Genomic DNA, 57,671 nt, shown 5'->3' with positions numbered 1-57,671 from the left:
ACTCTTGTTTGTTGACGGAGGCTCGGTAAGCGATGGCATTCCGAGATATGCAAAGGAGGACAATGCTTTGTTTATGTTCCTGTCTGCCCTGGCTAACCGCAACAACGCCCTTGTGTGTGTGTTGAAACAAGTACCTAATCAGCCCCTTTACGGTGACTTGAAAGAAGATGCATTGATCTCCTATACGCTCAATGAGTTCAGGAAAGACAACGATTACTCCTGGCCGTTGTTGTTCCCGATGACGAAAACTGCCTACAAAGCCATGGATGCGGTACAGGAATTTGCCACTCAGCTGTTGGATCAAAAGATAAACCGTTTTCTTGTCTCTGGGGCATCGAAACGTGGATGGACCACCTGGCTCACAGGAGCGCTCCAGGATCCCCGTGTGGTGGCAATTGCACCCATGGTAATCGAAATGCTCAATATGCCGGCCAGTCTCGACTACCAGAAGCAGATCTATGGAGAATACAGTGAAGAGATCAATGATTATGTCAAGCTGGAAATTCCGCAGGCAATGCATAGTGAATTTGGGAATGCCGTCGTGCAGATGATAGATCCTTATTCCTATCGGGATAAACTGACAATGCCCAAAATGATTTTTATGGGGACAAACGATCCCTATTGGACCGTTGACGCCATTAAGCATTATATCAACGGTATCCCCGGGCATAACCTGTTGCATTACGTTCCTAATGCCGGTCATGGTTTGGGAGATAAGGTACAGGCTTTTGGAGCGCTCAGTTCATTTTTCGCGCATATGTTGAACAAGACGGATTATCCTACCTGTGAGTGGAACCTGACGGGGAAAGGTAAAAATATTGACCTGAAAGTAAAAGCCTCTCCTGATAACTTGGTAGGGGCTACCCTATGGGAATCGGTTTCAGACAGCAGGGATTTCCGTAAAGCTACCTGGACTAAAAGTGATATACAGCTTAATGCCAAGAACAGGTCGGCTGTCGACATAAGGATCCAATATCCGAAAAAAGGATTCCAAGCCTTTTATGTGGATCTGGTCTATAAAGATCCCTATGGTGACGAGTATACGGTCAGTACACGGACCTTTGTCTCGGATAATAAAAAAGTATTTGTAGAGTAATTGCTGATTTTTAGAAACTGTTTTGAATTTTTTCATCAATTGTTTTTTAGTAATTTTCTGATGGATTTGGATTTTCATTTATTGAAATGTAGCGGGCTACTTGAAAGAAATGAAAATTCGAAGGCGCAAAAAAGGGCAAAAAACAAGATGAAAGAGTGAAAAAATAAGTGTAAAATAATTACTCGTAAAATTCAAAACAGTTTCTTAATTAATATATAAATCAAAAGTGATGAGAGGAATTCTTATACTGGGTTTATTGTTTTTTATAGGAAGCCTACCCGCCCAGACGTTGGCAGAACGTCTGGGATATAAAAAAACGGATAAACTGCTAATTATCAACAATGACGATGCCGGTATGTGCCATGCTGCCAATACCGCTACGATTGAAGGAATGGAGAATGGGTTTATCAGCTCGGCTACCATCATGATGCCCTGTTCCTGGTCGAATGAGATCGTAAAGTATGCGAAAGAAAATCCGGATAAAGGATTTGGTGTACATCTCACATTGACCTCGGAATGGAAGAACTACAGATGGGGTACGGTAGCGCCGCGCAATGAAGTCCCGGGGTTATATGACGAGCAGGGATATATGTGGAAAGGTGTAATGGAAGTATATAAATCCTCCAATACCGAAGAAGCCTTGATTGAAGGCAAGGCACAGATCCGTAAGGCGTTGGATGCAGGGGTACCGGTCACCCATATCGACTCCCATATGGGAACCTATCAGTATTCACCGGACTATATGTACGTCTACCTGCAATTGGCAGAAGAGTTTAACCTGCCGGTGCGTATGCCGTCGCAATCCACACTGGACAATATGGGAGCACCTTCTTTCAGGGATATCTGTAAGGAGAAAGGAATTATTCATCCCGATTACTTTATTCACGAGGAGCTGCAAAACTACAAAACAGAAAATCTGGAGGAGTTCTGGACAGAGTATATTAAGCATATACAGCCCGGAGTGACGGAAATTTATATTCATGCGGCCACGGAAGGAGACGAGATACGGGCGATCACCGGTTCCGCTCCCAAACGCATAAAGGAATTGGAATTTTTTACCAGTGACCGGTTCAGTCAATTGATTGAAAAAGAGGGTATCATTGTTATCAGTTACCATCCCTTGTTTGAATTGCAAAGAAAAAAATGAAAATAATAAAAATCATAGGGATCTTGTTGCTGGTGTTACTTCTCCTGGTCTGTATTTACAGTTACACCAATATGCGCGACCGTCATCCGGGATATAGTATCGACCTGAAAATCGAAAGTAAGGAACCGGGAGTCATGCGTGCCGGCTTTGCCGCGGTTACGATCACGCCTGAGTATATGGAACCGTGGAACGATGTGGACAGCAATGCACGTTATGAGCCGAAGAAAGGAGATACCTATGAGGATCTGAACGGAAACGGGAAATTCGATACCTACTGGATCGCCGGTTTCGGAAACAGGGTTGCTGCACAGGGTGTGCATGACGATCTATGGGCGCGTACGATGGTGCTGGATGATGGCAATACCCGCCTTGCAGTGGTAGCAGTGGATGTGATCGGTATGTTTCACCCGATGGTAATCGATATCCGGAAAATGCTGCCGGAAGAAGCAGGCATCACCTATCTGGTGATTACATCCACCCACACCCACGAAGCCCCGGATCTGCTGGGACTTTGGGGTAAGTCACCCTTCAAGAGCGGTGTGGACAAAGAGTGGAAAGAGTATATAAAGAAACGGGTAGTCCAATCTGTCGTGGAGGCCGTGGATGCATTGCGTCCTGCCCATTTCCGTTTTTCCCAAAACCTCACGGAGGGGATGGTGACGCTGAAAGACACGCGTGAACCTTATGTCTTTGACGAAGGCCTCAGAATGATGCAGGTCACCGATGCCGAAACCTCACAAACGCTTGGGACACTGATCCAATGGGCCAACCATCCCGAAACATTGTGGAGTAAAAACCTGCTTATCTCCTCAGATTTTCCCCACTATCTGAGGGAAGCCGTCGAGAAAGGGGTCTATTACGGAGACAGCCTTGTCAGAGAGGGGGTCGGCGGCGTTGCCCTTTATGTAAACGGGGCATTGGGTGGATTAATGACTACCCATGCCAGCATGGAGGTACATGATCCGTTCCGCGATACGGTGTATGTAGATCCGTCGTTCGATAAGATACGTGCCCAGGGAGATACCCTTGGATTGATCATACTCCGTACGATGGAGGAAAAAGCTGTTGAAGTGAGAGAAACCGGGATCAACCTACGCGCGAAGACGTTCGAACTTCCCCTGAAAAATAAGCTGTTCCGCCTTGCTGCCGCTATCGGGATAATGGATGCGGATATGACCGGATGGATGAAAAAGCGTACCGAAGCTGCTGTATGGAGCATCGGGCCGGCCGGTTTTATCACTTTCCCGGGAGAACTCTATCCCGAGATATTGAACGGGGGAGTAGTGGCCTTACCCGGCCGGGATTTTCCGGTTGGTCCTCAGGAAACGCCACCTCTACGTGACCTGATGCAGGGAGAGTTCCGTTTTGGCATTGGTCTTGCCAATGACGAGATCGGGTATATAATTCCCAAAAGCCAGTGGGATGTGAAGGAGCCGTACGTATACCGGGACAAGCCCTACTACGGTGAACAGAATTCGCTCGGTCCCGAGACTGCGCCACTTTTATATAGAGAATTGCGCCAACTTCTGGAGGAGTTACCTGTTACTCCCCCACTCTCTTCTGTGATCGAACAGGCGAGGGATGCACTGTTGGAACGGATTATTTCCGAAGTTCCGGCAGGGAAACTGAATGAGTTGACCCACCGGCAACTGTCGCGAATGATCACTGAAGAGGAGAAAGAGATCTTCTCCAACGATCATTGGCGTTTTACAGTCGATGCTCCCGCCCTGGTATCGGTGATGCGTCATAAGGGACAGGAAATCGTTCCTTTCTGGCTGGAGGAAAAGGGATTCCACAAGACCGATATGTCGGTATCCAACGAAAATTACGACTATGAAGTATGGCAAAAGGAGTTTCCTGCCGGAGAGATTAACCTCGGGATCAACGGATTTGACCTGCACCGGGTGGTCTATTTTGTGACGATCGGTCCGGTTGCCGGAAATCAGATGCCAAAAATTTTGCATCATTCCCCCGACAGATGGAAAGTGATCCCGATGGAAAAAGGAGCTTATACCTATAACGACTGGGATGAATTGGTGATAGAACAACTGCCCGAAGAGCTTGAAGGGCATATTCTCTTTACCACTATACGGGGACGTGCACGTGAAGCTGCTATATTGAATTCTTTTCGGGAGACAGCCTATCCTGCATCACCTGAAGCGGATCAGATTGTACTGACCTGGTGTGATGATCCGGCTGCTACACAGGCGGTCCAGTGGAGAACCGATACTTCGGTCGATAAAATGACGATTCGTTATAGGAGTAAAGAGAGTGATAAGCAGGAATTCTCGGAGGCACCGGCTTCACAACAACTGCTTAGCGATAAGTATATCCACAACAACCCCGTTGTAAAACATTGGGAAGTAAATATTACAGGGTTACAGCCTGATACTGAGTATAGTTATCAGATATATAATGCGGATAGCGGGAAAGAGAGTCCGGTTTATACATTCCGTACAGCACCCGGGGAAAAATCGTCATTCACCTTTATCCATCTGGGTGATACCCATAACGACGATATCGTGGAAACGGTGCTGAAACAGGCAGTGAAAGAAGTGCCGGATGCCGCATTCCTGGTACATTCGGGAGACCATGTAAATACCGGGTTGTTCAGGGACCTATGGGATAAATATCTACATTCCGGAAGGGATGTTTTTCCCCGATTCTCTTTTGTTCCCACTCTGGGCAACCACGACAGCCAGGATGGCTTGCCGCCTACGCTTTATACGCAACTGTTTATGTTGCCTCAAGACAAAGCCTGCGGCCTCTCTCCTGGACGCAATTATACTTTCTCCTACGGGGATGCACGTTTTTTTATGATCGATGCTACAGGTGATGTAGAGAAGATCGCCTGCTGGCTGGAAAAAGAACTCAGACAGACCAAAGAGAAGTGGAAAATAGCTGTCACCCACTTTCCTCCTTATGTGGAGGATAACTCCTACCCCGACATACGCAAATCATGGTGTTCACTGTTCGACCAATATCGGGTCGATCTGGTATTGTCGGGACATATCCATCAGTATTTCCGCTCCTACCCCATTTATAATGAGCAGGTTGTAACTGACCCGAAGAACGGAACGATCTATCTCTCTTCGGTAGTGGTCGAACCTCGCAAACCTGAACCGCCATCCGAAAAGTACAATGAAGTGTATGCCAATAAGGGAGGATTGTTTCAGGTTATCCGTGTCGATACCAATACCCTCAATTTTATATCCAAACGATTTGACGGCACGATCATAGATCAGTTTTCACTCAGGAAATAAATAATCAAACAATAAAGAGATGCGCTACAACAGACTTTATTCTACAATACAGGCTATCTCTGTCAGACTATTCTTTTGCTTCGTTGCATTTTCTTTCATTGCAGCTTCTCCTTATCCTGACAGAGTGGTATTAACCTGGGCGGGGAATCCATCCAACTCCCAGGCTGTCACCTGGAGGACGGATCGCTCCGTGCAACGCGCGCTGGCACAGATTGCCGTGGCAGAAGAGAATGGACATGATATCAGGCCTACTGAGATAGAAGCGACAACCACAACATTTAGCAGTGAATTGGGTGGAGAGGTCTGTTACCATAGTGTGAACTTCACGGGACTGCTTCCCGGAACCACTTATACATATCGGGTAGGGGATGGGGATGTATGGACTGAATGGTTTCATTTCAGGACTGCTTCCCCCAACCCGGAACCCTTTTCATTTATTTACTTCGGCGATGCGCAGGCAGATATTAAAACTTATTGGTCACGCGTTTTCCATCAGGCCTTTCGACATGCTCCCTATGCGGCATTCACGCTTCATGCCGGAGACCTCATTAACAGGGCCGAAAATGATGATCAATGGGGTGAATGGTTCAATGCCCCGGGATGGGTGAATGCTTCTGTGCCGGTAATTGCCACTCCCGGAAATCATGAGTATTTTTATGAAGGAAGGGGAGAGAAGAATGACAGAAAGTGGACCACTAAAGAAGGGGATACCATACGGGTACGTATTGAGGAAGAGATAAAAAGAGATGCTGAAGGAGTAGAAACCGGTTCAACAATCAGGGCACATAGTGCGGATGGCAAAACAGGCGTTATACAGCTTGATGCCAAGAGCCGGATTATTGGTACTGATAAGGGTATCCGTGCGATGACCGGATACCGGGAAAAAGAGTTGGCAGGGGTCAAAGCGAACCAGAGTCCGCTGCAAGACCGCTATGCCGAACCCGGTTCACCACGTTTAAGTAGCTTCTGGCAGCCTCAGTTCACTTTCCCCCAGAATGGACCCGAGGGAGTAAAAGAGAGTTGTTATTATATCGATTACCAGGGAGTACGGATCGTTTCACTCAATTCGAATGAAAAAGAAGAAGAGCAGCTCGAGTGGTTGCGGGAGGTACTTTCCAACAATCCGCATAAATGGACAATCATTACCTTTCATCATCCGGTCTTTTCTCCGACATTAGGTCGTGACAACCCGGAATTACGCAGTTTGTGGAAACCGGTATTGGATGAGTTTAAAGTCGACCTGGTCTTGACGGGGCATGATCATACCTATGCCCGCACCCATTCCGAAGGGACTGCATATATTGTCTCCGTCAGTGGACCGAAACTATACCATCTCGACAAGCAGGAATGGATGCATCGATCCGCCGAGAAAATACAGTTATACCAGATTATCCGGATAGACTCCGGCGAGCTGACCTATGAGGCGTATACCGCTACGGGGAGGTTATATGACAAGTTCACGCTCAAAAAGCAGGAAGGTGGAAAAAATAACCTGATGGAGGAGATAACAGATACAATTATGTCAAAATAAATAGAGGGAGATATAATCCTATGAAGTTAAGTCATATTATCATTACGTTGGCAGGCCTTTTCTTTTTGTGGTCCTGTACGCAGAAAAGCACGATTGAAGAACTGGTTTTGACCGATAACTGGTATATCCATTCTGCTGAGGGATTGGATCAGGATGGAGAGACATTATCTGTCTCTCCGGTGACGGATAACTGGATACAAACATCTTTACCCGCCACGGTGTTAGGGGCATTATGCAATGCAGGCGTATACGAAGATCCCTTTTTTGGTATGAATCTGGAAGAGATACCGGTTGAGCAGTTCAAAAAACCGTGGTGGTACCGGACCTCTTTCGACCTGACAGGGTTCGATCCGGAGAAAGAACAGACTAAGTTGCTGCTGGACGGCATTAATTACAGCGCCAATGTATGGCTCAACGGCCACCTGATCCTTTCGGCAGACAGTGCTTTCGGAGCCTTCCGACAGTTTGCCTGTGATGTCACCCCTATCGCTTTGGAATCGGGAAATAATCTGGCTATCGAGATATTGCCTCCGCAGCCGGGTGATTTCTATATGGGGTTTGTCGACTGGGCACCTGTCCCACCCGACCATAACATGGGTGTGTACCGGCCGGTAAGGATCAAGCGGAGTGGAAAGGCTTCAATCGACCGTCCTTTTGTGATAACCGATGTGAACACCGAAACATTGGATGAAGCCACCCTGTCCATTTCGGCAGAACTGACCAATCATCATTCCGAACCAAAAAAAATGACCCTGGAAGCCAGGATAGAAAACAGTGTGGTCAGTGAGACTTTTACTGTGGAACCGGGTAAGATCTTTCTGGCCGAACTCGGCCCTGAAAAATTCAAAGAGTTGACCATAAAGAATCCCCGTCTCTGGTGGCCAAACGGACTGGGAAATCCGGAAATGTACACCATGCATCTGTCGCTGAAAGAGGGGAATACGCTCTGCGACACGGCGACGGTCCGCTTCGGTATCCGTACCATAGATACCTATCTCAATGAACAAAACGTACGGGGATATAAAGTAAACGGAAGGGAAGTGCTGATCAAGAGTGCCGGTTGGGTAGATGACCTCTTTCTTCGTGATAACACCCGTAGTAACAGGGCGCAGATACGCTACGTAAAGGAAATGAACCTTAATTCTCTCCGGTTTGAAGGCTTCTGGGGGACGAGCCGGGAGATATATGACCTCTGCGACGAAAACGGTATCCTGCTGATGGTCGGATGGAGCTGCCAATGGGAATGGCCCGATTACCTCGGCCTGGAGATGGAGGTTCCGGAAGAGGATGAGAATATTCCCATCAATGAAGGGGTCGATAAATATGGCGTGAAAATCACTCCTGAAGAAGAACAATTGTTATCGGATATGTTCAGGGATCAGCTGTTGTGGCTGCGTAACCACCCCTCTATTTTTGTCTGGGCGGTGGGTAGCGATGCCATGCCTAAGCCCTCATTGGAAAAGAAATACGCCGAGACAATGGAGAGGTATGACAAAAGCCGTTCGTTACTGGTCTCTGCCGGTGATTTTACCAGCGAGCTCTCCGGGGTAACGGGGATGAAGATGAACGGGCCTTATGAATACGTCCCTCCCGTCTATTGGTTCGAAGATAAAAAACTGGGGGGCGCTTTCGGGTTCAATACAGAAACAGGTCCCGGACCGCAAATACCCCCGATAAGCAGTATCAGGAAAATGATCCCCGAAGAATATCTTTGGCCGCCATTGAACGAGATGTGGGATTATCACTCGGGACGGAAGGACTTCAACAGTGTGAAAGTCTACCTGAATGCGTTAAACAAAAGATACGGCACACCGGAGAATCTGGAAGAACTGGCCATGAAGGCACAATGGGCGAATTATGAAGCCATCCGGCCGATGTTCGAGGCATTCGTCGTAAACCGTCCGGTAGCAACGGGAGTGGTGCAATGGCAGTTGAATTCAGCCTGGCCGGAATTTTACTGGCAACTTTACGATTGGTATTTAATGCCTACCGGCGCCTATTTCGGCACAAAGAAAGCATGTCAACCCATCAATATCATTTACAACTACCATGATAGGAAAATATATGTTTCCAACGATATATTGGGTGATATTACCGAACATACGGTCAGGGCAACATTGTACGACAGTCAGTCCAAAATAATATTCGAACAGGGGAAAAAGTTATCTGTAAAAGAGAATACATCCGTCGTTTTTGCCGAATTACCGGAACTACCCGGTAAAAAAGGAACCTATTTCCTGAACTTAACCTTGCATGACAGTCAGCACAAGCTGGTTGCCGACAATTTTTATTGGTTGTCGGGTCAGGAAGACCAGATGGATTGGGATCAATACTATTGGTTCTATACTCCCCAAAAGCGATATGCCGATTTCCACGAGTTGAATAACCTACCTCAGCCGCAGGTGGGCGCTACAAAGAAAGTGTACAAAGAGGGCGACGAATGGGTTGTAGAGGTAGAATTGAGCAATACCAGCAAGAATATCGCATTCAGCATAGAACTGTTATTAGTAGATAATCAGACAGAAAATCCGATACTTCCGGTGTATTGGAGTGATAATTATGTATCTTTGGTGAATGATGACACAAAAACGGTTACGGCTCGCTGTAGTCTGGCTGATGCAATATCTGAACCTTCGGTAATTATACAGGGAATAAATGTAGAACGGATAAAAAAATAACAGATTGGCTGCCATGTATAGACCTAAGATCATGAATAAATGGGATGCAGTATTAAAAATCTGTATTGCTTTACTGTGTATACCCTCAACTCTTTATGCCGGTGAGATCGATCTCTCCGGCAGCAGATTATTTGTGTCGCCTTCTATCAAATCCCCAGTCAAGGAAACTATCATCCGGGTTCTGCAGGAAGAGGTCCGCAAGCGTACGGACATCCATTTAGGCATAACCGATGGCTGGAGTGGCTCACCCGTTATTGCCTTGGCGCTCTCCTCGGATGGGGTATTGAACGGTAAACCACTTCCTGAAAAGACTCGATTATCCTTACAGGCCGAATCATTCAGTGTCGTGGTAGAAGAAGATAACTCCCATCCGATTGTCTGGCTTATCGGGGCGGATGAGCGTGGGGTTTTGTTCGCTACAGGACATCTGCTGCGTACATCATTGCTTGCCGACAAGCAGATATTGTTCGATTCTTCAAACGCCATACAAAGCGCACCGGAGTATCCTGTCAGGGGACATCAATTGGGCTATCGCAATACCGCCAATTCTTACGATGCATGGACAAAGGAGCAGTATGAGCAATATATCCGGGAGTTGGTCATTTTCGGGACAAACTGTATTGAGACCATTCCTTTTGACAATACGCCCAGTCCCCATATGAAACTATCCAAGGAAGAGATGAACCGGCATATAAGTACCATATGCAAAAATTATGGCATTGATTATTGGGTCTGGACACCGGCTAATGTGGATCTGTCGGATGAAAGCCTGTTCCGTACGGAAGTGAAAAAACACAGTGATTATTACAGGGAGTGTCCGCATCTGAGCCATGTCTTTGTGCCGGGCGGTGATCCGGGAGATAATCATCCGCGGTATGTGATGCCTTTCCTAAAAGCGATTGCCGCTGAGCTGGAGAAGTACCACCCCCGGGCAGGTGTCTGGGTTTCATTGCAGGGTTTCAGCGATGAGCAGATCGATTATTTTTACCATTACCTGGAGACAGAAAATCCTGATTGGTTGCGGGGAGTAGTAAGCGGTCCGGGTAGCCCTCCCCTGTCCGACACGCGCTATCGTCTGCCAAAGAAATATATGCATCGCCATTATGCCGATATTACCCATACTGTCCGTTGCCTCTACCCCACCCTCCGATGGGATCAGGCGTTTGCCCTTACGTTGGGTCGTGAGCCGGTCAACCCACAGCCGTTTTACTATGCCGGATTACATGACCGGTATGCCCCTTTCACCGATGGCTTCCTCACCTACTCCGACGGGGCACATGATGATCTGAACAAGTTTATCTGGAGCCGGAAAGGATGGAGTATGGAGGAAGATGCCACTGGCATTACGGAACAATACGTACGGTTCTTCTTTGGCACCAAACCCGATGATCGTGTAGCAGACGCCATACTGGGATTGGAACGCAACTGGGACGGCCCGATAGAGGCAAACGGGGGGATAGAGATGACTTTCCTGCGCTGGCAGCAATTTGAGGAGGCCTATCCCCGCTTACAAAACGACTGGCGCTGGCAGATGCTGCTTCTCCGCGCTTATTATGACACTTATACCAAGAGGCGGAAGTTATACGAACAAGGGTTGGAACAGGAAGCCAATAAATTGCTCGGGCAGGCCCCGGAAATGGGTGCTGCCAAAGCGATGAAACTGGCTTTGGAGAAAGTGAATGAAGCCGACCTGGTAAATATTGCCCCTTCGTTGAGAAAGAAGATCGATGATTATTGTGATGCGTTGTATCACTCGATAGGTTTGCAGACAAGTGTGGAAAAATATCAGGCCAGCGGGGCTGAACGAGGCTGTGTCCTCGATTTCATGGACTATCCGCTGAACAACCGCTGGTGGTTGTCCGACCAGTTTGAAAAGATCGGACAAATGGAAACCGAAGCCGAAAAACTTTCGGCTTTAGAAGTGATCGCCGGATGGGAAAATCCCGGGAAGGGGAGCTATTACGATAACATATCGAATATCAGCCAGAGTCCGCGGGTAAAGACAACGGTCTATGATGCTACCGATGTGGCCTGGTGGGATCGTGGAAAGAGCCGTAAAAGGCTATCTACCCAGTTATTCCAGAACTTCCCGCAACTCCTGTATGAGGATCTTGATCCGAAAGCACGTTACCTGATCCGTATAGCCGGATATGGCGATGCATTGCTCAGGGTGGATGGGGAGCGTATATCCCCTACCCTCTACAATAAGGAGCTGGAGGAATTCAAAGAATTTCCCATAGATAGGCGATTTTTTCAGGACGGTAAGCTGGAAGTATCCTTTGATGAACCGGAAGAGTCTCACCTGAACTGGCGTCAATATTCTAAGGTTTGTGATATCTGGCTTATAAAGATATATTGATTAAAATCTTATTAGCAGTAAACTATAATCAATTAACAACATAAATTATATGCGTCATGGAAAATAGAAGGGAGTTTATTAAAAAAGTATCGGCCGGGGTAGCTGCTGTGGCCATAGGTAGTAAGGGTTTTGATCTGGGTGCCAGGAGTTATGCCCATATCCCCGGGGCTAATGATAAGATCCGGGTAGGTGTTGTCGGTTTTTCCGACAGGTTCAGGAGTTCGCTTTTACCCAGCTTTATGAACCATGCCCGGGAATTGAATTTCGAGCTGGTAGCACTGTCGGATATCTGGAACCGCCGTCGTGAGGAGGGAAGAGCCTATATCAAGGAAAAAACCGGATGGGATGTCGCCCTGTGCCGCAATAACGAAGAACTGTATGACCGGAACGACATTGATGCGGTCATTATCAGCACCGCAGATTTCCAGCACGCCCTGCATCTGGTGGAGGCAGCAAAAGCGCGCAAGGATGCCTATTGCGAAAAACCGTTTGCGGAAACCATGGATGATGCCAATGCCGCATTAAAAGCCTGTAAGGAAAGCGGTATCGTGGTGCAGATAGGATCACAGCGCCGTAGTGGGGCAAATTACCATGCTGCCCATGATTATATCCAATCCGGAAAATTCGGTGATATCGTGATTGCCGAGATGTGCTGGAACGTGAACCAACCGGGCCGTTGGAGAAGGCCGGACTTATGTGCTTCTATCCGGGAGAGCGATGTGGACTGGAACCGCTATCTGATGAACCGTCCCAAAGTGGCGTGGGACCCACGCAAATATCTTGAATATCGCCTCTTCTGGCCCTATTCGTCGGGCATACCGGGACAATGGATGTGTCACCAGATCGACACGGTACACTGGTTCACCGGCTTCCCCTACCCGCGCAGCGTGGTATCCAACGGAGGGATTTACCAGTGGAAAGACGGCCGTACCAACGCCGATACGCTGACCTCGGTATTCGATTACGGGCCGCTGGATGATCAGGAGAAGGGTTTCCAGGTGGTTTATTCGTCCCGTTTCAGTAATTCTGCCGGGGGTACAAAGGAACTTTACTATTCGAACGGCGGGATGTTGAACCTGGATACCAACGAAATTACTCCCGAGGGCGGGCTGCGTGAGCGTGAGGCATCAGCCATGGGATTAAAGGCCAACCTGCTCGACAAGTTCACATTGCCGAGCGTTACCGTGGAAGCGGAAGCCAATACGGGAGGCGATCCCCTCACATCCGCCCATATGCGTAACTGGATGGAGTGTGTCAGGGCGAAGAATGTGGCCACCAACTGCCCGGTGGAAGCAGGGCATAGCCACACTATTGCCTGTGCCATGGCTAACGCCGCCTACCGGACAGGTATGCGTGCGGTGTACGATCCGGCAACACAACAGATCATGGCTGGAGGTAAGATGTTTAAGTACTAAATAATATTGCCTTATGAAGCTTTTTTATTACAGTATGGTACTGATATGCCTTATGCTTGGAATGACCTCTTTTTCCAACACTTATGAGCCGGAATTTGCTGTGTGTACAAGTGTATCCAATTATCCGTTGCTTAAAGCGACAGGGTATCAGTATGTCGAATCAAATGTGGCATACCTGATGCCTGATAAAAGTGATGCTGAGTTTCAGGAACATCTGGATGAAATAAAGAGATTAAATGCCAGAGTTATTTCCTGTACCAGTTTTATTCCGGGCAGTTTGCCACTTATCGGCCCTGAAGCCAAACAGGATGAGGCGGTGGTATGGGCCGACTCCGCTCTGCGTAGGGCCGGGATGGCAAATATTCCCTATATCGTTTTCGGAAGCGGAAAAGCCCGTAATGTACCGGAGAATGTCAGTAAGGGACAAGCTACGGAGCAGTTTATCGCTTTTTGTAGAAAGATTGCTCCATTAGCCAAGAAATACAATGTGACCGTGGTTATCGAGCCTTTGAACAGGGCAGAAACCAATCTGGTCAATTCCCTGGAGGAAGGCGCCCGTATCGTGGAAGCGGTCAATCATCCCAATTTGAAGTTACTATGTGATATATATCACATGATGCGGGAAGATGAGCCGACTTCGGAAATAGTGAAGTATGGCAAATATATCCGCCATTGCCATATTGCCGAAAGAGAAGAACGCACTTCTCCAGGGACCAAAGGGGATGACTTCAGGCCCTATTTCAAGGCATTGAAAGAGATTGGTTATAAAGGATGTGTCTCTATTGAGTGCAGGTGGAAAGACCTGCCGCAGGAGATCCAGCCGGCGCTCTCCTATATGCAGGAGCAGTTCCGATCGTTATAAGTTTTTGACCGAATTTATTTACGAAACTTGAATCATTAATAAAGAAAAATTAAATATTATCGTATGAAACCGACATGTTTAAAATAATCATTAGACATCCGAAGGGAATGATTATTTTAAATATCAAAGGTTCCATACACCGAAATATAAAAAATAAAATAATCGTATGAAAAAAATTCATTTATTGCTTCTTATTGTTTTATCGATATTCTTTGTACAATGTGCATCTACAGGTAATAAGACCGAAGAAAAGGCTGCCCCGCAGATAAAGAACGTGATTGTGATGATTGGAGACGGAATGGGTGTCAGCCAGGTGTATGCGGGATTGACGGCAAATAAGGGGACACTTTTTCTGGAACAGTGTCAATTCGTAGGTTTCTCAAAGACCTATTCTGCAAGCAGCTATATAACCGATTCTGCCGCAGGCGGTACAGCCATCGCATGCGGAACCAAAACAAAGAACGGTGCTATTGGAGTTGATGCGGACGGGAATCCGGTTAAATCGATGCTGGAGTATGCAGCTGAAAACGGTTTGTCTACTGGGGTTGTAGTGAGTTGTGCCGTTACCCATGCTACGCCGGCATCATTTGTTGCCCACCAGCCTAGTCGTAAAATGGAAGAGGAGATCGCAGTCGATTTTGTGAATTCTGATCTTTCGGTCTTTATTGGAGGAGGGAAGAAATACTTCGATGGTCGCTCTGATAACGAGAATCTGCTTGATAAACTGTCTGCAAAAGGTTTCCAGATTGCTTTCAACCTGGACGATATCAAGAAAGTCGGCTCGGGTAAACTGGCAGGTCTGGTAGCAGACGAACATCCGGCTCTCTATCCTGAAAGGGGGGAATTCCTTCCCGAAAGTGTACAGGCGGCTATCAATCTTCTGAAAAACAATGACAAAGGTTTTTGTCTGATGGTGGAAGGTTCCCAAATCGATTGGGCTTGCCATGCGAATGATAAGGATGCCACTATCAGTGAAATGCTGGATTTCGACCGGGCTATTAAAGTGGCTTTCGATTATGCGGACCAGGATCCCAATACGCTTGTCATCATTACCGCAGACCATGAGACAGGAGGCATGTCGCTTACAGGAGGTGACCTGTCGACCGGGGAAGTAGAAGCCAATTATGGTACAAAAGGGCATTCCGCCGTGATGGTTCCCGTGTTTGCCTATGGCGCAGGTGCCGCCGAATTTGCCGGGATATACGAGAATACCGATATTCTTACCAAAGTATTAAAGTTATATGGTATTGAAAAATAATAATATTGCACTGCTGTTATGCCTGCTTTTACTATCGGCAGGACGAGTGTCTGGCAACGACTCTTTTTCTGAGCAAACAGACAGGAGTCGGTTACTTGCAATTAAACCGGTGATCCTTCATTCGGAAATAATCCCGGAGCCGGCTTCAGTACCGTCAGCACATGCTTCGACCATTGTGGATACCGATGACGGCTTACTGGCAGCATGGTTCGGGGGTACCTACGAGAGGCATCCCGATGTGAGTATTTATACTTCCAGATTCAAAAATGGCCAATGGAGCGAACCTGTTAAAGTGGCCGATGGCGTACAGAATGAGTCACAGAGATTTCCCAGCTGGAATCCGGTCTTATTCAAACGTGACAATGGGGACTTGATCCTTTATTACAAAGTAGGGCCAAGTCCCAGTACCTGGTGGGGTGAATACAAGATATCGACCGATGAAGGTAAGAGTTGGTCTGCCATGGAGGCTATTCCGCGCGGATGCCTCGGGCCGATCAAAAACAAACCGGTCATCATCCCCGGAGGCAAAATACTCTACCCTACCAGCATAGAGATCGTAGGCAAATGGAATGTCTATATGGAGATGTCGAACCAGGATCTGACGGATTGGGAAAAGATAGAGGTCGACAATAATGGTTTTGACGCTATCCAGCCTTCAGTATTATTCCATAAGGATGGAGCCCTTCAAATTCTCTGCCGCTCGAAAAACGAAAGAGTGGTGGAGTCCTGGTCGTATGACAACGGTAAAACATGGTCGCCCCTGGCACCGACCGAGCTGCCCAATAATAACTCCGGTACGGATGCTGTGACCCTATCCGGTGGCTTGCAGTTGATTATCTACAATCCGGTTACCTCAGGTAGGAATAAATTGGCGATAGCCGGTTCATATGACGGTAAAATATGGGAGAAGCTGATCGATCTGGAAGACCAACCCTCCGGTGAATTCAGCTACCCTGCCATTATACAGGATAAGGACGGGATTATCCATGTGACTTATACCTATAATCGCGAAAAGATCAAATACGTGCAATTGAAGTTCTAAATTGATGAGGCTTATGTCGAATTTAACTTCAAAAAAATCCTATCCATGGTTAGTGGTGGCTATGCTGTGGTTTGTAGCGCTGTTGAACTATCTCGACCGGCAGATGCTTGCCACCATGAAACCATTTATGGAAGTGGATATAGCAGAACTGGTTACCGCAACCAATTTTGGACGGCTGATGGCGGTATTTCTCTGGATATACGCCTTTATGAGTCCATTATCGGGTATTATTGCCGACCGGCTGAACCGCAAATGGCTGATCGTGGTCAGCCTCTTTGTCTGGTCGGGAGTAACCCTTACCATGGGGTATGCCCGGAATATAGACCAGTTATATATTCTGAGGGCCGCTATGGGTGTCAGTGAGGCTTTTTATGTACCTGCCGCCCTCTCCCTGATTGCGGATTATCATCAGGGAAAAACCCGGTCATTAGCCATTGGATTTCACACTTCAGGGATCTATCTCGGGCAGGCATTCGGTGGATTCGGAGCGACTCTGGCCGCAGGTACCTCCTGGCAGTTTACGTTTCATACATTTGGCCTTATCGGAATGATGTATAGTTTGTTGTTGATTGCCTTTTTGCGTGAAAGAAAAACCTATTCGATCGATACAACCAGGAAGAGGTCTGTCAGGCAGGAATTCAGTGCAATGGGAAAGGGGCTGTCCATGCTTTTCTCCAATATTGCATTCTGGGTAATCCTCTTTTACTTTTCTGCACCGAGTCTGCCGGGATGGGCGACTAAAAACTGGCTGCCGACACTGTTCTCGGAATCACTCAATATGGGAATGGAAAAAGCAGGGCCTTTGTCGACTATGACATTGGCAATGGCGTCGTTAGTCGGTGTGTTGGTCGGAGGATATATGTCCGACCGTTGGGTAGCGAAGCGGTTAAAAGGACGGATCTATACTGGTGTGATCGGATTGGGACTCACTATTCCGGCATTGGTGTTGATCGGTTACGGTAGTGGTTTGGCCTTGATTGTTACCGGAGCACTTATGTTCGGTCTTGGATTCGGGATCTTCGATGTGAATAATATGCCGATCCTCTGCCAGTTTGTGCCGTCACGTTATCGTGCCACCGGTTACGGGTTTATGAATCTGGCAGGTATTTCTGCCGGGGCAGTGATTACCAATGAGCTAGGTAAAGCGTTGGATGCCGGTCATATGAATACTGTTTTTATTGCGATGATCGGAGCGGTTGTCATTGCCATTATCCTGCAGTTGACTGTCCTCAGGCCCAGAACGATAGACATGACGGATGAATTGCTGGAAAAAATGAAATAACAGGAAATTTTTCTGTTTTATTCTTCGGAAGAGATCTCTTCGTATTGTTGCAAGACCATAAAGTGATTTATACAATCGGGGATCTCTTCTTTTCTGTGTGTGACATAGATGAGGGACTTCCCGTTTTGGTGTGCAAAAGACTCTACGATGGATGTACACCGTATTTTGTTATGCCGGTCTAATCCGTGGAAAGGCTCATCAAGGATCAATAATTCAGGATTTTTGATCAGCGCCCTGGCAAAAAAGAGTAACCGCTGTTCGCCCGAAGAGACTTTCAGGAACGGCCTTTCTTTCAAGTGTGCTATTTGTAATATTTCCATTAATTTCTCCGAGAGAAGAGCCTGTTGTGCATTGCACTTGCGGTATAATCCGATACTGTCAAAAAATCCGGAAGCAACCACCGCCGAACAACTTACATTTTCCCTGTAATAAAGGTGTAATTCTGAAGAGCTGAAGCCAATACGCCGTTTGATATCCCAAATGCTTTCCCCGGTTCCTCTTTTTCTCCCAAAGAGGCGTATATTCTTAGCATATGCCTGCGGATTGTCGGCAAAGATATAACTGAGTAAGGTCGACTTCCCGGAACCATTAGGCCCCAATAGCGCCCATTTTTCGTCCTTTAAGATTGTCCAGTTGACATCCTTCTGAATGATTCTTTTCCCGTAAGCAATATCCACATGGGTCATCGATACAAGTTCATTGCTTTCGGGGTTACGGTCTTCGGGTGTGAAATCATCCCAGTTGATTCCGGGAAGAGAAGCTGTCATAGGCAGGCTTTCCAGGATGAAACCAGATTTTTCTCCATGGAAGTTGACCGAGCAGTGTTTCATCTCCAGAATATGCGTCGTGCAGGCCGGCAGGTCGTCGAATGACGGAGAAATAAACAATAGCCGGATATTACAGCGGTTAAGAAGAAACACAAACATTGCATTGAGAGACTTACGCGATTCTTCATCCAGACCGATAAAGGGATTATCGAATATCAGCATTTTCGGGTTGTCGAGCAATACCTTAGCTATAAGAAATTTCCGTAATTCCCCACTTGACAGGTGGATAAACTTCCGATCCATTAGCTCGAAAAGATGGAAAGTTTTGAAAATAAGACGATTCTCTTCGGAGAGGTTGTCTAATGGTAATAGATCACTTACCAACGGTATTTCTTCATTTTCGGAGTTATTGAATCGCTGTTGATAGAATAGCTTACGGTAATCGAGTAGGGAATAGGCGGCGTTGAACTCGATCTTCCTGATCTGTTGGGAAGGTAACCGGAAACCGCCTTTTTTATCCGGATCATCTGAAAAATGATACCGGATATTACCTGATTGTATTGCTATCTTTCCACATATCAGTTCCGATAGTAATGATTTACCACTTCCGTTACGCCCTGTAATGCCCCAAACCTCATCACTGTTAATTTGCCAGTTGATAGGTTGTGTGAAAGGTGAATCGGGCATCCTTGGTATAACGTTGTCCAGTGCAATGACCTGATGCATAAATGTTTGAAGTAAGATGAAAGAGCCTTATCCCGCCACGTTTGTTTGTATCCCTAACCCTTCCACCCTGGCAGCTATTTTCTGCAAATCGGCGAGAGGCGCTTTTTCAAGCGCTGAGGCGGGCGTTTCCCGGTCGATGGTGTAGATCATCACCTCGCGGGGATTAAGCGCCCTGACGACCTCTAACCATGCTGAAACCTCCTCTTCGGTGGTGTTGTCGATTTCGTGTCCTTCAAACCGGCCTCTTAAGAACAGGGTCTGCAGGATGAAATTACCCTGAAAACGTTGATAGAGGGCTACCTGTCTCGCTACTGAATAACCGGGCGCATTGGGACGGTCGATCAGCCGGACGGTCTCATCGATTGCCGAATCGAGTTTCACGATGGGGTTTTCTATTTTCTGAAGTGCTTCAAATACTTCCGGTTTATTGAGGTGCATGCCGTTGGTGAGCACGCTTATTTTGGCATTGGGGAAATATTGGTCGCGTAATTCAATCGTATCTTCAATAATACCTTTGAATTCGGGGTGCATCGTTGGTTCGCCATTACCGGCAAAAGTGATGACATCGGGTGTGACTCCCTCCCCGCGGAGGGATAGCAATTTATCTTCCAGCGCCGCCCGTACATTTTCCCGGTCGGGCAACTTCGTTTTGGTCCGGAAATCTTTATTAAAACCACATTCGCAGTAAATACAGTCGAATGAACAGAGTTTGCCGTCATATGGCAACAGGTTCATTCCGAGCGATATCCCCAACCGCCTGCTGTGGATGGGGCCAAAAACAATTTCATGAAAAAGTATAGTGGACATATGATTGATAACTAAGAACTAAAAGTGAAAAACTAAAAATTAAGAATGAGAAATACAGCCATTAAAACCATGACAGGATCCGGTCGGTACCGAAAGCGATCACAAAATACCGCAGAAATTTCCCGACAGTCATCGATATCATTACGATAGGTGCGCTGGCCCGCATAAAACCTAATGCGACCAGCATCAGGTCTCCTACGGCGGGAAGGAAACCGAAAAAACCCATGGCCGCTCCCCTGGTTTGCAGGAGGGCAATCATCCGGTCGATCTTCTCCCGGTCGATCTTGAACCATCTTTCGAGCCACTCTATTTTACCTAACCGGCCCAGATAATAACAGGTGGCACCGCCGATCGAGTTACCTATGGTAGCATAGGCGATGCTCGTACCAATATCCGATCCGGTCGCGATCAATGCCGCGAATACCACTTCTGAACTGAACGGCAGGATAGTAGCTGCCAAGAAAGATGCCAGTAGAAGTCCCCAATAACCGTATTCCGCTAATCCGTCAAGCATAAGATAATCTGCTAATCATCACATCACCACATCGACTAATGTGCTGCCAGCCAATTCTCACCCACACCAATATCGGTCTTCAGCGGAATCGACAACCGGCAGGCATTTTCCATCTCCTCCGTCACGATGGCTTTTACTTTTCCCAATTCATCAGGAAACACATTGAAATTCAATTCATCATGTACCTGGAGGATCATTTTGGATTGTAGTTTCTCTTCCTGCAACCTATTGAAAATGCGGATCATCGCTATTTTGATGATATCCGCCGCGCTTCCCTGGATAGGTGCGTTGATGGCATTCCGTTCTGCATATCCACGTACGACCGCATTGCGCGAGTTGATATCGACAAGATACCGTTTACGTCCCAGAAGTGTTTCCACAAAGCCTTTATCACGTGCCCGGGAAATGCTTTCATCCATATATTGTTTCACCTGCGGGAAAGTATCAAAATAACCGTCTATCAGTTCTTTGGCTTCGGTACGGGAGATGGTAAGCCGCTCCGACAGGCCGAAGGGGGTGATGCCGTAGATAATCCCGAAATTGGCCGTTTTTGCTTTGCGCCGCATATCACCGGTCACCTCTTCGAGGGGTACCTTGTAAATTTTGGCGGCAGTGGCGGCATGGATATCCTGCCCTTTGTTAAATGCTTCCGTCATATTCTTATCGCCACTCAGGTGCGCCATGATACGCAATTCGATCTGTGAATAGTCCGATGAAACAAACAGGCATCCTTCGTCGGGAATAAATACTTTACGCATCTCCTTGCCCCGTTCATCGCGGATGGGGATATTCTGCAGGTTGGGGTTGGTGCTGCTCAGGCGTCCTGTGGCGGCTACCGTCTGGTTGAACGAAGTATGTATCTTTCCGGTACGGGGATTGATAAGGAGGGGGAACGCATCGATATAAGTACCGAGGAGTTTTTTCAGGCCCCTCTGTTCCAGTATCTTTTCTATGATAGGATGCCTCGACCGGATCTTCTCCAACTCCTCTTCACTGGTCTTATACTGTCCTGTCTTGGTTTTTTTCGGTTTGTCTACGATCATCAATCGGTCAAAAAGGATTTCCCCTATCTGTTTGGGAGAGTTGACATTGAACTCGATACCGGCCATATCGGTGATTTCTTTTTCAATCCGTTGCAGTTCGGCCGTGTATTGGGTGGAGAGCTCTTCCAACGCTTTCAGGTCGAGCCGCACTCCGGTCCATTCCATATCGGCCAGCACATAGACAAGGGGGCATTCAATCTCGTAGAACAGTTTCTCCAGCTTGTTTTCGTGGATTTCCCGCTCCAGTATATTCTTCAGCTTCAACGTGATGTCGGCATCTTCTGCCGCATAATCGGATACGATTTCCGGATCCACATCACGCATACACTTTTGATTTTTACCCCTCGGCCCGATCAATTCTTCGATATGGATTGTCCGGTATTTGAGGTAAGTCTCCGCCATATAGTCCATCCCGTGCCTGATCTCCGGGTTGAGGAGATAATGGGCGATCATGGTGTCGAAGAGTTTTCCTTTCACCCGGATATCGTAATTGCGGAGCGAGAGGATATCGTATTTGAGGTTCTGACCGATTTTGCCGATAGACTCATTTTCGAAAAAAGGCTTGAAGATTGCAGTCTGACGACAGGCTTCTTCGCGGTCTGCAGAAATGGGCACATAGTAAGCTTCTCCCTCTTTAAAGGCAAAGGAAAGTCCTACCAGGTCGCTCAACAGGGGATCCATGCCGGTAGTCTCGGTATCGAAGCAGACCTCTTTTTCCCGTGACAACTTTTCACACAATTCAGTCATTTCCTTTTCCGACCGTATCATTGTGTATTGATGAGAGGTTGTGCGGATGTCGGTATATCCGGCAAAGAGGGTCTCCGCAGGTACAACTTCTTGTATAATTTCTTCTTCGATGGTAGCGAAGAGATTGCCCTGTATAGGCCCTTTAGGGGTAGCGACCACCGTTGTCCGGCTGAACATGCGGTTCAGGAATGTGCGAAATTCCAACGCCTCGAAAAGTATTTTCATCGCCTCTTCGTCCATCTCTTTCCGGGCAAGATCGTCCTCTTTTACTTCAATGGGAACATCGGTTTTGATGGTGGCGAGGAATTTTGAGAAAAGTATCTGTTCCCGGTTCTCTTCTACCTTCTTTTGCAATGCCCCTTTCAATTGACGGCTTTGCGCCAGGAGGTTTTCAATGGAACCGAACTCGTTGAGCAGTTTTACGGCCGTCTTTTCTCCCACTCCCGGGCAGCCCGGAATATTATCGGAAGCATCCCCCATCAGCCCCAGCAGGTCGATCATCTGGGCAGGGCTGGAAAGTCCATATCTCTCCATTACCTTTTTGTCGTCCAGAATATCAAAATCGTTGCTGCCGTATTTGGGTTTGTATATAAAGATATGAGGTTCGGCGAGCTGCCCGTAGTCTTTATCCGGTGTCATCATATACACATCAAAACGGTCTTTGTCTGCCCGTTTGGCAATGGTACCGATCACATCGTCGGCCTCATAACCGGGTACTTCCAATATGGGAATATTGTAAGCAGTGATAATCTGTTTGATGATGGGCACCGACCGCTTGATATCCTCCGGGGTTGCTTCACGCTGCGCCTTATAGGCTTCGTATTCCTGATGCCGGAAAGTGGGGCCGTCGGGATCGAAGGCGACAGCGATATGCGACGGGTTTTCCTTATGGAGTACTTCCTCCAGCGTATTGACAAATCCGAAGATGGCGGATGTGTTCTCGCCCTTTGAGTTTACCCTCGGGTTTCTGATAAACGCGTAATAAGAACGGTAAATGAGTGCGTATGCGTCCAGAAGGAAAAGTTTGTTTTTGCTCATAAATATCAATTGTATTAGATGTTTTCTACACTTAACATAGGCAAAACTTGTTTTGACTATATGTTCGTTCATCGAAAACATTAGAAAAAATCTGATTAAGAAATGTAAAGTTACGAATATTTGTTGCTGGGAGGAGAATAATTTATAAATTTGTGACATAAAATTCAGGATGCGATGGATCAAAGTCAGATTATAAGAGACTTTCTACAGGAGGAGCTGGAACTTTTTGATATTTATTTGCGAGAATCGATCAAGAATGACAATCCCCGCATTTCAGGAATTATCGATTATGTTTTTAAGGCAAACGGTAAACGGCTAAGACCCATGTTGGTGTTGTTGACCGCAAAGGCTTGCGGGCAGATCATCCCGGAAACATACCATGGTGCCGTGACTGTTGAACTGTTGCATACAGCCACGCTTGTGCATGATGATGTGATTGATAAATCCGATATGCGTAGGGGGAAAAGTTCGGTGAATGCCGTGTTTGACAATACACGGGCGGTATTGGTCGGAGATTATCTTTTGTCAACCGCCTTGGCTGAGAGTGTAAAGACAAAAGACTTCAACATTGTACGGATCATGTCGGAGTTGGGAAGAAGCCTTGCGGAGGGCGAGCTGGTACAATACTCTCTTGCTGAAGAGATACTCATCAATGAAGCATCTTATTTTGAGGTGATTGATAAGAAAACCGCCTCTTTGTTGCGTGCCAGTGTTACTATCGGGGCCATTACAGGAGGTGCTCCCCCGCAAACCATCTCCAAGTTCGGCCGCTTGGGAGGAATTCTGGGTATTTGCTTCCAGATAAGGGATGATATCTTTGATTACTATAAAATTGATGTGGGTAAGCCTACCGGGAATGACATCAGGGAAGGGAAGGTGACACTTCCGTTAATATACGCCCTGAAAAATGCACCTAAGTCCCTGTCGGATGAGGTATTGAGAGTTATTCATTCGCGTGATTATTCGGAGGAGAATATTGAGCTTGTGCTTGATTTTGCCAAAGAGTATCAAGGGGTAGAGTATGCCTATAAAAAGATACGGGAGTTATTGGATGAAGCGGAAGGCATTATTTCGGAACTTTCCATCGAGGACCATCTCAAAGATCTTTTGCGCATTCTTCTTATCTATTTGAACAATCGCGAATATTAAAATAAAAAAAGAGAGTGAACCTATTGATTCACTCCCCTTCATTCATCTCTGTTAGTTATTGGATTTCAATCAGTTTGGAGGCAGATGCCTTTTCTTCTTCTTCCCGGGTGGGGATTTCAACGGTCAGAACTCCGTTTTCCACTTTAGCCGTTATCTTCTCCTTTTCCACATCATCGGGCAATACCATTCTTCTTTGGAATTGCGTGTAAGAAAATTCACGTCTTAAATAGGCTCCCTTTTTATCTTTATCTTCCTTTTCATTTTTCTTCTCAAAAGAGATTACCAGATTATTGTCGTCATCTATTCTCACTACACAATCTTCCTTGGTCATTCCCGGAGCAGCTACTTCCACTGTAAAACCATTTTCATTCTGTTGAATGTTGATGGCAGGTACTGATTTGCTGCTGTTTTCCATCCATTCATTACCGAAGAAATCATTGAATACACTCGGTAACCAGTTGTTTGTACGTCTGATAATTGCCATAATATTATTCCTTTCTTTTATTTTCAATTTGTTCTTACATCATTGAAAGGGCAAAATATATGCCGGAGGGGATTTACCCCATTTATAGGAATTTTAATGACAAAATGACCTGAAAAAGCCTAGAAACAGTATAAAATCACAGAAAATAAAGACAAAGTGACAGTAAGAAGGTTCGGTGGTACATCTTCTCGAAGGGTGTTTAGCCTGACCGAGGATTATTCTAGGACCGAATAGGTTCTCTTGCCTGAATGGGTTTTACCATATCTGTCTGTAGCCCTTATCTCGATGATGTGCTTGCCTCCTGGCAGATCTGTGGGAACAGGGCCAATCCATACATGCGTACTGTTCACCGGATTCGACGGACGCCTTCCCGGGAGTAGTTCTTCGGTGAAATCCCACTCCAGTAATTTTGTAAGGTAGCTGAGGTCGGGAGCGGATACATAGTGCATTTTCCGCCATTCACCCTCACCGATCCTGTACTCTACCAAGTCATCCTTACTACCCATAAAGAAGTTCACCATGACTTGTGAAGTAGTTCTTCCTTTATATGGTACTACTTTCGGCGCAAAGATATTCATTTGGTAATCGCTTTCTCTGCCGGCTACTTTATAATCCACATCATATTGATTCCCTTTGATATTCAGAAAAGCGTATCCCTGTGGCGTACCGTCGCGCATAGTCGCATCCGGCAATCCCTTCTCGTCGAGTTTCCCTGAATACCAATCCCCTGAAGTCGTCCCCACGTTATATTCATGCAAAGGCTTTTTCCCTTTCCATCCTTCGGCTTCTGTATACTCTATCTGGTCCTGCAAATGGGTGTGCGCCGACATGATCAATACGTTCTCATAATCTTTCAACAGGTCGAACAGGCGCTGGCGATCCTCCAGCCGGTACGAACCGCCCGAGTTGTCTTTCATGTGGATATGTTGTGATAAGACTACCAGCTTGTCTTTGGGGACATGCTTCAGGTTGTTTTCCAGGAAAATAAGCTGATCTTGCCGGTAACCGCCCCAATAACCTTTTCCGTCGCGCGGATCGGGATAGAGGATATTGTCGAGGATGATAAAATGTGCGTTGCCGTAGTTAAAAGCGTAATTGGCACTGCCGAAATTCTTTTTGAAGGTTTCGTCCGAAAGTTCATCCGAAGGTGCGTCGTAATTCATGTCGTGGTTACCCATTACGTTGTACCACGGCAGTTGTAGACGGCGCATTCGTTCTTTGTAGACCGGATGCAGGTCGAGATTATCCCCCGCTATATCCCCTAAGCTGATTCCGAAAAGGGTTTTATCGGTCTTCTTCACATCGTTCACGATTTTTTCCGTGAAATAGTCCATATCCTGGATGGAGTAGGGCTGTGGGTCCCCAAAGACAATAACGGTGAAGTCCTCCGGTTCATCCTGCTTGTAGAGGGCAAAATCAACCGACTTGGGAAGATTTCCCGTTGGTGATATCCCTTTATAGGTAAAAGAGTCGGGTGAACCCTCCGGTTTGTGGTGGTAATAAAACCGGGGAATAGAATTTTCGTCCACAGGAGTTTGGTATCCGCCGGGCTTGATCACAAAGATCGTATTGCCGCCGTCGCTCACAGGGAGAGTGTAAAATCCTTTACTATCCGTAAGGACCACATCCATTCCGTTTGAAACAGACACATTGGGAATGCCGGCTTCACTTCTGTCTTTTTTGCCGTTTCTATTGGCATCTTCATATACATATCCTTTGACTGTCTATTGGGAATAGACAAGGATACTGCTGAATAGCAGGATAAAAACGAGTAAATTTCTTTGCATTGCGGAGTGTTTTATGATTGAACTATATCGAATTACAAAGATAGATTTTTCCTCCTGTCAAGTTGTTACAAAACGGTGAACTTTTTCGATTAGTGAATTTTTTCTCACCTTCATTCGTATTTCAAAAGTGATTTTTCACTGATCTCGGCTTCGTTCTTGACCGGGATCAGGGTAAATCCCCATTTGTAATCCTGATTGGCAGGAATACTGTATTCGGGTAGGGCGCGCGCCCCCCAGCTGTTGTAGCCGGCTACACCCTGTTGTTTCATGTCGATACACACCTCCACAAAATCCTGTGGCACGATATCATTGATATGGGTATGTCGTGGCATCCTGTTCTCCGGGCTGTCCCATCCTTTTCTTCTGAGTTCATTTGATTTATCGGCTGCTTCCCCGGGATAGAAATTATTCCACTGGTAGGGCTTGTCATTGTTTTCTTCGGAGTCAAAATCTTCTACACTGTTACGCAGTGCATTGAACCCTATCGTACTGTCGGCAACCACTAACAGTCCGCTGTTTCCGCCCGTAAGGGCGACCCAACGGGTGTCAGTCCTGTGCCCGTTTTCCTGTGGACGGGCATACAATACATACATATCTTCGGCGGTAGTCTTGTAACGGCCTATCTTCGATCCCGACGCACGGTCGATGTAATTTTCACCGGGACCTCTGCCAAAATACTCCACGTTATTCATCGACACAGGCAGGCGGAAACGAATGCCGATCCTGGGTACCGTCAGTTCTGATGATGTTTTACGGGCCGCAGCGGCTTCAGGTGAAAAGGTGGCCAGTCGGGTAGCTTCGGAAGCACCTGTCCTGAGCTCTTCGAGATTGGCTCCTACGAATTCCGCATTGACTTTCAATACACCTTGCGTATCTATCGTATATTCTATAATATAGGGATTTCCGGCAGCAAGAAGGTAGGAGACTTCAACTACTGCTTTTTCATTGTCCTTACGGGTTTTTATCTCTGTCACACGGAAGTTTTTACTCGATTGTTTCCATACCTGAAGGCGATACGGCATCCCGTTTCCATAATCATTATCATTAGGACCTCTCCAGAAATTGGGCTGTATGCCAAAGCCGTCTTTGAAATATTCATTGCCGTGAACCCTGTAGGAGGTGACTAATCCGCTTTTCTTATTGAATACAAACTGTACGGCCGGCGATGTGACAGAGACTGTTTCATTGTCTTCAGTAATATTGAGTTTCTCGCCCGATGCAGTCTCGTACGTCTTTCTTTCAGTCTGTGTGGGAAGACTGAACTGTTCGATGGCCACAACATATCCGGCGGGTAGGAGAGGAGTAGCTTCTTTGAGCGCCACTTCGAAATTCAGGAAATATTCCGCACCGTTACTGTTTCTTGCCGGGGGGGTAATAGTCACTTCCCTCGACTCGCGGGGCCCCAGCACAATATTGAGTGCCTCTTCCGCCACCTTTTCGCCGTTGGAGGTGATATTGTACCTTATTTCATATTGATCGCTGTTGGTAAAGAAGAGACGGTTGGTGATTTTATACCGGTTCCGAGAGGCATCCACAGCCTCAAAAGCGAATTCCTGATGTACATATTTCACTTCGGCCGTGGCAGGATGTGGATTTCTTGCCGGGTCGATAAGGCCGTCACAAACAAAATTGCCGTCGCTCGGCATATCCGTGCCGTAGTCGCCCCCGTAGGTCCAGTATTCACCGCCATTTTCATCCTTTTCCAGCAAGGCATGTTCTACCCATTCCCAGATATATCCCCCTTGCAGGTTCGGGTATTTGTAAATGGCTTCCCATTGGATATCGAGGTTGCCATTGGAGTTACCCATTGCATGGGAATATTCGGAAGGAACGATAGGGCGGTCACTTCCTTTTTTCCCTATTTCTTCGAGCCATGCAGCACTCGGGTATTGCGGGACATACATATCTGAATTCCACTCCCAGAGGGCACGCTCGTAATTTACGGGGCGTTGCATCAGTTCACTGTCCGCTTCTTTCACCCAAAGATAAGCCTGATAGAAGTTGTATCCGTTTCCGGCTTCGTTCCCGAGTGACCAGAAGGTGACCGAAGGAAAATTCTTATTCCGTTCGAACATATTGGTGACCCGGTCTATATGAGAATGCAACCATTCGGGATTGTTTCCGAGTGTTCCACCTTTTCTGAGGTCGTAGTACATGCCATGCGACTCGATATTGGCTTCATCGTAGACATAAAAACCATATTCATCACATAGCTCGTAGAAACGGCGTGATTGCGGATAATGGCTCAACCGGATGGAGTTGACATTGAATTGTTTCATCAGTTCAAAATCACGCTTCATAATCTCTTCTGTGACATAATGCCCTGTTTTTTGATTCACTTCGTGGATATTCACTCCCTTGAGGATAATAGGCTGTCCGTTCACCAGAAGCAGGTTGTCGATTCTCCCGCCGTTGCCTTTCACCGGTTTAATTTCAATGCGGCGGAATCCTACGGAGAAGGGGATTACTTCGGTTATTTTCTTGTTTTGGGTAATGGTTAAAGTGAGCCTGTAAAGGTTAGGCGCTTCTGAAGTCCATGTAAGCGGATTATCGATGGTTTCAGCGAAGAGAAGGTCTTTTTCTTCACCGGGGCTGAGGCTCAACGGTTGTTTTCCGGAAGAAACTATGTTATTGTTTTTGTCTGTCAGCTCGTAGGAAACTTCTACTTTGGATGATCGGCTATCCCTGTTTTTGACCATGGTTGTCAACTTGAAAATACCGTTGCGGTAGTCATCGTCAAGCGAGGAAACTACAGCGAAGTCCCTCACAGATGTCTTGGGTTGTGACCATAGATAAACATCCCGTTCAATCCCACTGATACGCCAGAAATCCTGGCACTCTAAATAGGAACCGGTACTCCAGCGGAAAATTTTCAGTGCCAGGGTGTTCTTTCCGGGTTGCACGTAATCGTTGATTAGAAATTCTGCCGGATTTTTGGAATCTTCGCTGTAACCCACCTCTTTGCCGTTGATATAGACATAAACGCCCGATTTTGCGCCGGCAATATGAAGGAAGATACTTCGGTTCAGCCAGTCAGCAGGAATATCGATTTCCCGCCTGTATATGCCTACCGGATTCTCTTCGGGTAGGGTAGGGGGTTGAGGATCGCGGGGCTTGAATTCATAACCATGGTTCACATAGATGGGGGTGCCAAATCCTTGTACCTCCCAATTGCCCGGAACGGTGATGTCTGCCCAGTCGGTCGTGGAGGTGCCGGGATCAGTAACCCCTTCCGGAAGTTGTTTATATCCGTCCACATAGTAAAACTTCCATGTCCCGTTTAATGATTTGTAGTAGGGGCTATCTTCAAATTTTTTTGAAACGGCATCTCTTTTCGAATCGAAAGTCATGAATGAGGTCCGGGGATATTCCTTATTCACTTCTAATACCCGGAGGTCTCTCCAATAGGGGAGTGCTTCCCCACCTGGATTCGTGTTGTTGTTCTGTGCGCTCAATTCTCCTAAAAGTAACAGGCCCAGAATAGTGGCCATTGCAATTAATTTGATTTTCTTCATTACTAAATTTATAAGTGTATGTTCTTTGAAAATATATTTTACAATTGTACTCTTTTTGTGAATAGGTAGAGTCTTTTTTATGGAAATGATATGTAGGGATACCCCGTAATTTAATAAAATATTCAGACTACGGATGCTTTTTCGAGCAGTACATCAGCAAGCCGGCTTGCCCCGATGCGGAAAAGGGTATTGTTGCACCATTCTTCCCCGAGTAATTCTCTTACAATGGTATAGTATTTTACAGCATCGTCTGCGCTGGCAATTCCTCCGGATACTTTCAGTCCGGCTTTCTTCCCGGTTTTGGCATGATAGGAAAGGATGGCCTGGCACATCACGTATGCCGCTTCGGGGGTAGCTCCGGGGTATCCCTTTCCTGTGGATGTTTTCAGGAAATCGGCTCCGGAATAGAGTGACAGGATGGCTGCCTGATGGATATTCTTTGCATTCTGTAATGCACCGGTCTCCAGAATTACTTTCAACGAAGCATGACGGCAGGCCTCTTTTATTTCAGTAAGTTCTTCACACATTTCTTCGTATTCATCGTCTAAAAACTTACCTACATTGATGACCACATCTATTTCATCGGCACCATCAGCCACAGCAAGCGCAGCTTCCGCCACTTTTATCTCGGTGAAGGTCTGGGATGAAGGAAATCCTCCAGCCACACAAGCAATCTTTATATCGGCTGTGAGCGCTTCTTTCACCGTGCGAGCAAAGTTGGGATAGACGCAAATGGCTGCAACATTATCCATTTCAGGAGTAGAACCATCGAAACTGTTCACCTTTTCGGTGAATTTCCAGATACTCTCATTCGAATCGGTACTGTTGAGTGAGGTGAGATCTATACAGCTATACAGCTTTTTATAGACCTTCGTATTATTGTTCTCACTATACTTCCCGGCAAGGAGATCGTTTACTTTTTTCGTGACCTCTTCGTCCGTCAGTGTAAACGGATGGTTTGCAATTGCTTTTTTATATTTGTTGGTTTCCATTTTCTGTTGTTTTATTTTCTGTTGGCCTGAGGCCATCATAGCAGTTTTTTGTTATTATGGTGTCTGTCAGCGTCTCTTTGCGTCTTTTTCTCTATGTTCTTACGTAAAGCGTCTTCCAGGTCTACCCCGGTTTGGTTGGCCAGGCAGAATAATACCCAAAGCACATCCGCCATTTCGTCCGCCAAATTTTTCGACAGGTCTGATTTTTTGAAGGATTGGTCGCCGTAGGTCCGGGCCATAATCCGCGCCAGTTCGCCTACCTCTTCGGTTAAAATGGCCATATTGGTCAACTCGCTGAAATAGCGTACACCATAGGTTTTGATCCATTCATCCACCTTTTGTTGAGCTTCCTGTATTGTCATGTTGTTTCGTTTCTGTCTTCAGTCCCCCAGCCATTATTCCTTGTTTTTTGAATCGATCCAGATGGTAACAGGGCCGTTATTTGTCAATTCCACCTGCATATCGGCACCAAACTCTCCGGTGAATACCTGTTTTTGGAGCATCTCCGACAAGACAGCACAAAACTGTTCATATAACGGAATAGAGATGTCCGGTTTGGCAGCACGGATATAAGACGGGCGGTTTCCCTTTTTTGTACTGGCATGAAGTGTGAACTGAGAAACCACTAAAATGTCGCCACCGGTTTCGAGTATCGACCGGTTCATAACCCCATTCTCATCGTCAAATATACGCAAATTTACGGTTTTTCTGCATAGGAAACCAATATCTTCTTCGTTATCGGTATCCTCTATACCCACCAGCAGTAGCATACCCTCACCGATGCCGCTTCTCTTCTGTCCGTTGATATGAACGGCCGCTTCTTTTACGCGTTGAATAACTAGTCTCATTTATCTCCTCCTTTTTCTATCCATTGCCAGATGATCTCGCCTTTGTTCTTTCCGATCTCGGAGATTATTTCCTCTTTAGTTGCTTCCTTGATCCGTTTGATGCTCTTGAAGTGTACCAATAATTTCTTTTTTGTTTCGGGACCGATGCCTTTGACCTGATCCAATTCGGATGTTGTTTGAGATTTGCTTCTTTTTTGCCGGTGGAAGGTGATTCCGAATCGGTGTGCTTCATCCCGTGCTTGTTGAATCAATTTTAACGTTTCGGAATTCTTGTCGATATAGAGCGGAACGGGGTCTTCAGGAAAATAAATTTCCTCCAGACGCTTGGCTATCCCGATAATCGCGATTTTCCCGTAAAGCCCAATTTTCTGAAGCGATTCCACAGCAGCGTGCAATTGTCCCTTACCACCGTCAATGATAATGAGTTGGGGTAGGGAAGCACCTTCGTTAAGCAGCCGAGAGTAGCGTCTTTCCACAATCTCACGCATCGATGCGAAATCATCGGGTCCTACAACACTCTTCACGTTGTAATGGCGGTAATCTTTTTTGGATGGTTTCGCTTTTTTGAAAACAACACAGGCAGCGACCGGATTTGTCCCCTGGATATTGGAGTTGTCGAAGCACTCGATATGCCAGGGAATTTCTTTCAATTGCAAATCGGTTTGCACACCCTTCAAAATTCGGGTAGTCCTTTGTTCGGGATTGAGCATCTCCGCTTTTTTCAGTTTGTCGATCTTGTATTGCTTCACATTCTTTTCCGATAAGTTGAGGAGTTTTCGCTTTTCTCCCCTTTGCGGAATGGAAAACTCTACCCCCGGAAGTTTCAAATCCGGCATAAAGGGGACAATAACTTCTTTTACGTCGCTGCCAAACCGTTGGCGCATCTCCACAATCCCCATACCGAGCAATTCTTCCGGAGATTCATCGAGTTTCTTCTTATATTCAAAGGTATATGCTTGATTTACAGCTCCATTTACTACATGCAGGTAGTTGATATAGGCTGAATTTTCGGTTTCATCCATCGAGAATACGTCCAGATTATAGTGTATATTGCTTACTACCTGCGATTTCTCTCTGAAATTTTGAATCAGGAGCAATTTTTCCTTTAATCTGTGCGCCTCTTCAAAACGCAATTGTTCCGCAAGGGATTGCATTTTTTCATGGACCTGTCGTTCAATAATAGCCACGTTCCCTTTCAGAATCTCAATGATCTCTTCTACATTTTTATTATATTCGGCCAGTGATTGCAGCGCCTCGCAGGGACCTTCACACCGTTTGATATGATATTCGAGGCATACCTTGAATTTTCCCGCGGCAATATTTTCAGGGGTCAGATTGAGCCGGCATGTGCGTATTTTATATACTCTCCTGAAAATATCCAATAATGCATTCACTGATTGTACCGATGTATAGGGGCCGAAATACCTGGAACCATCCTTCACTACATTCCGGGTTTTGTATACCCGGGGAAAATATTCATTTTTGACCACGATAAAAGGATAAGACTTGTCATCTTTCAGCATTACGTTGTAACGCGGCCTTAGCTTCTTGATCAGATTATTTTCCAGCAGGAAAGTGTCTTCCTCCGAATTGACGACAATATATTTTATCTGCCTGATTTTCCTTACCAGGATACGGGTTTTCGGATGTTCGTGGTGTTTGTTGAAATAGGAGGAGACCCTTTTCTTTAGATCCTTGGCTTTACCGACGTATATAACGGTGCCGTTCTCATCAAAGAACTGGTAACAGCCCGGTTGATGAGGTATAACGGCAAGCGTATTTTTAATTTCGTCAGTCATAATAGGGTTGAGTGGATACTCTCCGTTTATTGGTTGATTAAGTTTTAGAGTGGTGTGGTTGCAACCATATTAGAACTTGATCACCGAATTTACATCTACCTCTTTGGGGAAATGCTCCATGCCATTCAATTCTTCCAGCTCGATAAGGAAGTTGATATAAATCTTCTTTACGCCCAATTTTTTCACAAGGTTGTATGCAGCCACCATGGTTCCGCCGGTAGCAAGGAGGTCGTCGTGGAGTAATACTACGTCGTCTTTCGTTAATGCGTCCTCATGAATTTGTATGGTATCTTCTCCGTATTCTTTCGTGTAGGTCTCCTCAATCACTTTATAGGGTAGTTTGCCCGGTTTACGGATAGGGACAAACCCTGCTCCTAATCTGATCGCTACGGCAGGGCCCATAAAAAAACCCCTGGATTCGATTCCCACCACTTTGGTAATCCCCTTGTCCTTGTATCTTTCATACAGGATATCCGAAAGTTCTTTCAGATGTGATGCTGATTGGAACAGGGTGGTAATGTCTTTGAATTGGATCCCCGGTATGGGGAAATCAGGGATGTTCCTGACGGAGGATGTAAGTGTTTCGATACTCATTTTTTTATAATATAATTCATTTTTTTTTGGAATGTTCCACGTGAAACATTTATCTTTTTAGCGACCTAATAATACAAGCAAAACAGAAATATCATTGGGTGAAACGCCCGGAATCCTGCTTGCTTGGGCAATAGTTTCGGGATTGATTTTTGTCAGTTTTTGTCTTGCTTCCGTCGAGAGCGATTGTATTTGGTTATAGTTGAATTTGTCTTTGATGCGGATATCCTCCAGACGGGTGATCTTGTCGGCCATCATTCGTTCCCGTTTGATATATCCGTTGTATTTTATCTGTATATCGGCCGATTCTGTGATTTCCTCTTTCCGTTCGTCGATGGTTTCCAACAGTTCTTTAAGAGGTGTAATCTCTTGTGCCATCAGCGACAGGTCGATGTGAGGTCTTGTGAGCAGATCATGCAGCTTAACGCCGTGCTTTAATGGCGCTGTTCCGATATGTTCCAGGAAAGGATTGATCCGGTCGGCTTTGATAGAGAGATGGTGTGTAAAATCGATTATTTGTGCTACTTTTTCTTCTTTTCGATTGAGTAATTCGAGTCTCTCCCGGGGCGCCAATCCTAACTCATAAGCCTTTTTGGTAAGCCTTTCGTCGGCATTGTCCTGACGGAGTAGAATGCGGTATTCGGCACGCGAGGTGAACATCCTGTAGGGTTCATCCACTCCCTTGGTGATCAGGTCGTCGATTAAAACTCCGATATAGGCTTCATCTCTGCGTAATATGAAAGGATTACCTCCTTGACAGTTGATATGGGCGTTAATCCCTGCTATCAATCCTTGCCCTGCGGCCTCTTCATAGCCGGTAGTCCCATTGATCTGGCCTGCAAAAAAGAGATTTTTGACCGGTTTGGTTTCCAATGTAGGATGCAATTGGCGCGGATCGAAAAAATCATATTCTATGGCGTATCCCGGACGGAAAATATGTACATTCCTGAAGGCCGGGATCCGTTGTAAAGCGTTCAACTGTGTCTGTAAGGGCAGGGAAGAGGAGAAGCCGTTGAGATAGTATTCGTGGGTTGTTTCTCCTTCGGGTTCAAGAAACAACTGATGGCTCGTTTTATCGGAGAATGTGACGATCTTGGTTTCTATGCTGGGGCAGTAGCGTGGACCTATGCTTTGTATCTGTCCATTATAGAGGGGGGAGTCATTCAGTCCTTCACGCAGCGCTTCATGCACATCCTCCGAGGTGTAAGCTATCCAGCAGCTTTTCTGCTTGAGGGTGCGTTGTACATCGGGAAGATAGGAAAATTTATGAAAATCCACATCTCCCTTTTGTTCTTCCAGCAGGGAAAAATCGACGGTTCTTGCATCGATACGTACTGGCGTACCTGTCTTCATCCGGTCGGTGGTAAAGCCCATATCACGCAATTGTTCAGTCATCCCGTATGATGCCGGTTCAGAGACACGTCCTCCGCCAATTTGTACCTTGCCGATATGGATCAGCCCGTTCAGGAAAGTACCGTTTGTGAGAATCACCGCTTTGGAGAAGAATTCCACACCCATCCCGGTCTTTACACCGGAAATGGTTGAACCCTTACAAATAAGCCCTGTCACCATATCCTGCCACATATCAAGATTGGGTGTGTTTTCGATGATGTCACGCCAAGCGCCGATAAACTTCATCCGGTCGCTCTGCACACGGGGACTCCACATGGCGGGGCCTTTCGAGCGGTTCAGCATCCGGAATTGAATAGCGGTCTTGTCGCTCACAATCCCTGTCTGCCCCCCCAATGCATCAATTTCACGTACAATCTGCCCTTTTGCAATTCCGCCTACAGCAGGATTGCAACTCATCTGGGCAATCTTGTTCATATCCATTGTGATCAGCAGTGTCCTGGAGCCCAGATTGGCGGCGGCCACGGCCGCTTCACATCCGGCATGGCCCGCCCCCACCACTATGATGTCATAATTGAAAGTCATTTTTTTATTTTGAGAGAGCAAAGATACTAAAAAAGAAAAAGTTAACCGCTGCTGTGATGTTAATTACAGATAAGAATAATTCAATATGCTTTATTTCAATTAAATGCGTAGATATACCGGGAGATGGGCGTTATATCCACCGGTGTACCTTCCCTCTATAGGTGCGATCGTCCATCGCGGGCGGATCATCCTCAATATCATAAAAATTCCAGGAGTTATAGAACATACGAGAAAGGAATTGCCATATCTACACAAAAAGTGTGTACAAATGTAAATTGCTGTTATTCAACCGTATCCCTGCGTCAGCCGATTATTTCATCGCATTCTTAAAGCCTCTTCCTCGGCCGCTTTCATCTGTTGCTGTTCTGTTTCTGATTTATCATTAAGACCGCACAAATGTAATATGCCGTGGATAATGACACGGTACAACTCTTCCTCGAAATCTGCATTATATTGGATTGAATTCGACAATACCGTGTCGAGACTGATAAAAATATCGCCCGAAATACGATCTCCTTCGGTATAATCGAAGGTGATGATATCGGTATAAAAATCATGTTGCAGGTATTGCCGGTTAACCTCCAGAATTTTTTCGTCGTTACAAAAAAGATAGGAGATATCTCCGGTCTGTTTTCCGTAATTCCTTGCTACGGATTTTATCCAGTTGGCAGTTTCCCTTTTTTTGATTTTGGGGAAATCGACATTTTCAACATCAAAAGTGATCGACATTTTATTAACATTTATTTGATTGGAGAATCCTTTATTTTTTACCCGAAAAAGAGGTAGGCCACAAAAATAGCGGCTAAAATACTTGTCAAATCGGCCAAAAGCGCATAGGGAACCGTATAGCGTGAATTTTTGATGTTTACGGCACCGTAATAAACAGCCACGATATAAAAGGTAGTGTCGGTGGCACCTTGCAGTACGCAGGACAATCTGCCGGCAAACGAGTCAGCTCCGAAAGTCTGCATGGTGTCGATCATCATTCCCCGGGCACCACTACCGCTCAGCGGTTTCATCAAAGCGGTGGGCATGCCATCTACCCAACGTGTATCCAACCCGGTCAATGCTACCAGATCCCGCAACCCTTCCATCAGGAAATCCATTGCTCCGGAAGCACGGAAAACGCCGATACCGACCAGTATTGCGATAAGGAAAGGGATAATGGTGACAGCGGTCTTGAAACCCTCCTTTGCCCCGTCGATAAAAGCATCGAAGATATTGATTCTGCGACGCAGCGCCTTTACGATAAAAAGTACGATAATTGTGAAAAGGAAGATATTGGCTGCAAGTCCGGAGACAAGATTGATCTGTTCCTGCGACATCGACCGGAAGAGAACTATCGTACCGATGATAAGTGTCGCTATGCTCAATACAAATCCCATGATTGCCTTGTTGAAAATATGGATACGTTGTTTCAGGCAGACGGCGATCATGCCGACCACGGTAGAAGCAAAAGTGGCGATCATGATCGGGATGAAGACGTCGGCTGGATTAACAGCGCCTAACTGGGCACGGTAGACCATGATGGTGACGGGGATCAGTGTAAGTCCCGATGCATTCAGGATCAGAAACATGATCATGGAATTGGAAGCCTCCTCTTTTTTTGGATTGATATCCTGCAGCTCCTGCATCGCTTTCAACCCGAAGGGGGTCGCCGCATTATCGAGTCCCAGCATATTGGCAGACAAATTCATCAGGATAGAGCCGGAAGCGGGATGATTTTTAGGTATATCGGGGAAGAGCCGGGAGAAAAGAGGGGCGACAGCCCTTGAAAAGAGTTCTATCATTCCTCCTTTTTCTCCGATCTTCATTACACCCAACCAGAGCGAAAGCACTCCCGTTAATCCCAGAGAAATCTCGAAACCGGTCCTGGCAGACTCATAAGTGGAATTCATGATCTCGGTAAAGACATTCATATCTCCAAAGAAAATCAGCTTTACCAGAGCCACCAAGAAAGCGATCAGAAAAAATGCAATCCAAATGTAATTCAATACCATACCTTGCAGAAATCTTTGATTAGACGGATATATGTGCGGACAAAGATTTGCCAAAGGTACAATTTATGACCATTTATCAAAAAGAAAACAATATATTTTCTAACTTTACGCATTGATTAGGTGGAATGGTGGAAAAGTGGAAAGGGGATTTGAATTGCCAATTAGCAATTACTAATTACTAATTACTAATTACCAATTACTAATTACTAATGGGTCAATGTGACACAAGCCTTAAATCCCAGATTGTTCACGATGTAAATTTGCACTTTTCGTTTACTAAATGTCTTGGCTCTTGATTCTCGATTCTTGGCTCTAATTTTTAAAGTCTTTATTCTTTATTCTTTACTCTAATCATCATGTACTGGAAAGATTTTCTATATTTTCAGAGAGGCTCAAAGATGGCGGTAATTCTATTGCTAATCCTTATTGTGTTGACCCTGATCCTGAATATTGTTTTCAGTTTCCGTCACTCATCGGATATCATCCTGCAGCAAAACGATTCGCTTGTACGGGAATTTGAGGAATTCCGTCGGACATTGACATTGAAAGAGCCGCCTGGCACCGCTGTTTCCGATGAAAGGAGGGTATCCACAGGACGTGAAAGTGTGGCAGAACGCTCATCGCAGGAATCCGGTTCCGGTACTAATTCCCGTCGCAGTGAAAAAGGGATCTCCCAGCGGTATTCTTCAACCGGCGACAACATCTCATCTTCCCGTACTGCCTATCCTGCCTCCGAAAAGCTTGCCGTAGGGGAGACGATCTCCCTGAACGAAACCGATACCTCTGAGTGGAAAAAAGTTCCGGGTGTGGGGAGCGTATATGCTTCCCGGATTGTGGGCTACCGCGGCTTACTGGGTGGTTTTGTGCGCGTAGAACAATTGTTGGAAGTGTATGGGATCGATGAGGAACTTTTCTCCCGTATAGCTGTTTATATTGAACCGGATGGCAATTTCAGCAGATTGAAGATCAATGACTCGGATTTCGGGGATTTGTTGCGCCATCCCTATCTGAATTATAAGCAGGTGAAGGCGATTATGAGTATCCGCCGAAGAAAAGGTGATCTCACTTCCATCCGTGAACTCTCTATTCTCGATGAGTTTACTTCGGAAGATATTCTCCGGCTTGAACCTTATCTTGAGTTCTGAAGAGAGTATCCGATAATCAGCAAATCACCCGTAACTCCAATAGTCTTGGTTCTTGGCCATAAAAGTCTTGGCTCTTGGCTCTAAAGGTCTTGGTTCTTGATTCTAAAAGTCTCGTATCTAATTTTTAATTATATGAAACGAATATTGCACTATTTTTTGTCTATTCTACTTACAACCATTGTTCTACTGTCAACCGGATGTAACCCGAAAAGCACCAAAGAGATTGATCCCGAATTTGCCCGCTATATTTCGGCATTTACATACGGTAATGTCTCTTCCGACGCTTTCATCCAGGTTGAACTCGTACAGGAGATACCTTCCGTGGAATTGAATGCGGAAGTAAAGGAAAAACTATTTTCATTCTCCCCGTCGCTGAAAGGGCAAACTTTCTGGGTGAACGGGAACACTATCCGCTTTATGCCTGATGCGGGTGAATTGGAACCGGGAAAGGAATATCATATAAGTTTTCATTTGGGGAAAGTATTGGATGTGGAGGAAAAATTCCGACAGTTCAATTTCTCTATCCGTGTGAATGAACAGAGCTTTACTGCTGATATGCTCCCATTCTCGCCGATGAGCGTGTCCGATCTGAGATGGAATAGTGTAGAAATAACGATGAATATGTCCAATCCTGTTTCGTCGGATGATGTAGCCAAAATGTTCGATGTGAAGGGGGCAAAACAGGCGAAGGTACAGGTAAAGCCTGCCGGCGCCAATTCGTTTCACATTTCGATAGACAGCCTGCAACGAACGGATAAGCCGCAGCAATATACGTTGACCATTGACGGGAAAGCGATTGGCTCGAAAAAGAAACTTGAGCAGACCATCGATATACCTGCATTCTCCAAAGATCATTTTGAAGTGACGGATGTGCGCATGGTGTCAGTGTCTGATCCGCATATCCGGCTGACGTTCAGTGATCCGGTTTCACAGACACAGGATCTCCAAGGACTGATCGTACCCTCCGGTGTGAAGAACTTCACTTACCGTATCGATAAGAATGTGATCAAAATATATCCTGAAACTTTGCCAAAAGGACAGATGGAACTGCATATCCATGAGGGTGTTAAAAATAACTCCGGCCTGAGCCTCGATAAGACTTATCTCTATCAACTGCAAGTGGAGGACGATAAACCGCAGGTAAAATTCGAGAAGAGCGGGAATATCCTTCCCAATTCAGAGCAACTGTTGCTGCTGTTCAGCGCCGTAAACCTCTGGGCGGTGGATGTACAGGTGGTGAAAATATACCAGAATAATCTTCTTTATTACCTGCAATCCACGTCTCTAAACAACAACCAGTCGGGCAGCGAGTTGCGCCGATTCGGACGGTTGGTGATGAAAAAGCGTATCCGTCTGGACAGGGATAAACAGTTGGATTTGTCGAAATGGAACAACTTCACCATCGATCTTTCTGAAATGATTGGGAAAGATCCCGGCGCGCTCTATATGGTACAGCTCTCCATGCGGCCCGATTATTCACTCTACCCCTGCGAGGGGATAAGGCCACAGGCTCCCGATGAGGCGATCATGAAACGTTTTTCCGATGACCGGCTCTCCGAAGACGACGAAACGGTGTGGGATGAACCGTATCCTTATTACTATGAGCCGGTCGACTGGAGTGGATACAAATGGGAAGAACGGGATGATCCTTGTAAGCCGACCTATTATATGCTCCAGGAGCGCAGGATACAGACAATGGTGATGGCATCGAACGTGGGAATCATAGCCAAAGCGGGACAGGGACATGTTATGAGCGTGGCTGTGACTGATATCCTTTCCACCGAACCGCTCTCCGGAGCGGAAGTGACCTTATATAACTATCAGATGCAGGTCATGGGTTCGGGCAGAACCGACCGTAACGGCTTCGTGGATATCGATTATAAAAAAGGACGTCCGTTTGTTGTTACGGCAGCGAAAGGCAATGATATCGCTTATCTGGAAGTGGCGGACCAGGCGTCGTTATCGCTCAGCCGGTTCGATGTAAGCGGAAAAGAGATACAGAAAGGGTTGAAAGGGTATATCTATACAGAACGTGGAGTCTGGCGCCCGGGTGATACCATTTTCGTATCGTTTATCCTTGAAGACAGGGAGAAAAAATTGCCGGAAGGGCATCCTGTGACGCTTGAAGTTTATACGCCCCGGGGACAATTCTATCATAGGCAAGTGAAGAGCGACGGCCTGAACGGATTCTATACTTTTACTGTTCCCACTGATCCGGGTGTGGAGACCGGTGTGTGGCAAGGCCAGGTGAAAGTGGGAGGTACCACTTTCCATAAGCCGCTGCGCATAGAAACCATCAAACCCAACCGGTTGAGAGTACGTCTGGATACTGACTCCATCATCGATGCTTCGGGTGGCGTTATTTCCGGTACGCTCACCTCCCAATGGCTGCACGGTGCACCTGCCTCGAACCTGAAAGCGGATGTGGATCTGACGCTCTATGCGTCGGATAACCCTTTCAGGGGATATGCCGGCTATTCGTTCAATAATCCGGTAGTGAAATTTGAAACAAGCAAAACCAAAATATTTGAGGGAGTGCTCAATGCTTCCGGTGTGGCAGAGGTAAATGCCAAAGTGCCCGTGGCCGAAAATGCACCGGGAATGTTGCGTGGGAACATCCTTTCACGGGTGTATGAAACCGGTGGGGATATGAGTTTCTACGCCCAGACGGTCTTCTATTCGCCTTATAAAAGATATGTAGGGGTGAAAGCTCCTGCTTTGCGTCCCGGCGAGTTTCTGGAGACCGACAGTCCAATCCCGTTCGATCTCGTTACAGTGGATGCTTATGGTAAACCGGTTTCGGGAAAAGTGGAATATACCGTCTACAAACTCAGTTGGAGTTGGTGGTGGAACAGTACCCAGGAAGATCTGGGCGCTTACGTGAACAATACCGCTGCCAACATCGTGTCAAAGGGAGACGCAACACTTACCAACGGAAAAGGGAAAATCGATTTTCAGGTGGATTATCCCGAATGGGGACGCTACCTGCTTTTGGTGAAAGATAAGGAGGGCAGCCATGCCACCGGGACAATCTTTTATGTCGATTGGCCTTACTGGCGGGGACGTTCAGCCAAGATGGACCCGGAAGGATTGACCATGCTGGCATTTTCTACCGATAAACCATCGTATGAAACAGGTGAAAAAGCGACGGTCATCATCCCGAAAAGTTCGGATGGACGTGTGCTGATCAGTATTGAAAACGGATCGGGGATCCTCCGTCGGGAATGGGTGAAGACTTCCGGTGAAGAGGATACCCAATATGTGATAGAGGTTACTGAAGATATGGCGCCCAACTTCTATGTGTTCGCCACCATGCTGCAACCGCATGCGCAGACCGTGAATGATCTGCCTATCCGGATGTATGGTGTGGTGAACGTGGGTGTGGAGAACAAAAACAGTATTCTCGAACCGGTAATCCGGATGCCGGACACGCTTCAACCGGAGACAGCGTTCACCATCTCGGTATCGGAAAAATCAAAAAAACCGATGACCTACACACTCGCTATCGTGGATGAGGGATTGCTCGATCTTACCGCTTTCAGGACTCCCAATGCCTGGAGTGAGTTTTATGCCCGTGAAGCACTTGGCGTACGCACCTGGGACCTGTTCGACCGGGTATTGGGGGCAAATACCGGTATGATGGGACCATTGCTAAGTATTGGCGGTGATGAAGCGTTGAGACCATCGCGCGATAATGTGAACCGTTTCAAACCGGTGGTGAAATTTATCGGGCCGTTTGAATTGAAAGGCGGTGAGACAAAATCGCATTCGATCCGGCTCCCGCAATATATCGGATCAGTACGTGTGATGGTAGTGGCCGGAGGGGACGGAGCCTATGGCAACGCCGAGAAAACCGTCGCTGTGAAGAGCGAACTGATGACACTTTCCACGCTTCCCCGTATCATGGGGCCGGACGAAGAGGTATGGCTTCCGGTGAATGTTTTTGCGATGGGGAATAACGTGAAAAATGTACAGGTTTCTATCCAGACGAAGGGACTGCTGACACCGACCGACGGGAAGACCAAAAACGTGTCATTTGACAAGCCGGGCGATCAGATCGTTTTCTTCAAATTGGCATCCGGAAAGCAAATCGGTGCTGAACAGGTGGAAATCAAGGCGACGGGTAACGGCATGTCGTTCTCTGAAACGATAGATATCGCTGTCCGTAACCCGAATCCGCCTACGGTAATCACGCAGGCAAAACTCATCGACCCGGGAGAATCAGCCACACTCGATATCCAGACGGATATCGTAGAGCCTGATGATTGGGCAACACTTGAACTTTCACGCCTGCCGAGTGTCAATTTCAGCCAGAACATGAACTATCTGCTTGAGTATCCGCACGGATGTACCGAACAGATCACGTCACAGGCTTTTCCGTTACTCTATATCGAGGAATTCACGGTATTGAAAGAAGATGAAAAGAAGCAGATGACGGCGAAAGTGAATGAGGTGATCCGTATGCTTTCATCCCGGCAGTTGGCCGATGGCGGGTTTATGTACTGGTATGGGGATAGCTACTCGTCGGAATGGGTTACCACTTACGCCGGACATTTTCTGGTTGAGGCGAAAAACAGGGGATATGAAGTGCCGGAAACTGTGCTTTCACGATGGGCACAATTCCAGAGGAGGCTTGCACAGAATTGGTTGCCCACTAATCCCAACCGCAGTTATTACGCGCTTTCAATGATCGAACTGCAACAGGCATACCGGCTCTATACCCTGGCGCTGAATGGAACTACGGAACTTGGTGCCATGAACCGTATGCGGGAACTCTCCAATTTGTCATTGCAGGCACGATGGCGGTTGGCTGCGGCGTATGTCCTGGCAGGCAGAAAAGATGTCGCCAATTCGCTTGTATTCAACCTTCCGGATGAGGTGTCGGCATACAGCTTTAACAACGACACCTATGGATCATCAGCACGGGACAGAGCGATGATCCTGGAGACATATCTCCTGCTCGATAATGTGGAGAAAGCGATGTTGTTGGCCCCATCAGTAGCGCAATCATTGTCTTCCGATTATATCACCACCCAAACCGCTGCATACGGACTGGTGGCAATGGCTAAACTCGCCGGACAGGTCGGTTCGGGGAATATCGATGCGGACTGGACATTGAACGGTAAGAATAGGGAGAATGTGAATACGCCAAAAGCGATCCATCAGGTAGATATCAATCCGGACAAAAAACTATCGGTAAATATCACCAATAAGGGAGAGGGCAAGCTCTACGCACGCCTTTCGGCCAGGACAATTCCACAGGTGGGTATGGAACGGGAATCGACGCAAGGGCAGTTTAGGATGACGGTACGGTATGCCGATCTGAACGGTAACCCGCTGAATGTGGAATCGCTTTCGCAGGGAGTGGAATTCACGGCGGTGGTGACCGTCCAGAACAGTGCTGAACAGGCCTTTACCGATCTGGCACTGACACAGGTATTCCCGTCGGGATGGGAGATTTTCAATGAGCGGATGCTCGAAGCGGATGCGTCCGCTCCCGACGGCGGGTATAACTATCGTGATATCCGGGACGACCGTGTACTGACTTATTTTAATCTGGGTGCAGGACAGACGAAGACATTCCGTGTGCGCTTGCAGGCGGCTTACAGGGGTAATTATTATCTGCCGGCGGTATCGTGCCAGGCAATGTATGCGCCGCAGGAAGAGGCAAGAAACAGAGGGGCGTGGGTGAGAGTCGTGGAATAAGTAGGTCGTATGATCGCAACTAAAACGGAGACCTTTAGATGTTTTGTGGGGACCCATAGCTCGCAATGAGCGTAAAAAGAGTAACTGTTTGAGCGAAGCGAGTTTTTACTCTTTTAGCTCATAAGAGCTTAAATGGGTCACAAAATATCGTCAGTCGGATGTTTTAGTTGCTTCCAGTACGTGGTTAGATAGATGAAAAAGGATACGGTGAAGGAGATAGGGAGAAGTGTGGGTTTATACACGAAATCGTTGTGGAAGCGGTTTGTTGCATTGAGTTTAGGGAAAAAAATCGCGCTGTTGCTGCTCGCTTTCCTGCTGGTCTGGTATCTTTTTTCATTGCCCCGCACGTTGTTCGATTCACCCTACAGTACGTTGGTCTCTGACCGGAATGGAGAATTGTTGGGAGCCCGTATCGCTTCCGACGGACAATGGCGTTTCCCCCCGGCGGACAGTGTGCCCGACAAATATGAGAAATGCCTTATCCGGTTTGAGGACCGGCATTTCCGCCATCATCCGGGCGTCAATCCGTTCTCATTGGGCAGGGCAATGGTGCAGAACATAAAAGCGGGTAGGGTAGTGAGCGGCGGAAGTACCATCACCATGCAAACTATCCGTTTGATGCGCCAGAACAGACGTACCTATTTTGAAAAATTCATCGAAGTCATTCTCGCCACCCGGCTTGAATTATCATGTTCCAAAGAACAGATCCTGGCACTGTATGCTTCCCATGCGCCGATGGGTGGAAACGTGGTGGGCATCGATGCCGCGTCGTGGCGCTATTTCGGGCATAGCGCGGAGTCGCTGTCATGGGGAGAGGCGGCTGTACTGGCCGTATTGCCCAATTCGCCCGCGATGATGCACTTCGGTCGCGACAGGGAAGGATTGTTGAAGAAGCGCAACCGTCTTCTGCAACAGTTGCTCGACAATAATATCATCGACCGGACAGATTACGAGTTGGCTTTATTGGAACCGTTGCCCGATCACCCGCATCCTTTGCCGCAGATCGCTCCTCACTTGGTTACACAAGCCTATTTACAGAGCCCCGGTAACCATATCCTATCCACGATCGATAAACACCTGCAGATGCGGGCCGAAGAGGTATTGGAGCGTTGGAACAAAGAGTTTTCGCAAAACGGTATCTTCAACCTTGCGGCGTTGATTGTCGACTTACGGACAAATGAAGTGATTTCCTACAACGGGAATGTGGGGTTCGGTGCCAATGCCTACGGCAGCCAGGTCGATATTATCCAGTCCCCTCGCAGTACGGGAAGCATCCTGAAACCGTTTCTCTATTGTGCGATGTTGCAGGAGGGGGTGTTGCTCCCCACGGAGTTGCTTCCCGATGTGCCTATCAATATAAATGGTTTTGCCCCCAAGAATTTCAGTCTGGGATACGATGGCGCGGTACATGCCGATGAGGCATTGGCACGTTCGTTGAACGTCCCGTCAGTGGTTTCTTTGCGGAAGTATGGTGTACCGAAATTCTATGATTTTCTGAAGAAGGCGGGGATGACCACGCTTAACCGCCCTGCCGATCATTACGGACTTTCCCTGATCCTCGGTGGCACGGAAGGCACGTTATGGGACATAGCTAACGCTTATGCCCGGATGGCACATGCCGTGATGGATTATAACCGCGATGGAAAATATTATGAATGGGAGAATTTCAGACTGGTGCGTGATGATCAGCGATCGGGAGAACGCAAAGAGGATGAATCACCGTTATTCAATGCAGGCGCCGCTTGGCTTACGTTGCAGGCTTTGACCAACGTGAACCGGCCCGAGGAACTGAACTGGGATTTTGTGCCCTCTCTGCGGAGAGTAGCATGGAAAACGGGCACAAGTTATGGTTTCCGGGATGCGTGGGCGGTCGGCGTCACACCCGGATACATGGTCGCCGTGTGGACCGGAAACGCGAGTGGGGAAGGTCGCCCGGGACTTACAGGCGCACGAACCTCTGCCGGGGTGATGTTCGACCTGTTCAATATCCTGCCTGCCACAGGATGGTTTGAAACGCCTTATGGAGAGCTGGCTGAAGTGGCTGTATGCCGTGAAAGCGGCCAGTTGAAAGGATTGTATTGCCCCGAAAGTTCTGTTGATACCCTACTGGTTCCGGCAAAAGGGTTACAGGGGGCGGTTTGCGGTTATCATAGACGGATCCATCTATCGGACGACGGCCAATACCGGGTATATGAACAATGTGCAGGGGAAAGGGGCATCCGTTCCGTTTCATGGTTCCAGTTGCCGCCGTCGTGGGAATGGTATTACAAGCAGCAACATCCGGCTTACCGTTCGTTGCCCCCTTTCTCTCCCGAATGTGCTTCCGGAAACCTTTCTGATGCGGTGATGCAGTTTATCTATCCCTATCCGGGGGCGATAATGAAAATCACCAAGCAAATGGATGGTTCGAGAGGCAAAGCCGTTTTTGAACTGGCGCACCGCAACCCCTCCACACGTGTTTTCTGGCATCTCGGTACAGACTACCTGGGAGAAACAACCTATATTCACCAGATGGAACTCTCTCCCGATCCCGGAGAATATATCCTCACCGTCGTCGATGAAAATGGTGTCTCATTATCAATACGGTTTGAGGTCGAATAATTGATCATAGATTATTCTTGATGTGAGGTCTATTGTTCATGCATGCAAAATACTTTTGAATGTATCTCTCTCCAATACACATCTTGATACCAATTATTGCCCCATATTTTTGTTAAATAATCGAGTGTCTCTTTGTTATGGTTCTCTTCTCCTTCAGGGGGTACTGCACATCCCTCTTCTCGTAAACGCATTCCGTATTTCCGGGCTAAAATTCTGATTCTGCGGTCAATTACTCCATGTCCGAATACATGAAAAATTTTCAATTCTTTCATGGAGTTCAGGTTTACAGAGTCTGCGAATTCTTTTAATTCAAATTCAGCACGAACAATAGCCAGGTTATTTTCTTGAAAATCAATCGTACTGATTGGAGTAAATTCATTTAGCAGATAATAGTATTGCAGTTTGAAATTTTGGTTTGGGGCAAGCTTACGGAACTCAAAACTACCATTGTCTTTTATATAGGTTGTTTGGAAGACCGTATCAGCCACGGTCATCCTAATAAGTACTGATAAGTGTGCCAATCGGCAGCTGAGGGAGTCTTTGTTCTCTTTATTAAAGTATCCCCGCACTTTGACAGCGTTGTCCTGATCATGATAGATAAAGATTTCAGAACATCTTTCAGTGGTTGAAAGCGGTGAAAAAGAAAGGAGTAAGAATCCTAATGTTAGGACAAATAAATAGGAAACTTTCATGTGATTAAATTATTTAACGATTCATCAATGCCTTTTTCCAAGACCAATTCTATGGTGCCGTGAATGTTATATTCCTCCAAAAGGGCTTTTGGTAATCTAATCCCTTTTGAGTTACCGATATTAATTACTGGAATTTCCATATAAGTTTACGTTTGTAATTACAAAGGAGTTATTTTTTTAGAATAAAAACAAATTTCTATCGATATTTTCTTACATATAAAGCAAGTAGTTCTTTTAAGGTACGTATCTAAATTCTCTTAAATTTACGTATTCAAAAAAAATGCACTATCTTTATGCAAGTTTGAAATATCAAAATAGTAACAATTATGCAATCTCTATTATCCACTTCAAGTAGAATTGTGCAAGTTACAGATTGCGGATTTGTTCGCTACCTGTACGGGAAATTCCTTGGAAAAACCGACTGATAGGACTTATTGGGGCAAAAGGAACAGGTAAGACTACGCTTTTGCTGCAACATATCAAACAAAAGTTTCCCGAACAGGACGAGGCATTATATGTCAGCCTCGACAATATCTGGTTTGCCAAACATTCGCTCTGGGAACTTGCAGAATCGTTTTACACCATGGGTGGAACGCATCTGTTTCTCGACGAAGTACATCGCTATCCGACCTGGGCAAGGGAAATCAAAAATATTTACGACAGTTTTCCCGGTATGCACATTGTATTTACCGGCTCGTCGATGCTCGAAATTTATAAAGCAAGTGTCGATTTGTCGCGTCGGACAATAGTGTATGAGCTCAGAGGGTTGTCGTTCAGAGAGTTTTTGAAGTACGAAAACAAGTTGGATTTACCTGTTCTTCCGTTAGGTGAAATTCTGAAAGATCATCGGAAATTCGCATCGGAAATTTGCGCCAAAATAAAGGTGTTGCCTGAATTTAAGCGCTATTTGGAATATGGATATTATCCTTATTATAAGGAAAATATGCCGACATATCAGATGAGAATTGAGGAGACAATCCACAAGACATTGGACGAGGACTTGCCTGCCATTGAACCGATTGAATATGCGACGATTATTAAAATCAAAAAACTGCTGGCGACAATTGCGGGAATGGTGCCTTTTCAGCCCAACATTGCAAGCCTAAGCGGCATTGTGGAGATCAACCGTAATATTTTGGTGAAATATCTATATCTGTTGGATAAAGCAGGGGTGATTAACTGTATTTCGGAAGACAAACAGTCACTCGAAAAATTGGCGAAACCTGATAAGATTTATCTCGAAAACACAAATATAATCTATTCGCTAGCCATCCGCAACGAAAACATCGGCAACATACGTGAAACTTTTTTTGCTAATCAGTTGAGGGCAAAGCATAGGGTGAATACTGCAAAGCAGGGTGATTTCCTGATTGACGGGAAATTTGTGTTTGAGATCGGCGGGAAAAACAAATCAGGCGGGCAGATAAAAGACACAGAAAACGCTTTTATTGCCGCCGATGATATTGAAACCGGTTTTGGCAATAAAATTCCCCTCTGGATGTTTGGCTTGTTGTATTAATAATGGGGCATACAGGTTACAGAAGTATTCCAATGGCTTGGTAAAATTATATGATGCAGATACTCTTCCCGTCTTTACCATATATATTTGGAATTAATACACGCTGTTTAGTTCAAAAGTATCGTTTCAGGATGGATGCGACGGAAGAATAATATCCTCTACCAAAAAGATTCAGATGCACAATCAGGTAATAGAGTTGATATAGCTCGATTTGGGTATCGTAGTGAGAGGATTTGGGTATAATTTCGTGATACGCGTCGTAAAATGTGTTTCCGAAGCCACCGAAAAGGCGGCTCATGGCGATATCGATCATTGAATGCCCCCAATATACCGCCGGATCGATCAGGTAAGGTGTGCCGTCTGCCGCGATCAGGTAATTGCCGCCCCAGAGGTCGCCATGGAGTAATGATGGTTTTACGTCGCCTGAAATTTCCCGGAACAGTGAGATGGCCTTGTTTTCGTTGGGGATTATCTGTGGTTGTATCAATCCTCCTTTAAGTGCCATTTGAAGTTGGGGGAGAATACGTTCAGACCAATAGAATTCCGGCCAGTCGGGATGAAGGTTATTGTGTTGGGGCAGGCTGCCGATAAAATTATCAGAGGAGAATCCGAACCCCGCTTGTGAGCATTGATGCAGTCGGGCCAGTTGGCTTCCCAGCCGTTGATAATCTGAAGTGTCTGGTCGTTTGCTTTCCACAAAATCCATCAGGAGGAAGGAGCGGCCTTCCATTGTATCTACCAGATGTACATGGGGTACTGCAATGGTTTTGGTTTCTTCAATAGTTTGAAGACCCTTCTGCTCAGCGTGGAACATCTTCAAGGCGAAAGAAGCGTTATTTACCTTTAGAAAATATTCTCTCTTTACAGTAACAACCCTATATGCAGAAGAGATATCTCCACCGGAAACTGGCCTGACGGAGATGATTTCTTCAGAAATTTTATCGGCAATATAAGGTATGTGATTGACCATATTTTATTAACGCTCAATTTTACAATACTGACCCTTGAGTGATTGATAGGTACATCATCCTATTTCCCCGAAGACAATACTGCAATATTTTCTTTTAGTAAAGCAATTTTGCTCTCCGCATCGGCCTGTTTCTTGCGTTCACCTTCCACGATTTCCGGCTTGGCGTTCTGCACAAACCGTTCATTGCTTAGTTTCTTCATGACCGACTGTAAAAATCCTTCGGTATAGATGAGCTCGGCTTTCAACTTTTGGAGTTCGGCCTCCACATCTATTTTTTCTGCCAGGGGAATGCTGTATTCGGTAGTTCCAATCAGGAAACCTGGAGCCCCGGGCTGCTTTTCCGAAACCAACGAGACGGATGAGAGGTGACACATCTTGACAATCGCACTGTCGTATTGAGGATTGTGTTGGCCAATTACCTGCAGTTCCAGTTCATCCTTGTTAGGGATATTTTTTTCCAGACGGATGGTGCGTATGCCGGCAACAACCTCTTTCAATGTTTCGAAATCTGCCAATAAAGTCTTGTCCACAACAGTTTGCTTTGGTTGAAGAGCGGTCATGATGCTTTCGCCTGCTTCCCTGTCGTACAAAGCCTGCCACAGCTCTTCGGTGATAAACGGCATAAAGGGGTGCAGCAGACGCATCAGTGCATCGAAATATTGCAGTGTTACCTTGTATGTTTCCGCATCGATAGGTTGCTGATAGGCGGGTTTGATCATTTCGAGGTACCATGCCGAGAACTCATCCCAAAAGAGTTTGTAGAGCAGCATCAATGCCTCGGAAAGGCGGTATTTGGAGAAGAGGTCGTCTAATTCGATAATGGTATCGGAAAGTTTGCTTTGGAACCACTCCGCGGCAACCTTCGCCGTCTCCGGTTGGGGGATGTTGTCATCGGTTTTCCATCCTTTGATAAGGCGGAAAGCGTTCCATATTTTATTATTGAAATTACGTCCCTGTTCACACATCGACTCATCGAAAGGCAGGTCGTTTCCGGCCGGTGAGGTGAGCAACATCCCCATACGCACGCCGTCAGCTCCGTATTTCTCCATCAGTTCGATGGGATCCGGTGAATTGCCCAGCGATTTGGACATCTTCCGGCCCAATTTATCGCGTACGATACCCGTGAAATATACATTCCGGAAGCAGGGTTCTTTTCGGTACTCATATCCGGCCATGATCATGCGTGCCACCCAGAAAAAAATAATCTCGGGGGCAGTCACCAGGTCGCTTGTGGGATAGTAGTAGGTAATTTCTTTGTTATCGGGATGATGGATGCCATCGAATACCGAGATCGGCCATAACCACGAGGAGAACCATGTATCAAGCACATCCTCATCCTGTTTCAGGTCGTCGATGGTCAGCGGGTAATTCACTTTCGCCAACGCTTTCTCCAAAGCTTCTTCACGGGTCATTGCCACCACATATCCACCCTGCGGCAGGAAGTAGGCCGGTATCCGGTGTCCCCACCACAACTGTCGGCTGATGCACCAGTCCTTGATATTTTCCATCCAGTGGCGGTAGGTGTTTTTATATTTCTCGGGATAGAAGCGGATAGTACTATCCTCTACCGCTTCGAGGGCGGGACGTGCCAGGTCGTCCATCTTCAGGAACCACTGCATCGACAGTTTCGGTTCGATGATGGCATCGGTACGTTCCGAAAAGCCCACTTTGTTGGTGTAAGGCTCTACTTTTTCCAGCAGCCCGGCCGCTTCCAGGTCTTTTTCAATCTGCTTGCGTACCTCGAAACGATCCATCCCCACATACCGGTCGCCATTCTCGTTGAGTGTGCCGTCCTGATTGAAGATGTCAATAGAAGGCAGGTTGTATTTCTCTCCCAGCATATAATCGTTCACATCATGCGCCGGTGTCACTTTCAGGCAACCGGTACCGAATTCGATATCCACATAGTCATCTTCGATCACAGGGATAGCACGGCCGACCAGCGGGACGATCACTTTCTTCCCTTTCAGGTGGGTATTTTTTGGATCATCGGGATGGATGCACATGGCTGTATCACCCATGATGGTTTCAGGGCGGGTGGTGGCGACCACCGCATAAGCTCCTTCGGGATCACCTTCGATTTTATATCTGAGATAATAGAGTTTGCCGTTCACTTCCTTATGGATCACCTCTTCGTCGGAAAGTGCCGTAAGGGCTTTTGGATCCCAGTTGACCATCCTGACACCACGGTAGATCAGTCCTTTGTCGTGCAGGTCACAAAATACTTTCAGCACGCTTTCGGAGCGGGTTTTATCCATGGTGAAAGCGGTCCTGTCCCAGTCGCATGAAGCCCCCAGTTTTTTCAGCTGTTCCAGGATAATTCCTCCGTGCTCGTGCGTCCAGTCCCATGCATGTTTCAGGAATTCTTCCCGACTGAGGTCATTCTTTTTGATACCCTGTGCGGCCAGTCTGTTCACCACCTTCGCTTCGGTAGCGATGGAGGCATGGTCTGTGCCGGGCACCCAGCAGGCGTTCTTTCCCTGCATCCGTGCCCTGCGGACCAGTACATCCTGGATCGTGTTGTTGAGCATGTGGCCCATATGCAATACGCCGGTCACATTGGGCGGGGGAATGACGATAGTGAAAGGTTCACGCTCATCCGGTTCGGAGTGGAACAATTTGTTTTCCATCCAGTATTTGTACCACTTCTCCTCTACTTCTGCAGGGTTGTATTTGCTTGCAATCTCCATCTGATCATTTGATTTTTATTCCACAATTCCACATTCCTGTTATTCATTCGAATAGGAAGTGCAAAAGTACAAAAAATAACTCAATCCTGAATTCTTGATAAGTTAGTGGTTTTGTTTCGAAATTTCGGTAGCTATTGGTCAGAGGCAAAAGAAATTTTATATATTTGTACTCGGAAAATTCATCGATTATTGGCAACCTAATTGGGCAGAAGCATGGAAAATATTATCAAAAAATATTCCAATGGTGAGGTAACCGTTGTCTGGAAACCAGACCTGTGTCAGCATGCCACTTTTTGTTGGAAGGGGCTTCCTGGGGTATTTAACCCGAAAGCGCGTCCTTGGATTGATCCTTACGGGGCCTCTACGGGACAGATTGTCGGGCAGGTAGAAAAATGCCCGTCAGGGGCGTTGAGTTATTTCTATAATAAGGAGGAAAAAAATGGAATTGAAACATAAAGACAATGGCGAGAAAGGTGCGTTTCTCTTCCGGGATGAAGGACTCCTCGCCGCAGAAATGACGTATGTCTGGATGAACGACAATGCTTTTATCATCGACCATACGGAGGTGAGCCCCCTGTATGAGAGACAAGGTCTGGGAAAGCAATTGGTAGCCGGAGCAGTGGAATTCGCACGAGGACGCGGTATTAAGATTCTGCCGTTATGTCCGTTTGCCCGTGCTGTTTTCGACAAAACTCCGGATTATAACGATGTGAGGCTTACGCGCTAAGTCCTTTTGAATATGTTCCAGCCGGAATAGATATTTATTTTTCATAACCGAATATAGATATTTCACTTTAAAATATAGACCAAAGAGAGGAATTTCATTTTGAAAATCTGAACCAAACTAACTTTTAAACGATAAAAAGTAGATAGGATTTATGAAAAAACAAATAGCATTAGTGATGAGATACAAAGCAGTACCAATCCCCATACCCTATAATTAGTATACCATTTAGCTTTCTTCAACTCCAGGGTTTCCTCTTTAAATTGGGCTATGGTGAAAATGTTTCCTTCCAGTTTGCTTTTGTCGGGGGCCGGCGAGAACAGACTGCATACATACATTATTAATAAGCTAATTACAAATAAGATAGGGACAATAAAAAGGAAATGCATATCGCCGAAAATAGCGCTTTTGAAGATAAGTAATAGTACGGCAACGATTAACCCACTGATTAAGCCGATAAATACGCCCTGGGCGTTCACCCGTTTCGAGAAGATGCCTACAATGAATGAAGCTACGATAGGAGGTGATAAGTAAGCTAACATTTCCTGATAGTATTTTAATATTGATCCGAAACGTCCTATCTGCGGAGCCCACAATGCAGCTATAATTATTACGACTAGTGATACAATCTTCCCGACTCTGACCAATTGTTTGTCACTCGCCTTTTTATTCAACTTACTGTAAAAATCCATCGTAAATAGTGTTGATGTAGAATTCATTATGGCACTGAGGGAAGATGTGAGTGCTGCAAAAAGGACAGCAATCATGACTCCGAGCAGACCCACAGGCATCAGATTTATGATCATTGCCGGATATACCATATCGGGACTTTCCAATCCAGGGAACAGTTTTTGGGACATAACCCCCGGAATAGCAAAGAGAAACAAAGTGGTCAGGGTGATTCCTCCATTCAGCATTACTCCGTTGCGACCAGCATTCAGACTCCTGGCACTCAGTACCCTTTGCACCAGAGTTTGGTTATTTGCCCAGAAGTATAAACCTGTTATGGGCATTCCCACCAGCAGGGCTAACCATGGCGTGGATGCATCGTCTATAGGGCGGATCAGTTTGGTCATATAATCACCGGAAATAAGAAGTTCTTTGAAATATTCAAACCCACCGCTCATAGTTACAATTACGGCAAGAAGGATTGATCCCACTATTAAGATTACAGCCTGGATAATCTCGGCGTTGATGGCCGACGATAGTCCGCCCGGAATTGTATAGGAGGCGGCCAGCAAAGCGAAGACAACGACAATTGCTTGTATTTCGAGCGATGGCATAAGTAGTTTGACAATCAAAGCGCCCGCATACAAGGCTGTTGCTGCGTCCAAAAATACATTTCCCAATATGCAGATAGCAGAAAAATAGTATCGGGAGCGGGCATCGAACCTGCGCTCCAAAAATTCGGGAATAGTAAATATTCCACTTTTAATATAGATTGGAAGTAGAAAAGTAGCAAAGAACACCATCACTACAACTCCCATCAGATTGTAATTGAAGACAGCTATTCCTGTAGAATAGGCGTCACCTGTTTGTCCTATAAGGGTAGTACTGGATATACTCGCGGCAAAGAGAGATAATCCTACTACACCCCAGGACATGCTGCGCCCGGCAAGAAAATAAGATTTGGAATCTCTGCTCTTTCCGTTTTTTAAGGCCCACCATACAATTACCGCCATAGATAATACTATGACGGCAAGATCAATTATTGAAACAGAGGTTGTCATGCACTCTTAATTTATTGAGGTGTTGGTTAAAAGTTTGAAGCTTCTGGCTGGAATTGTAATAGTAAATCCTTGTTTGACTTTTTTGGCGGTTACTTTATCAATTGGTACGGGAAAAGAGTTTTCATCGGTTTTGTAACCCGACTCTACGTAGTCATACATATCCAGATCGCTTTCTCCATGTACATTCATCTTCAAATTAAATGTATGATCGACCTCATCAGCATTTACAATGGCTATGGTAGACCCTGTCTCGGAACTTCCGGCAACAACTCTCAATCTGTTTAATGGTTCTGCCTGCGTAGGATTGTATATCTTCATCCCGGGTGTAAAATAGCGCGACATGAGCGACCAGGTGAAAAACCAGGGACGTATTTCCTCGTGCCTGGGATCACCGATCAGCTCTGTACCAAGTGAATTCCAGAAGCCCCATACTTTTAACTGGTTTTTATCACCAAGATCACCGATTGTATGCATGGCATCGTCCAGCATCCATGCACTGGCTCCATGCCAACCGGCTTTCATTGTCTGAATGAGCATATCGGCCATATCCACACCATACAGATAATCATACACAAAGAGTTGTGAGTCTTCGCTGGCAAATTCGGTCGATTGCATCCGTTTTTTGTATTCTCCACCCAATTCCAGCGTGTGGTACCAACCTCCAATCTCGCCGAAAATCATTGGTTTTCCTGTGGGTCGGATAGTTTCTCCCACAGCAGCATAATGTTTCATGAATGCTCCGCTACGGATAAATTGGTAGTCGGCATAGCAATGCACGTTATAAACTCCTGTTAAATGATCTAATTGTTTCACTGATTGTTCAACCCATTGCCACCCGGTATATTTCGATTTATGATTATTGCTTAGTTCTACCACATCCGGTGCAGCCATTGTAATATCAAGTTTTTCGTTGGCAAAAGCCTCGGCCATCATCTCTACTCCTTTTTTCCACTGATCCCAGTCGCCTCTGGTACAGGCCCAATCACCGTTGGGCTCATTCGTTATGATATAATATTTAATACAACTAAAACCTTTTTCTTTCACCAGAAAAGAGATATATTGGGTAGTCATCTCAATAAAACGGGGATCGTCCACCCGGTCTATATTTCCCGGATAACCCCAAAAGCCGGGCACACCATAGTCACCCAGTAAAACAACGATGCCGTTGCGTTGGCAATAGTCTAAAATCTTACATACCATCTGAACTTCAGGACAATTG

The 57,671-nt window shown here is 46.3% G+C and carries 39 protein-coding genes and 1 pseudogene (2 of these 40 cut by a window edge); 18 read left to right on the top strand and 22 right to left on the bottom strand.

Features of this window, described 5'->3' with window-relative positions:
• From ABV001_RS13775 to ABV001_RS13725, 11 genes are all read left to right on the top strand, one after another.
• On the top strand, positions 1–1,096 hold the 3' portion of the coding sequence (locus ABV001_RS13775; protein WP_352423340.1) for a PhoPQ-activated pathogenicity-related family protein. It extends 263 nt beyond the left edge of the window; only the last 1,096 of its 1,359 coding nucleotides appear in the window; the start codon falls outside the window, past its left edge; it ends in the stop codon at positions 1,094–1,096.
• 229 nt (positions 1,097–1,325) lie between these two features.
• Entirely contained in the window at positions 1,326–2,243 is a 918-nt protein-coding gene (locus ABV001_RS13770; protein WP_352423339.1) for a polysaccharide deacetylase family protein, read from the top strand.
• The gene (locus tag ABV001_RS13765) at positions 2,240–5,506 is read left to right on the top strand and encodes a neutral/alkaline non-lysosomal ceramidase N-terminal domain-containing protein (RefSeq protein ID WP_352423338.1); all 3,267 of its coding nucleotides are present in this window, start codon (positions 2,240–2,242) and stop codon (positions 5,504–5,506) included. The genes ABV001_RS13770 and ABV001_RS13765 overlap by 4 nt, the downstream gene beginning before the upstream one ends.
• Before the next feature lie 19 nt (positions 5,507–5,525).
• Complete coding sequence (locus ABV001_RS13760; protein WP_352423337.1) at positions 5,526–7,037, top strand: purple acid phosphatase family protein; 1,512 nt, start codon at positions 5,526–5,528, stop codon at positions 7,035–7,037.
• A gap of 20 nt (positions 7,038–7,057) precedes the next feature.
• Positions 7,058–9,715: a glycoside hydrolase family 2 protein gene (locus ABV001_RS13755; protein WP_352423336.1), complete on the top strand. Its 2,658-nt coding sequence runs from the start codon at positions 7,058–7,060 to the stop codon at positions 9,713–9,715.
• Between the two features lie 13 nt (positions 9,716–9,728).
• Positions 9,729–12,074 (top strand): hypothetical protein, encoded by a 2,346-nt coding sequence (locus tag ABV001_RS13750; RefSeq protein ID WP_352423335.1) that lies wholly within the window; start codon positions 9,729–9,731, stop codon positions 12,072–12,074.
• A gap of 56 nt (positions 12,075–12,130) precedes the next feature.
• Positions 12,131–13,489, top strand: coding sequence for a Gfo/Idh/MocA family protein (locus ABV001_RS13745; RefSeq protein WP_352423334.1), 1,359 nt, complete (start codon positions 12,131–12,133; stop codon positions 13,487–13,489).
• Between the two features lie 13 nt (positions 13,490–13,502).
• The gene (locus tag ABV001_RS13740; RefSeq protein ID WP_352423333.1) at positions 13,503–14,351 is read left to right on the top strand and encodes a sugar phosphate isomerase/epimerase family protein; all 849 of its coding nucleotides are present in this window, start codon (positions 13,503–13,505) and stop codon (positions 14,349–14,351) included.
• A 166-nt stretch (positions 14,352–14,517) separates the two neighbouring features.
• Positions 14,518–15,609 (top strand): alkaline phosphatase, encoded by a 1,092-nt coding sequence (locus ABV001_RS13735; RefSeq protein WP_352423332.1) that lies wholly within the window; start codon positions 14,518–14,520, stop codon positions 15,607–15,609.
• A complete protein-coding gene (locus ABV001_RS13730; protein ID WP_313380891.1) occupies positions 15,593–16,651 on the top strand; it encodes a sialidase family protein in 1,059 nt (352 codons plus the stop codon). The genes ABV001_RS13735 and ABV001_RS13730 overlap by 17 nt, the downstream gene beginning before the upstream one ends.
• 13 nt (positions 16,652–16,664) lie before the next feature.
• A complete protein-coding gene (locus ABV001_RS13725; RefSeq protein ID WP_352423331.1) occupies positions 16,665–17,933 on the top strand; it encodes an MFS transporter in 1,269 nt (422 codons plus the stop codon).
• A 17-nt stretch (positions 17,934–17,950) separates the two neighbouring features.
• On the opposite strand, the gene ABV001_RS13720 is transcribed toward ABV001_RS13725, so the two are convergent.
• The 4 genes from ABV001_RS13720 to polA all read right to left on the bottom strand — a co-directional run bounded on the left by ABV001_RS13720 (position 17,951) and on the right by polA (position 23,575).
• Positions 17,951–19,426 carry an ATP-binding cassette domain-containing protein gene (locus ABV001_RS13720; protein WP_352423330.1) on the bottom strand — a complete coding sequence of 492 codons (1,476 nt, stop codon included), beginning with the start codon at positions 19,424–19,426 and terminating at the stop codon, positions 17,951–17,953.
• Between the two features lie 27 nt (positions 19,427–19,453).
• Positions 19,454–20,233, bottom strand: a complete 780-nt coding sequence (locus ABV001_RS13715) for a radical SAM protein (RefSeq protein WP_352423329.1) — start codon at positions 20,231–20,233, stop codon at positions 19,454–19,456.
• A gap of 61 nt (positions 20,234–20,294) precedes the next feature.
• Positions 20,295–20,747 carry a YqaA family protein gene (locus tag ABV001_RS13710; protein ID WP_352423328.1) on the bottom strand — a complete coding sequence of 151 codons (453 nt, stop codon included), beginning with the start codon at positions 20,745–20,747 and terminating at the stop codon, positions 20,295–20,297.
• A gap of 35 nt (positions 20,748–20,782) precedes the next feature.
• The gene (gene polA / locus ABV001_RS13705; RefSeq protein ID WP_352423327.1) at positions 20,783–23,575 is read right to left on the bottom strand and encodes a DNA polymerase I; all 2,793 of its coding nucleotides are present in this window, start codon (positions 23,573–23,575) and stop codon (positions 20,783–20,785) included.
• Between the two features lie 174 nt (positions 23,576–23,749).
• Between polA and ABV001_RS13700 the strand changes: the two genes are divergently transcribed.
• Positions 23,750–24,724 (top strand): polyprenyl synthetase family protein, encoded by a 975-nt coding sequence (locus ABV001_RS13700; RefSeq protein WP_352423326.1) that lies wholly within the window; start codon positions 23,750–23,752, stop codon positions 24,722–24,724.
• A gap of 55 nt (positions 24,725–24,779) precedes the next feature.
• Here ABV001_RS13700 and ABV001_RS13695 read toward each other — a convergent pair whose 3' ends face one another.
• The 12 genes and pseudogenes from ABV001_RS13695 to ABV001_RS13640 all read right to left on the bottom strand — a co-directional run bounded on the left by ABV001_RS13695 (position 24,780) and on the right by ABV001_RS13640 (position 38,675).
• Positions 24,780–25,208 (bottom strand): Hsp20/alpha crystallin family protein, encoded by a 429-nt coding sequence (locus ABV001_RS13695; RefSeq protein ID WP_352423325.1) that lies wholly within the window; start codon positions 25,206–25,208, stop codon positions 24,780–24,782.
• 215 nt (positions 25,209–25,423) lie between these two features.
• Positions 25,424–26,659, bottom strand: coding sequence for a calcineurin-like phosphoesterase C-terminal domain-containing protein (locus tag ABV001_RS13690; protein ID WP_352423421.1), 1,236 nt, complete (start codon positions 26,657–26,659; stop codon positions 25,424–25,426).
• A gap of 21 nt (positions 26,660–26,680) precedes the next feature.
• Positions 26,681–26,887: pseudogene (locus tag ABV001_RS13685) on the bottom strand (metallophosphoesterase N-terminal domain-containing protein); the annotation flags it as partial.
• A gap of 218 nt (positions 26,888–27,105) precedes the next feature.
• Positions 27,106–30,510, bottom strand: a complete 3,405-nt coding sequence (locus ABV001_RS13680; protein ID WP_502929896.1) for a glycoside hydrolase family 2 TIM barrel-domain containing protein — start codon at positions 30,508–30,510, stop codon at positions 27,106–27,108.
• 122 nt (positions 30,511–30,632) lie between these two features.
• Positions 30,633–31,502 carry a deoxyribose-phosphate aldolase gene (gene deoC / locus ABV001_RS13675; protein WP_352423324.1) on the bottom strand — a complete coding sequence of 290 codons (870 nt, stop codon included), beginning with the start codon at positions 31,500–31,502 and terminating at the stop codon, positions 30,633–30,635.
• A 35-nt stretch (positions 31,503–31,537) separates the two neighbouring features.
• On the bottom strand, positions 31,538–31,864 hold the full coding sequence (locus tag ABV001_RS13670; RefSeq protein ID WP_352423323.1) for a nucleotide pyrophosphohydrolase: 327 nt from the start codon (positions 31,862–31,864) through the stop codon (positions 31,538–31,540).
• A gap of 33 nt (positions 31,865–31,897) precedes the next feature.
• The gene (dtd, locus tag ABV001_RS13665) at positions 31,898–32,350 is read right to left on the bottom strand and encodes a D-aminoacyl-tRNA deacylase (protein ID WP_352423322.1); all 453 of its coding nucleotides are present in this window, start codon (positions 32,348–32,350) and stop codon (positions 31,898–31,900) included.
• Positions 32,347–34,149, bottom strand: a complete 1,803-nt coding sequence (gene uvrC / locus ABV001_RS13660) for an excinuclease ABC subunit UvrC (protein ID WP_352423321.1) — start codon at positions 34,147–34,149, stop codon at positions 32,347–32,349. The genes dtd and uvrC overlap by 4 nt, the downstream gene beginning before the upstream one ends.
• Before the next feature lie 69 nt (positions 34,150–34,218).
• A complete protein-coding gene (locus ABV001_RS13655; protein WP_323425572.1) occupies positions 34,219–34,743 on the bottom strand; it encodes an adenine phosphoribosyltransferase in 525 nt (174 codons plus the stop codon).
• 57 nt (positions 34,744–34,800) lie between these two features.
• Complete coding sequence (mnmG, locus tag ABV001_RS13650; RefSeq protein WP_352423320.1) at positions 34,801–36,675, bottom strand: tRNA uridine-5-carboxymethylaminomethyl(34) synthesis enzyme MnmG; 1,875 nt, start codon at positions 36,673–36,675, stop codon at positions 34,801–34,803.
• A gap of 315 nt (positions 36,676–36,990) precedes the next feature.
• On the bottom strand, positions 36,991–37,404 hold the full coding sequence (gene ybeY / locus ABV001_RS13645) for an rRNA maturation RNase YbeY (RefSeq protein ID WP_352423319.1): 414 nt from the start codon (positions 37,402–37,404) through the stop codon (positions 36,991–36,993).
• 38 nt (positions 37,405–37,442) lie between these two features.
• Entirely contained in the window at positions 37,443–38,675 is a 1,233-nt protein-coding gene (locus ABV001_RS13640) for a spore maturation protein (RefSeq protein ID WP_352423318.1), read from the bottom strand.
• A 398-nt stretch (positions 38,676–39,073) separates the two neighbouring features.
• On the opposite strand from ABV001_RS13640, the gene ABV001_RS13635 reads away from it, so the two are divergent.
• From ABV001_RS13635 to pbpC, 3 genes are all read left to right on the top strand, one after another.
• Positions 39,074–39,820, top strand: coding sequence for a ComEA family DNA-binding protein (locus tag ABV001_RS13635; protein ID WP_352423317.1), 747 nt, complete (start codon positions 39,074–39,076; stop codon positions 39,818–39,820).
• Between the two features lie 132 nt (positions 39,821–39,952).
• A complete protein-coding gene (locus tag ABV001_RS13630; protein ID WP_352423316.1) occupies positions 39,953–45,526 on the top strand; it encodes an alpha-2-macroglobulin family protein in 5,574 nt (1,857 codons plus the stop codon).
• Between the two features lie 192 nt (positions 45,527–45,718).
• Positions 45,719–48,127, top strand: a complete 2,409-nt coding sequence (gene pbpC / locus ABV001_RS13625; RefSeq protein WP_352423315.1) for a penicillin-binding protein 1C — start codon at positions 45,719–45,721, stop codon at positions 48,125–48,127.
• 29 nt (positions 48,128–48,156) lie between these two features.
• Here pbpC and ABV001_RS13620 read toward each other — a convergent pair whose 3' ends face one another.
• Together ABV001_RS13620 and ABV001_RS13615 are read right to left on the bottom strand one after the other, a co-directional pair.
• Positions 48,157–48,819, bottom strand: a complete 663-nt coding sequence (locus ABV001_RS13620) for an FEKKY domain-containing protein (protein WP_352423314.1) — start codon at positions 48,817–48,819, stop codon at positions 48,157–48,159.
• Positions 48,816–48,959 (bottom strand): AbrB/MazE/SpoVT family DNA-binding domain-containing protein, encoded by a 144-nt coding sequence (locus ABV001_RS13615; RefSeq protein WP_352423313.1) that lies wholly within the window; start codon positions 48,957–48,959, stop codon positions 48,816–48,818. The genes ABV001_RS13620 and ABV001_RS13615 overlap by 4 nt, the downstream gene beginning before the upstream one ends.
• Positions 48,960–49,192: 233 nt before the next feature.
• Between ABV001_RS13615 and ABV001_RS13610 the strand changes: the two genes are divergently transcribed.
• On the top strand, positions 49,193–50,338 hold the full coding sequence (locus ABV001_RS13610; RefSeq protein ID WP_352423312.1) for an ATP-binding protein: 1,146 nt from the start codon (positions 49,193–49,195) through the stop codon (positions 50,336–50,338).
• Positions 50,339–50,450: 112 nt separating this feature from the next.
• Here ABV001_RS13610 and ABV001_RS13605 read toward each other — a convergent pair whose 3' ends face one another.
• Together ABV001_RS13605 and ABV001_RS13600 are read right to left on the bottom strand one after the other, a co-directional pair.
• Complete coding sequence (locus ABV001_RS13605) at positions 50,451–51,308, bottom strand: fructosamine kinase family protein (protein WP_352423311.1); 858 nt, start codon at positions 51,306–51,308, stop codon at positions 50,451–50,453.
• A 59-nt stretch (positions 51,309–51,367) separates the two neighbouring features.
• The gene (locus ABV001_RS13600; RefSeq protein ID WP_352423310.1) at positions 51,368–53,998 is read right to left on the bottom strand and encodes a valine--tRNA ligase; all 2,631 of its coding nucleotides are present in this window, start codon (positions 53,996–53,998) and stop codon (positions 51,368–51,370) included.
• A gap of 213 nt (positions 53,999–54,211) precedes the next feature.
• On the opposite strand from ABV001_RS13600, the gene ABV001_RS13595 reads away from it, so the two are divergent.
• Both ABV001_RS13595 and ABV001_RS13590 read left to right on the top strand, forming a co-directional pair.
• On the top strand, positions 54,212–54,454 hold the full coding sequence (locus ABV001_RS13595; protein WP_352423309.1) for a (4Fe-4S)-binding protein: 243 nt from the start codon (positions 54,212–54,214) through the stop codon (positions 54,452–54,454).
• On the top strand, positions 54,438–54,725 hold the full coding sequence (locus ABV001_RS13590) for a GNAT family N-acetyltransferase (protein WP_323425550.1): 288 nt from the start codon (positions 54,438–54,440) through the stop codon (positions 54,723–54,725). Before ABV001_RS13595 ends, ABV001_RS13590 begins: the two co-directional genes overlap by 17 nt.
• A gap of 149 nt (positions 54,726–54,874) precedes the next feature.
• Here the strand turns inward: ABV001_RS13590 and ABV001_RS13585 are convergent, their stop codons facing one another.
• Together ABV001_RS13585 and ABV001_RS13580 are read right to left on the bottom strand one after the other, a co-directional pair.
• Complete coding sequence (locus tag ABV001_RS13585) at positions 54,875–56,404, bottom strand: sodium:solute symporter (RefSeq protein WP_502929894.1); 1,530 nt, start codon at positions 56,402–56,404, stop codon at positions 54,875–54,877.
• Between the two features lie 54 nt (positions 56,405–56,458).
• Positions 56,459–57,671 carry the 3' portion of a hypothetical protein gene (locus ABV001_RS13580; protein WP_352423307.1) on the bottom strand. It continues 311 nt past the right edge of the window, so only the last 1,213 of its 1,524 coding nucleotides appear in the window; the start codon falls outside the window, past its right edge; the stop codon is at positions 56,459–56,461.

It is taken from the genome of Proteiniphilum sp., from assembly GCF_040307845.1.
Classification (GTDB): domain Bacteria; phylum Bacteroidota; class Bacteroidia; order Bacteroidales; family Dysgonomonadaceae; genus Proteiniphilum.
Note: the sequence above shows the minus strand (reverse complement) of the source record. Positions and strands in the feature narration are given on the sequence as shown.

Excerpts from the sequence above, each read along its gene's own strand:
- ABV001_RS13770 (WP_352423339.1), top strand. The coding sequence starts at position 1,326 with ATGAGAGGAATTCTTATACTGGGTTTATTGTTTTTTATAGGAAGCCTA.
- ABV001_RS13765 (WP_352423338.1), top strand. The coding sequence starts at position 2,240 with ATGAAAATAATAAAAATCATAGGGATCTTGTTGCTGGTGTTACTTCTC.
- ABV001_RS13760 (WP_352423337.1), top strand. The coding sequence starts at position 5,526 with ATGCGCTACAACAGACTTTATTCTACAATACAGGCTATCTCTGTCAGA.
- ABV001_RS13755 (WP_352423336.1), top strand. The coding sequence starts at position 7,058 with ATGAAGTTAAGTCATATTATCATTACGTTGGCAGGCCTTTTCTTTTTG.
- ABV001_RS13750 (WP_352423335.1), top strand. The coding sequence starts at position 9,729 with ATGTATAGACCTAAGATCATGAATAAATGGGATGCAGTATTAAAAATC.
- ABV001_RS13745 (WP_352423334.1), top strand. The coding sequence starts at position 12,131 with ATGGAAAATAGAAGGGAGTTTATTAAAAAAGTATCGGCCGGGGTAGCT.
- ABV001_RS13740 (WP_352423333.1), top strand. The coding sequence starts at position 13,503 with ATGAAGCTTTTTTATTACAGTATGGTACTGATATGCCTTATGCTTGGA.
- ABV001_RS13735 (WP_352423332.1), top strand. The coding sequence starts at position 14,518 with ATGAAAAAAATTCATTTATTGCTTCTTATTGTTTTATCGATATTCTTT.
- ABV001_RS13730 (WP_313380891.1), top strand. The coding sequence starts at position 15,593 with ATGGTATTGAAAAATAATAATATTGCACTGCTGTTATGCCTGCTTTTA.
- ABV001_RS13725 (WP_352423331.1), top strand. The coding sequence starts at position 16,665 with ATGTCGAATTTAACTTCAAAAAAATCCTATCCATGGTTAGTGGTGGCT.
- ABV001_RS13720 (WP_352423330.1), bottom strand. The coding sequence starts at position 19,426 with ATGCATCAGGTCATTGCACTGGACAACGTTATACCAAGGATGCCCGAT.
- ABV001_RS13715 (WP_352423329.1), bottom strand. The coding sequence starts at position 20,233 with ATGTCCACTATACTTTTTCATGAAATTGTTTTTGGCCCCATCCACAGC.
- ABV001_RS13710 (WP_352423328.1), bottom strand. The coding sequence starts at position 20,747 with ATGCTTGACGGATTAGCGGAATACGGTTATTGGGGACTTCTACTGGCA.
- polA (WP_352423327.1), bottom strand. The coding sequence starts at position 23,575 with ATGAGCAAAAACAAACTTTTCCTTCTGGACGCATACGCACTCATTTAC.
- ABV001_RS13700 (WP_352423326.1), top strand. The coding sequence starts at position 23,750 with ATGGATCAAAGTCAGATTATAAGAGACTTTCTACAGGAGGAGCTGGAA.
- ABV001_RS13695 (WP_352423325.1), bottom strand. The coding sequence starts at position 25,208 with ATGGCAATTATCAGACGTACAAACAACTGGTTACCGAGTGTATTCAAT.
- ABV001_RS13680 (WP_502929896.1), bottom strand. The coding sequence starts at position 30,510 with ATGAAGAAAATCAAATTAATTGCAATGGCCACTATTCTGGGCCTGTTA.
- deoC (WP_352423324.1), bottom strand. The coding sequence starts at position 31,502 with ATGGAAACCAACAAATATAAAAAAGCAATTGCAAACCATCCGTTTACA.
- ABV001_RS13670 (WP_352423323.1), bottom strand. The coding sequence starts at position 31,864 with ATGACAATACAGGAAGCTCAACAAAAGGTGGATGAATGGATCAAAACC.
- dtd (WP_352423322.1), bottom strand. The coding sequence starts at position 32,350 with ATGAGACTAGTTATTCAACGCGTAAAAGAAGCGGCCGTTCATATCAAC.
- uvrC (WP_352423321.1), bottom strand. The coding sequence starts at position 34,149 with ATGACTGACGAAATTAAAAATACGCTTGCCGTTATACCTCATCAACCG.
- ABV001_RS13655 (WP_323425572.1), bottom strand. The coding sequence starts at position 34,743 with ATGAGTATCGAAACACTTACATCCTCCGTCAGGAACATCCCTGATTTC.
- mnmG (WP_352423320.1), bottom strand. The coding sequence starts at position 36,675 with ATGACTTTCAATTATGACATCATAGTGGTGGGGGCGGGCCATGCCGGA.
- ybeY (WP_352423319.1), bottom strand. The coding sequence starts at position 37,404 with ATGTCGATCACTTTTGATGTTGAAAATGTCGATTTCCCCAAAATCAAA.
- ABV001_RS13640 (WP_352423318.1), bottom strand. The coding sequence starts at position 38,675 with ATGGTATTGAATTACATTTGGATTGCATTTTTTCTGATCGCTTTCTTG.
- ABV001_RS13635 (WP_352423317.1), top strand. The coding sequence starts at position 39,074 with ATGGCGGTAATTCTATTGCTAATCCTTATTGTGTTGACCCTGATCCTG.
- ABV001_RS13630 (WP_352423316.1), top strand. The coding sequence starts at position 39,953 with ATGAAACGAATATTGCACTATTTTTTGTCTATTCTACTTACAACCATT.
- pbpC (WP_352423315.1), top strand. The coding sequence starts at position 45,719 with ATGAAAAAGGATACGGTGAAGGAGATAGGGAGAAGTGTGGGTTTATAC.
- ABV001_RS13620 (WP_352423314.1), bottom strand. The coding sequence starts at position 48,819 with ATGAAAGTTTCCTATTTATTTGTCCTAACATTAGGATTCTTACTCCTT.
- ABV001_RS13615 (WP_352423313.1), bottom strand. The coding sequence starts at position 48,959 with ATGGAAATTCCAGTAATTAATATCGGTAACTCAAAAGGGATTAGATTA.
- ABV001_RS13605 (WP_352423311.1), bottom strand. The coding sequence starts at position 51,308 with ATGGTCAATCACATACCTTATATTGCCGATAAAATTTCTGAAGAAATC.
- ABV001_RS13600 (WP_352423310.1), bottom strand. The coding sequence starts at position 53,998 with ATGGAGATTGCAAGCAAATACAACCCTGCAGAAGTAGAGGAGAAGTGG.
- ABV001_RS13595 (WP_352423309.1), top strand. The coding sequence starts at position 54,212 with ATGGAAAATATTATCAAAAAATATTCCAATGGTGAGGTAACCGTTGTC.
- ABV001_RS13590 (WP_323425550.1), top strand. The coding sequence starts at position 54,438 with ATGGAATTGAAACATAAAGACAATGGCGAGAAAGGTGCGTTTCTCTTC.
- ABV001_RS13585 (WP_502929894.1), bottom strand. The coding sequence starts at position 56,404 with ATGGCGGTAATTGTATGGTGGGCCTTAAAAAACGGAAAGAGCAGAGAT.